The following is a 50,682-nucleotide window of genomic DNA, read 5'->3' on the forward strand; positions in this document are numbered from 1 at the left end:
GTGCCCCCGGCAGGACTCGAACCTGCGGCCAAGCGCTTAGAAGGTGTTGCGCGATTAGCGATGTGCTGACCTGCCTTTTTGCAGGTGGGGCTCGACCAGTTTTCCGTAAGGCGCTTGCCCTGAGATTTGCGGGAGATTGGCCGTATCCCGCTCCCTGGAACGGAGCCCGCCCCGGCCGCCCCAGAGTACGGGGCGTCGGGGCGGGGGGTGGGCGCGACTCCCGCCATCCGGGCGGGGTAGACCTCGCGCGAGGACGGTCGCGCCCGGTCTGAGGGGGTGGCGGGGTTACCGCCGGACACAGCATGTGTGTATGGGGCACATTTGCGCAATGGCATATGCCAGCCGTCAGCCGAATGGGTGACGATGCCTCGGCCACGCCTGCGCGCGGGCGCCTCGGTTGCGCCCGAGAATGGGCCTGCCCGCGCCCCCGGCGGTCGGCCGGCAGGGACACGGGCAGGAGTCATTCCGGCCGGAGTCGCCGCAAGCGGCTCTCCTGCAGCCAGATCAAATCCTCAAGGACCGGATCACGCTGCGCGAGCTGGCGCCACTCCTCAGGAGTGGGCTCACGCTTCGGCTGCAGCGGCTTGGCGGGGCGGATGCGAGAAGTCATGGGCGCGTCGCCCCCCATGTGTGTCGCGGGAGCATCGCCCGCCACGAGCGCGACAGTTCCTTCGCGACCGAGCATCCGCCGCCGCCGCAGCGCACGCATTCCGAGCAGTCTGCGGTGTGGAGTATCAGCCGCAGGTACGCCGCGTCGCCGGGAAGCTCGACCGTCGCGGCAGGTGGTGGCGTCATCGTCACCACCCCTTCCGGGCAGAGCCAAGCAGCGCCAAGGCGGCGGCATAGGCGCCGTAGAGGTCATCGGCGTCGGTGAGCGTGGGGGCGCTCCGTGGGGGCGCGAGCCACGTCAGAGCCTCGTGTGTGCGAGGCGCGACCACACTCGGGACGGGAGCGAGCAGCACCTCGGGCCGGCTCCGAACAACCGCGCCGCGCAGGTCCCAGCGGGTTGCCGAGCCGACGGGCACAAGGAACTCCACTCCGCGAGAACTGTGCAGAACGGGGCCGACGCTGGCGCCGACTGTGCGCAGGTGTCGCAGCGAGGACCACCCCTCGGACAGAGGCAGTATCACGACGTCCCACCCCTCACCGATGGGGAGTTCGGCGACCGCGCCGGCTCGCCACCGGGCGACAGTCCTCGGGCTGTAGACGCCGGACAGGCGCAGCCACTCCGTGAACGGCTCGTCATCGAAGTCGGTCGAGGCGTCCGCGAGGGAAGCGCGCCTGATGAGTTCGGGAGTCGTGCGCCACGTCGAGCCGAGGGGGCGCTGCTCACTCGTCATGGTCGGCCCCCGTCGTCGGCACCCCGAGATCGGCGAGCTGTCGGCCGAGTTCGGCGTGCAGTGCGGCCGTCTCGTCGACGGTGAGCACGAGTTCGGCGTCGCCGATCTCGGTGCCATCGCGGGCGATCGAGAGTGGAAGTGCGATACGACCGGCCTCGGTCCGCCGTAATGCAGTGGTGCGCCGAAGCCTGATGCCTCGACGGGGGTTCGCTGTCACGGCCACCCCTCGCCGCCGTTGAGTCAACGTCATGTCACGGACCGTAGGGGGGATGCGGAGAGGGGACCCGGAAAATTCTTCCGGGTCCCCTCTCGCTCCGAGTGCGTCAATCGAGCACGCCGACGTGCTGAGCGATCGCGTGCAGTTCGCGCCGCATCGTCGGACGGGGCCGCCTGAGCAGCCCTTGCACCGCCTCGCGGACCAGTGGCGAGTACCGGATTTCCTCCGGGCTCGCCGCCATGATCTCGCGCAACTGGTGCAGGGTGCCGAAGTCGTCGCCGGTCAGCCGGTGTGCGTGCATGACCTCGACCAGATACCTGGTGGTGCGCTCCAGAGGGAGGACCCCGCCGGGCTCCGGTACCGCCACACGGTCTGCGAGGTGAAGTGCCTCGGACGCGTCGCCTTCCTCGGCGGCCAGGTGCACGCCGTGCATGGCGACGTTCGTCGGACCAAACGAGGTATGGAACAGATTTGCGTCTCCGCCGAGCCGCTCGGCCACGCCGCCGGCGGCGTGCAGAAGATCCCACGCGGTCGGGGCCTTGCCGTGCCGGACGGCGGCGATCACCCCAGCGAGGTGAAGAGCGCCGTACGCCGAGAGGTGCTCGGGTGAGGCGTCGTCGCCGGGCCTGCAGTGGGCGATCGTCTGCCGGGCGAGTTCGAGGGACTCGCCGACCTCGCCGGAGCTGGTGAGAATGCCGCAGACGTTCCAGACGCTCGCGGCGATCAGTGCCAGATCGCCGGTTTCGTCGGCGATCTGCATTGCCCGGTCGGCGGCCCGCAGCGAGAGCTTCCGCTCGCCGATGCGCCGCAGGAACACTTGATGTAGGTGCAGGAGGCTGATCAGCGCGCGCGTTGCGTCGAGTTCGTCCTCGCCGGTCGAGGCGCGGAGCGTTGCGTACGCCTCGGCGAGCAGTCCGGGCAGCATGTCGCCGACCGGCGCGTAACGGGTGCGCTCGGTCTCGTACACCGTCCACGCCTCGACGACCCGGGCGTCGAGCTGCTGCGTGGTGTACGGCGACCCTGGCAGCCCGAGGCCGAGGTGCGACGGCGGCGTGTTGAGCGCCCGACGGATTCCGGGTACTGACGGGTGCTCGGAGTCGACGAGACTCACGTTCACGGCCGGACCGACGAGATCGCCTACGTTGTCGAGACCGAGCTCGCGGGCGAGCCGGGTGAGCATCGACAGCGAGTCGATCGAGATGACGCCGCGTTCGACCTTGCTGAGCCAGTCCGCCGTACGTCCGACGAGCCCTGCCAGCGCAGCCTGTGACTTACCAGCCTTGACGCGGTAGTACCTGATCCGCTCCCCGCTGGACATGGATGTGGTGATCATGGGGTCCCCTTGGTGGGTGAGAGCACTCAATCCCCAGAGTACGGCTGCGCGTTGGTAACCGTGTCCGTCATACTTGGACTCGCCCCGTATGGGAGCACTCACGGCCCCTGCCGGCCCCCCGTCCGGCGGGGGCCGCTCCGCGCCCGGACACGACGGAAGCGCCCCCGCCCGGCCGTGAGGCCGCGCGGGGGCGCGTCGTCATTCGATCGAGTAGGGCACGAGCTCGGCGGGTACCTCTTCGGGCTGCAGGTCGGCCGCGCGAAGCCGGCGGTTCGCTCGCCGGAGAATCCGCAGAGCCTGCCGCAGCAGCCTGTCGAGCGTCGACACCTTCGAAGACAGATCCGCCACCACGGCCGTCAGATGCTCCATCTGCGATTCAAGCCGCACGACCCGATCCCAGATCTCGGGCGACACCTTCAGCTCCGTCGGTCGCGGCGCGGCCGCTTCTACGGCCGGCTCGTCGTCGTCCTGGTCCCGCTTCGGATTGCTTATCCGGGCAACGAGCACCGAGCCGACGACGCCAACCACGGCGATCACTACGCCGAGCAGCCCGTTCTCACCCCCCATGGGTGGCGCCCCTCTCACACGTGCATCGGCGCCTGCGACCCCCCGTCAGCGCGGCGACGATGATCAACAGAAGAACGTTCGCGGCGTAGATCGGGACGCTCGCCCACGCCTGCACGTACTGGCCGGTCCCGGCCGCCGCCGCGAACGTCAGCCCCCACACAAGTGGCGGTGCGGTCGCTGCGGCGAATCCCCACGTGTCACGCCCGGGTCGCAGTAGTGCGGCGGCCAACGCGACCAGCCCGCACGTGACCCATGCGACGCCCCACGCAGGAAGACACATCACGGCTGTGACCGGCGCGGTCGCCGCCGAGACGCCGACCCGGTCGGTCGTGATGAGCCCGAGCCCGTACCAGACCCATAGGGCTCCGGCAGGTGCAAGCGTGACGCCGCGCGGGCCCAGGTGTGACCGTGCACGGTCCCACGCGGCGCGCATCACGACAGGCTCGTCGAGCCGCCCGAGTAGCCGCTCGGGTCGACCGGGTCGAGGGCGGGCTCGACCGCCGGGTACGAAGGCGGCCGCGCCCACCCGAGGAACACGCCGGCGAGGTTCTGCAGCACCTTCCCCGGGGCCCGCTCACCGAGCAGTTCGAGCAGCCGGAACACCAGGTAGTACGCGACCGCGATCACGACCGTCACCGCGCTCGTGGCGGTCGTCGAGGTGATGTCCAGACCGGCGGCCGCCGCGAGGGTGAGCAGCCACCCGACGACGAGCGGTACCGCGGTGCGCATGGTGGAGATGAACAGACCGGTCTTCATGCCGGTCCCCCTTCTGTAGTGGGGTGTCCGGCCGCCGGGTGGCGGCCGGACGGGGCATCAGGCGACGACCGTGAAGCCGTGCGCGTCGCCGAGCCGCTTGAGGGTGGTCATGCCGGGGACGCCGTCCGCCGCCTTGCCGGTGAATCCCTGCCGCTGCTGGTACAGGGCGTACGCGCTTCGTGTGGCCGTGCCCATGTGGCCATCGGCGTAGCCGGCGGCGAGGAGCTTCTCGGCGACGAGTGCTTGCTCGACGTACTTCGCCGCGGCGTACGAGACCGGGGTGCCCTTCTTCGGCGGGTCGCTCTTCGCCGCCGCGACCAGCTTCGCGAGGCTGACCACCTTCTGTGCGGTCGCCGTCGGCAGCTTGAGCACCTGCCCGGCCGCGATCTTGTTCGGGTCCTTGATCCCGTTCAGGGACTGCAGGGCTGACACGGTCGTCTTGTGCGCCTCGGCGATCTCCGAGAGCGAGTCGCCGGTGAGCACCTTGTACGTGCCGGTCCCGGTGGCGGGGGGCGCCGTCTTGTACGCGGGGCGCCCGAACCCGGCGATGTCCTTGACGACCCTCACACGCCTCGCGCAGACGTTCGCGGTGTTGCCCTCGATCGTGTAGACGTACCGGTGGTCGGCCGAGACGCTCGTGACGATCCCGACGTGATCGATCGCGCCGATCGACGACGAGCCGGACCAGTCGAAGAACACGATGTCACCGCGCCGGATCCCCGACTTCGCGATGCCGTTCGTCATCGCCGTCCACTGCCCGGCAGCCTGGAACCTCGCGGCGTGCGCCACGGTGTACGCCCAGTCGGTTCCGTGGCACACCGCGTCGTACTCCCCGGCGTCGACCGCGGCGCGGGTTATCGCCGCGTCGCACCACGCGAAGTTGCCCCCGAAGGCGGCGCCGTTGCGCTCGCGGTACCACTGCTGAATCTGGTTCGGCTCGCCCGTCCCGATCCAGCGTTCCATCTGCTCGACCATGCCGTCGACGGTCATGCGGGCGTACCTCCGTCCTCGGCCGCAGCCGCATCGGTGTCGGCGGGCTCGTCGCCCTGGTCGTCGAGCTCGGGGCCGGTGAAGTAGCCGGCCATGTCTGCGGGGCCGTACGCCGCGGCGAGCAGCGTCTGCTCGTCGTCGACGGTGGGCCCGTTGCCGGTGCGCGTGAGGTGCAGCGCCTGCTCTTGCTGATCGGCCGTGCGCTCGGGCACGGGCCGCTCGGTGTCACCCATGGGTGAAGCCCTTTCAGGGGAGAGGTATGTCGACCTCGCCGCCGTCGCTGGTCGGCGGGGTCGGGGGGATCGGGTCGGGGTACCGAATCGCCATGACGGGCACGACGTACGCGCAGCCGTAGCCGGTGCTCGTCGTCCCCGCTGCGGCGCGGTTGAGGGTGTCGGCGGCGTCGAGGGCGTCGGGCAGCTCGGTGTAGACGAGCCCGGCGATCCCGGCGCCCGCGACCGCGTACGCCGCCATGACGGCGGCCGGGTCGACGGGCATCACGCCACCCGGGAGAGCTGCGCGACGGTCGCGGTCGCCGTGTTCGAGGCGCTCGCGGCGGACCACTGCGCCGTTACGACGAGCGCCTGATCCGTGGTGCTGTCGCGCGTCACGGCAGCGTCCGTGAGTTCCTGCAGTTGCGCGCCGGTGGTCGCCGCCAGATGGTGGCGCAGGATGGCGGCCGCCGCCCACGTCGCCGAGGCGCCCGCAGTCACGCAGTGGGCCGTGCCCTCGACTCGCCACCCGCGCGACGCGATCGCCGACCCGGTTGTGACCGCGCCGAACGCTGCGAGCACCACACCGCCGACGCCGCCGAGCCGGACCCGGATTGTGAGTGTGGGGGTCGCGGTCGTACTCGCGGTGCCTTGTACGAGGAACTGATAGCCGGTGCCCGCCACGGCGTCGCCGGCCGGGATCGTCATGGTCGCGACGACCGTCTCGGCCGTGGCGGTCGCGGCCGTCGCAAGGATCGCCGGACCGAGGCTGTTGATCGCGTTCGAGCCCGGCAGGGTGGTTCCGCCGGTGGCCGAGGTGATGGGGGCGGCGGTCGTGGTGACGATCGCCGCCGCCGTCGTCCAGCCGTTGCCCGACAGGTCGTTGCCCACGACGACGCAGCCGGTCGCCGCCGCAACCATGCTGACGCCGGTGGCCGTGGCGCCGCCGTCCTTGCGGATCTGATTGCCGGAGATCAGGCACCCCGGGGCGCCGAGGCGGATGCCCGCCACAGCAGCAGCCCGGACGATGTTCCCCGTGATGTTGATGTTCTTCGCCGGCAGGGTTGCCGTGCCGGCGACGATGCCGTGATTACTCGCCGTGGTGTCGACCACGTTCCCCGTCACCGAGCCGTTCGCGCAGCCGGCGAGGTTGATCGCGTTGCTGCCAGCCCCGGTCACGGTGTTGTTGTCGACGGTGGGCGTGTCGCAGTCCTGGACCAGGATGCCGCCCGACGTCGTCGCGCTCACCCGGTTGTCGGCGATCAGGACCGCCGGGGCGTAGTCGGCCCGGATGCCGTACCCAGTCGCGCCGAGGATCGTGTTCCCTCTGATCTGCACATCGGACCACCGGGCACCCGTGACCGCGGCGACCCGGATCCCGGCATCGGACAGTGAGCCCGAGATGATGTTGTCCGTGATCGTGAGCGCCCGGGTCGCCTGCGACGTCGATGCGTCGGTGACCGCGAGAATCCCGGCCGTGGCCGTGCCGGAGATCGTGTTGCCGCTGAGGTGGGAGTCGCGCCAGTAGTAGGCCCGGATCCCGCAGTCCGCGGTCGTGCCGTAGATCTCGCAGTCCCGCACGGTGATCCGGTCGTACCAACTGCCCGCGGTGATGCCGTGCGAGCCGATCGCCCGGCCGGCCGCGGGCAGTCGGGCCGACGGGCCGAAGTAGCAGCGTTCGAAGGTGACGTCCCGGCAGGCTGTGCCGTCCCAAGCTCCGATCGCGCTGTTGCCCGAGCGGGCGATGTCGATCTCGACGAACTCGCTCGTGACCCGCGACTGGTCGGCGGTGTTGTCGACGAACCCCTCGAACCGGCACGCCTCGACCCTGCAGCCCGAGACCGCGTTGATCTCCAGAGCGTGGGCGCCGGTGGTGTCCCGGAACACGGCATCCTTCACGATGACGTTCGCGCAGTGGATGAACGTCATGATGTTCGTCGTCCCGGTGCCGATCCCGGTCCCGTCGGCCGCCTTGTACGCGTTGCCGTCCCAAGTCCCGCCCAACACGGTGATGTTGGAGTGCCCCTCGTACCCGTTGAAGACGTCGTCCGGCGCGAAGTTGCGCACGCACCCCCGGGTCGGGTTGATGGTGCGGATCGTTGCCCCGTACGCCCATACCGTCGTACGGGCCCTGATCACCAGGAAGGTGCCGACGCCGTACGTCCGGCCGCCGGGGATGAGCACGATTCCGCCGCCAGCGGCGTACGCAGCGTCGAGGACAGCCTGAATCGCGGGCGCGTCGTCCGTGATGCCGTCGGCGGCCGCCTCGCGGACGGTGAAGATCCGCCCGGCCGAGAGGTCGCCGAGGTTCGGGGCGGAGATCGGCGACTCGAACACGACCGGCCCGGTCACCGTGCCGCCGGCCTTGTCGAGCTTGCTGTCGACCTCGGCGGCCGCCGCTTGCGCGACCTGCAGCGCCGAGGTTGCGACTTCGCGACCGGCGACGGTCCACGCGACCGTCTGACCACCACCGGCCAGATACTCGTAGCTGATCTGCGGCCACTCGCACTGCCATTCCCGGATGGCGCCCGGGGCGGGCGAGCCGGCCGGGTTCGACCGGAGCTGTCCGATCGGATCTCCGGAGATCTCGTACAGGGCGGTGACCGGTTGGCCGGTGCCGGCTACCCGCACGGTGACCGGCCAGTCGGGGACGACGTCGCCGGTCGTCGTCGTCAGTACTTCGGAGGGAGACCCGCCGTAGGTGTAGCGCATGGGCTGTCCCTTCAGTCGATCCAGAACGCGCCGGAAATGTCGATCCACGGAGTGCCGACGGTGCCGCCGTCCTGCGCGCCGTCTTGGCTCCAGAAGAAGTAGCCGCCTTGCGGCGAAACCTCGTTGCTGTACGCCTCCATGCGGCCGGTGCCGACCAAGGGGTCGCCGCCCATGCTGAAGAACGCGGTGGCGGTGGCGACGGCGTGGGCCGGTCGGCAGTCGTTCGGAAGCGTGCCGATCTGAATGCCGTTGGTCCCGACGATGAGCCCGCCGTCGGCGCGGACGATCCGGCCGCGCGTGTAGACCCGCGAGCCGATCCGCCGGATCTGCGGGGGGATGGTGTCCGCCGTGAACGCGGCCAGGAGCGGGACCGGCCGCCACGCGGGGTCGGGTTCCCACCACGTCGCCCACACGTTGTCCGTGGACGTCTTGGCCCACACGGTGCCGTCAGCGGCCGTGACGACGGTGTGGACCGGCGCGGTCGCGAACTCCGCATCGCGTTCCGCCATGTTCGCGACGTGGTGTACGAGGTGCGGATCGATCGCCGCGGCGAGCTCCGCGAGCGCCCCGGGTCCGACGGGTGCGTCGCCGCCCCCCGGAACGGGGAGTTCGGCATGTCCGAATACAGCCATGGGTGCCCCTCACGAGAAAGTGATCTTGATTGAGCCGCCACCGAACGCGGCGTAATCCGTGGACCCGGTCGCGTAGATCGCGAGCCCTCGGGCCGAACCCGACGCGAGCGCCGTGCACCATGCGGCGGGCAGCTTCGCGGTTCCCTGCGCCCCGACGGAGAGCTGCAGCAGATCCTCGGGGCCGTCGCCTAGGTTGAGCTGCCCGGCCGGCGGCGACGTGTAGCTGTGCAGGTACAGGTGCATGGGCCTCTTCGCGTTCGCGCCCGACCCGCGCTGCCGCGTGAAGGTGACCACCATCGACGCGACGGTTTTGCCCGCGCACGCAGCCGCGATCTTGGACCCGTAGAACCACCCGCCGCGCAGCGCGCCGCCGCCGGTGTAGTCGCCCTGATACGGGTGGTCGCGGTAGTTGTCCGGGCGGCCGCCCCGCCACGACCCGGACGAGTCTGGGGTGACCGTGACGGGATTCGGCGGCCGGGACGGCGGCACGGTCGGGGAAGGGTCGGTGATCGACGCGAGCTGAAAGTACAGTTCGACCTTCCCGTCGACCTTGCGCACGAACGGCACCGTGGTCTGCTGCCACCCGGTCCCCGACGGTGCTGCCGTGCCCCAGGTCGCCGCGCGTACGATCTGCACGTCGTGCGCCACTTCGTCCGCGAGCTCACGAATCGTGTCGTGATCGGTCTCGCCCGGGTCTTCGCCGAGCCGCCACATCACGACCGGTTTCGCGCCGGTCCGGACCGCGACCCAGTCGCCGACCTTCCGAGACCGGTAGCTGTCGGGGCACGGCACGTCGTACACCGTGGCTCCGCCGAGCGATACATTCACGCCGCCTAGATCTGTGAGGTCGATGACCTGAGCCGAGGCGATCCCGCCGCCGCTGCCGGTGGCCATGGCTCGCGCGAGCATCTCGCCGAGCTGCAGTGCTGCGTCGCTCATGCCAGCCGCCTCCCGCTCGTCCTGGTCGTGCACGACATCACCGCGGCGCCGAGGGTGTACGGGCATGAGTCGATGAGGTGTCGCTGCCACTCGCCGGGACGCACCTCGACCTCGACGACGTCGCCCGGTTCGAGACCGGGATGACACGCCGCGGTGAACGAGAGCGAGCTCTGTACCCCGAGGCTGTCCGCGAGCTTTGCCTGCCCTACCTCGTAAGCCTGTTGCGCCGAGGTGATGAGCGGTGATGAGTAGCGGGCGACGCGCACCCGTACTCCGGTGAGCCCGAGACGCTGCGGAGCGAGCGGGTCCTCGACGGGGTCGGGGCCGGCGTACGTGATCGAGTTCGGGTCGTCGTCCCACACGAACACCGGGCCAACGGCGGGCGAGCCGTCGCCGCCGTCGCCCGAGATCACCCAGACGTTCACGAGCCCCTCGGCCGTCTGCTCTTCGGCCGGCTCGACGAGCGCGACTCCGTACGGCACTCGCCACACGACCGGGTCGGCGAGCGTCGGCACGGGGCCGATTGTGGGCACGCCCCGGGCGTCGGCCCACACCTCGCCGCCGAGCGCCGGCCCGATGCCGGTGGAGACGCCCGACGAGTCGGTGCCGCCCGACAGCGTTGCCCACCGGTCGTCGGCGACGGTCGCGGGAATCGGCGTTTCCGGGTCGACGCCCGGCCGCCACGACACGGTGGCCGACGGCAGCGCCTCGCCGACGAGAGCGGCCGCGATCGACCGGGCGGTGTCCGGCCCGACCGTTCTGGTCGTTGGGAACCCTGCCGCCCTGATCGCGTCCTCGACTCCCAGCAGTTCGAGCCGTGCCCCCTGCCGGGTGCGAGTGACCCGGTCGACCACGTACCGGCCGGCCGCGATCCACTCGGGCTCGTCCATGCGCGGCCCCTGCAGCCCCTGATACAGCCGCACTTCAGTGATCACCGTGTTGATGCCCGACCCGCCGAGCGGCACGTCGACGAGCTCGCACGTCCCGCTGTACCGGCACTCCGCGGTACGGTCCGGCCGTACCGAGGCGGACGCCACGCGGGCGGGGCGCCACGTCGCGCCGTCGTTCGTCCACTCGGCCCGTACCGGGCGCCGTGCGGGACCGGTGACGGCGGCGAGCGCTGCGGCCGTGAGCCGCTGCATCAGACGGCGCCGTTGGTCGAGAGAGCCGCCCACGTCGGGTAGCTCGCCGCGACCGCGTCCCACGTGGCGAACTGCTCCGCGAGGCGGTCCCACGACCAGCCCGGCATCCGCAGGGACTGCCCGGCGGTGTCCGGGCGGGCGAGCGGCTCGATCGTGAATCCGAACCGGAATCCTTCGGACGAGCCGAGCCGGCCGGTCGGCGACGGTCCCGTGATATCGCCCGGGACGAAGTACGCGTCCGGCTGCAGGTACCCGGGCCGCACCTGAGCAAGCAGCACACCCGACCGCAGCAACGCCCGCATCCGGTCGACGAGTTCGGGTGGGACGTCGACGGTTACCTGCACGACCTCGGCGCCGTGCTCGTCGTACGCGAGCTGCCGGTAGGGCGACCCCGCGACGTCGGCCGCGTCCTGCCGTCCGGCCGACGTGGCGCCGGACCACTCGACGATCATCACCCGGGCCGACAGCCCAGGATCGTCGAGACTCTTGATCCACAGATCACGGTCTTCGCCGGGCTCCGGCGCCGGCACGGTCACCGCGAGGGACGATGCCGGACCCTCGCTGCCGTCCGCGTAGAGCGGAGTTGCGGTGTACACGACCGCGACCCCGAGCGGCAGCTCGTGGTCGTAGGCCGTACCGACTCCCTCGATCGCCCACGCCGGATCGGCCGACCGGACCGGCGCCGGGCTACCCCCCGGGTCGGTGCGCGTGATCCGCACCTGCCGGACATCGGCCACATCGGCGAGCGGCGTTGTGGCCGCGGTGTAGTCCACCGCGAGCACGACGCCCGCCCACTGCTCGTCGACGATGCCCGCGAGCCACCCGTCGGGTGACACCACCCGGGCGGGCGGTGTCACCTGGGGGGCGGTCGGGTCGACGATCATCGGCATCGCGTTCTCCTATCTCGTGCCGGCGCGCGAGCGCTGCCGGACCGTCGTCATCCCCGCGTCGACCCTGGTGTCGACGTACGCGTCGAGCTGCGTGCCGTCCGCGAGGACGAGCGCGAGCGGCTGCCCGTGCTGCAGTCCGGCCGGCTGCGCCGCCGTCCGGGTCGCGGCTGCCGGAGCCGGGACCGAGGCGGTCGCCATCCGGACCGACGCGCGGTCGACCGCGGGCAGGGTGCTGACCATGCCGCCGATCAGACCGGCCCCGACCATGCGGCCGACCCGGTCGGTCTCGCGGCTCGGGCTGTGAATCTGCAGCCGGCGCTCGATCGCGGTAACGAGCGTCCCGCCGAGCCGGGTCATCTCCTTCTGCAGCGCCGCCTCTTGGGCCTGCAGACCGGTAAGGAACCCCTTCCCCGCCATCGTCCCGGCGTCGTACATCGCGTCGGCCATCGTCCGGCCATACGACGTGCTGAGCTTGGCCCCGGACGCCGCGAGCGCATTGAGCTGCTTGATCTGCCCGGCACTCGCCCCGGCCACAAGCCCGGCGAGCTGGCTGTCGGGTCCGGCCGCGACGAGCTGCGAGATCAGGCTCTGCGACACGCCCCGCTTCGACGCCGTCGCGATCTGCGCCTGAAACGACTTGAGCGTCGACTGCCGCGCCTGCAGACCGGAGATCAGCCCGCCGACCGATGTCGGATTGCTGATGTTCCCGAGCCCGAGGTAATCAGTCGCCGACGTCGCCTGATCGGCGGCCGCCGCCTTGGCCGTAGCGATCTTCGACGCCACGGTGTCCCGCTGCTTCGCGAGCGACTGCAGCCTCGCCGACGCCGCAGTCGTCGCGGTCGCGAGCGTCTTGCCTGCCCCGCCCGCCGCCTTCAGATCGGCCGCGAGCGCGTTGGACGCGGCAGCGATCTGCGCCGCCGTCCCGGTGAGACTCTTCCGGAACGCCGCGAGATCGCCGGGCACTTCACGCCGCGCCTTGGTCGACGCGGACACCTTCGTACCCTTCGCGAACCCGCGCAGCACGCCGAGCCCGCCCGCCATCCGGAGCGACGTCAGGTGGTCGTACACCTCTGTGTCCCCGCCGCCGAAACGGACGAGCTCGGGCCCACGCTCACCGACCCACGCGAGTTCGCCACGCTTCGGCCGACCGCCATCGGCGTACCCACCGGGACGGTTGTACGCCGAGGCGAGCGACCCGTACGTCGACAGCGCGTACCGCATCGAGGCGTACACGTTCGCCAACGGGTCGTAGATGCCGCGCGACCGGAGCGGACCGGCGTACGCGTTGAACGTCGCGCCGATCGTCTGCATGAGCCCGCGCGACGGGTCGCCGTTCTTCGCGTTGATGTCCCAGTTGTTGATCGCGCGCGGGTTCCCGCCGCTCTCCTGGTTCATCCGGCGCAGCACGACCGACAACAGGCTCGCCGGCTGCCCGACCATCTTGAGCGCCTGTAGCACGACCGCCGACCACCGCTCGACGCCGGACCCGCCAACGTCGCCCGAGCCGCCGAACAGCCCGCCCGCCGCATCAACGATCTTGTCTTTCAGGCCGTCGAGCATCTTCGCGGGGAAGTGGCCGAGCGCCTTTGCCCACGGCGACGAGCCGATCGCGGCCGCCTTGTCCCGGATGAACCCGGTCGCCTTGTCCCACATCTTCCCCGGGTCGGTGAGGAAGTCGGCACCGCTGAGTACGGCGCCGCCCACCTTCTTCGCGGCGCCCCAGAGATCGCCCACGATCCCGCCGTCGGCGAACCGCTGCACCGGCAGCTCGCCGTGCTCGTTGATGTACCGCAGGGTGTCGAACCCCACCGAGCGGGCGCTGCTGCGCTTCACGACGAACTCGTCGGCCATCATCAGTGCGGGAATGCTGTCCTTGCCCGGCACCCCGCCGTACGTGCGGCCGCCGCCCGCGAGCAGCTTCGGCGCGGCCGGGAGCTTCCCGACCCCGACGAAGTCGGCCACCTTGTCCCAGGTGGCTTTGATCCCTTCCGTGTAAACGTGCTTGATGATGAAGTTCACGGGCTCTTTCGCGATGTCCTTGACCTCGGACCAGGCGGAGCCGATCGCGTCCCGGGCCAGACCGAACGCCGCCCCGAAGAGCTTGACGCCGGCACGCCCCTTGTCCAGAGCCGGCCGTAGAGCCACATCCCAGAGCCATGCGGCGCCCGTGCCGATGCCGTCGAACGCGGGCTTCACCGCGCTGCGGTAGAGCCATGTAGCGGCCGAGCCCGTCATGCGGACGCCGCTCTGAATGCCGGTGAACGCGGGCTTTATCCCCGAGCCCCACAGCCATGCGGCGCCGGCGCCGATCCCGTCGAATGCGGGCTTGATCGCGGAGCCCCAGAGCCATGCGGCGCCCGTGCCGATGCCGTCGAACGCGGGCTTCACCGCGCTGCGGTAGAGCCACATCGCGCCCGCGCCGGTCGCGCGCAGCCCAGACCAGATCCACCCGAGGACCGGCTGCAGCGCCGACCCCCAGAGCCATACGGCCCCGGTCGCGATGTCCTCAAACGCGGGCTTGATCTGGGAACCCCAGAGCCACGACGCGATAGCGCCGACCGCCTTGAACCCGATCACGAACGGGGCGATCAGCAGCGTCGCGACGACGACGCCGAGCACCTTCGCGGCGGTGCCGATGAACCCGAACGTCGGCGCGAGGACCGTGCCCCACAGCCACACCGCCCCCGTGCCGATCGCGCGCAGCCCGGTCACGAACCCTGAGACGCCGGGCTGCAGTACTGACCAGAGGGACGACCATCCGGACTGAATCCCGGACCATGTCGCCTGCACGATCGATCGGAACGTGTCGCTGCGCTTGTACGCGACGAAGATCAAAGCGGCGAGCGCCGCAACGCCCGTGATGATCAGCCCGATCGGGTTCGCTTCCATCACGGCGTTGAGCACACCCTGCGCGACGGCGTACCCACGGGTGACCGCCGCCGTCGCGAGGATCACCCCGCGATAGACCGAGAACACCGCCGTGACGGCACCCGTCGCGATCGCGCTCGCGTTCATCGTGAGCGTGACCCCGGCGACGCCGACGGCGAGCGGCAGCAGCCACGCCCCGTATTCCTTGGTCCACCGGACGCCGCCGGCGAGCGCTTCACCGGCACCGCGTACGGCCTGCCCGGTCTCGCGGACAGCGGGGACGAGCGACCGGTTCGCGACGTCGGCGAGCCGCTCGACAGCGGGAACCGCGTACTTCCCGACGGCGTTCGTGATGCCCTGCATCACGGAGCGCCGGAAGATGTCGATCTTGGAACCGGCATTGTCGCGCAATGCGGTGCCTGCCCGGTCGGCGGCACCCGCGATCTTCCCGAGCCCCTTCTCGGCCGTCGTGAGGTTGAGCGAGTACAAGCTCGATCCCATGTCCTCGGCCTTGGTGCCGAAGAGACCGACCGCGGCCGCCTCGCGCTTCACCGGGTCGTCGATGGCGCGCAGCCCGTCGAGGACTTCCTGCAGACCGGAGCGGGCGTACTTCCCGCCCTTGGCGATCTTCGCGGTCATGCGTTCGGCGTTGAGGCCGATCTGCCCGTACGCGGTCGCCGACGTCTTGGACCCGTCGACCGCCCGAATCGAGAACTCTTTGAGGGTGTCCGCGACCGTGTCGGCATCGCGCGCACCGGCCTTGAGCCCTTGCGAGAGCAGTCCCATCGACGACGCCGCCGACAGGCCCAGCTTCCTGAACTGCGTGGGGTATTCGGCGTACGTGTCCAACAGGTCTTCGGCGACGTTGACGCCGGCCTGCGTGCCGCGGGCGAGGACGTCGAGTGCCTCGCCCGCTGTGTCGACAAGCCCTGTCTTGATCATCGTGCCGACGGCGCGCGACGTCCGGCCGAGGTCTTCGTCGAGGATCGTCGACACGTCCGCGAGCCGCGTGCCGAGCCGGGTGATCTGCTTCTCGGTCGCACCAGTGGGCAAGAGCCCCTGCTGCATGATCCCCTTGATCGCGGCCGCGCCGGTCTCGACGTCGGCGACCACCGCTTTCGCGTACAGCTTCCCCGCGAGCTTGCCGTTCCGCTCGGCATCCTTCGCCGTCGAATCGAGCTGCGCGGACAGCTTCCCCGCGATCTTCCCCTGATCGAGGCTGTCCGTGAATCCCTTGGTGAACAGCACGGCACCGACGGCGGCGACACCGGCAATCCCGGTTTTCAGAGCGCCGCCGATACCGCCGAGGAACCCCTGCCCGGACTCCCGGCCGGCTCGCTGCCCGGCATCGCCGGACGGGCCCGAGATCTGCCGCTGCAGCTCGGCCCCGAACCCGCGCGTCTCCGGGACGACACTGACGTACCCGACACCGACCTCGACCGGCACGAGGGATCACCCCTTCCCGGGGAGTACTTGCGAGTTGATGCGCTCGTACGCTGCTCGGGCCCGTGCGCGCTGCTCGTCGGCGGCCGCCGCCGCGTCCTCGGGTGGCGGGTCGCCCGGCCGCCATGACGGCTCGGGCCACGGGATCGCCGGCGCGTTCTCCGTCCGGTTGACGTTGGCGAACGCGATGAAGAGCAGTTCGAGCAGATCGCGGGCGTCGGCCCGGGACCAATCCGCCTGCGTCCACGGGTTACCGGCCGCCGCGCGAGCTGTGGCGCCGTCGGGCGGCAGCCCCTCGACCAGGACCCGCAGCAGCCGCAGCGTGATCTCGCGCCGCCAGAACGCGGCGAGGGGGCCGCCCCGCCCGTAGCCGGGGTAGTGGTGTGCGAGGTCGGCCTCGACCGCCTCGGGGTGGTCGCCGAGGACGTCGAGCACGCTGTACTCGACGAGCTGCTCGACGTCCTCGGGCCCGCCGTCGGCTACTGCCGCGGCGGCCGGTGCTTTCCCATCGTGTCCTGCATGTCGGCGCGCGCCGCGACGAACACGAGCATGAGCCCATTCGCGTCGCCGCCCGACTTCACGAACGCGTCCCACTGTTCGCCGAGCAGAACCCGGGCCTTACCGGCGTCGCCGTCGGCCGCGTCGATCTGCCGGTTCGTCTCGTCGTCGGCGAACAAGGGGTGCGGGAAGGTGTAGATCTTCCCGTCGTCGGTCTCGACCTCGACCGTGTCGCCGCCGACCGCCTCGGCGTACGACGCCTTGACGGCGGACAGACGGTAACGGGCCTTACCGGGCTTGCTCATGATCAGTACCTCTCTTCGTGGGTGAGCTGCGGGTGAGCATGTGAGGGCGAGGGGCGACAGTGCTCACCCAGGGCCGTCGCCCCTCGCCCGATCAAGGGGGGTGGGGTCATGCCGCGAGGGCACGCCACCCCGGACCGTCGACCCAGGTTCGGCACGAGGTCGCGAGGAGGCTGTCGCGGTAGGCGTTGAACGTCACCGGGCGCTGCGTCTCCGTGCTGCGCGCCCACTGCTCGTCGTCACGCGAGGTGAGCCGAGCGCGCGGGAAGAACCGGACGATGTAGATCTCGGCGCCGCTGTCGTCGAAATCGAGACCGATGAACAGCAGCCGCCGGTAGGGGTTCTTCGGGGTGCTCGCCCGGTCCCACTGCCACGCCTCGCCCATGTCCGGCAGTGCGCCGGTGCCGGACAGCGGCAGCCCCTCGTAGAGCGCGGTGGTCACCGCGTTCGTTTCCTGCGGCGAGAACTTCGCGGACAGCACGTCAGACTCGACGTCGGACCGGGTCGGCTCGGTCGACTGCGAGCTCGTGACGTCTGCCATCGACAGATCACCCGTGAACGTCAATCCGTCCTCGGTGGTGTAGCCGACCGGGACGTACCCGGTGGGGATCGCCTGCAGCGTGCCGTCGGCCGAGGCGAACGGGGCGGTGACGGCGGCCGCCGTGTAGTCGGCGGCGTACACCGCCTGTACGAGCTGCTTGCGGATGTACTCGTTGTGGAGTCCGGTCTCCAGGGAAACCGGGGGAGTCGGGGTGCCCATGAGGCGTACCTCCATGAAGAAACCCCCCGCGCCGGCGGCGCGAGGGGCGTGCGGTCAACGGCGGGTGAGCCGGGGGTTATGCGGGGGCGAGGGCAGTCCCTCGAATGGAGAGCTCGACAGCGAACGCGTAGCGGGGCGACGACGTCGCGGCGTCGGGCAGTAGGTTCGGGCCGCCGACCTCGGCGAGGTCGTACACGACGGCGCCGCGCCATCCCGGCATGGCGAGCGTGAGCGCCCGCACCACCGCGACCAGGTCGGCGGCGTCCGCCTCGGTGGCGCCCCAGCAGTGCACGTCGAGGCGCGGCCGGTCGGTCACGACGTCGAGCTGCGCGCCGCCGATCCGCTCGGCCCGGACGAGCCGGGCAGGCCGGGGTGACGGCACGCGGGTGCCGACGTGGACCAGGTCCCCGCGCGCGGCGAGCTGCTCGCGCAGGTACCGGGTGTACACCTCGGCGGCGTCTGGAAAGACGATCGCCGCCGGCACGTCAGTCGGTTCCCTTGGCGGCGTCGAGCCCGCGCAGCAGCGCCGCCCGGGACACCGCCGGGTCGTCGGTGGAGTAGTCGCCGATCACGGCGCCGCGCACTCGCCGGTCGTCGGTCTGCACGTCCGTACGGAACTGCCCGGCCGCCGTGCTCGCCGCGGCGGCGGCGCTCTCGGCCGCCCGGGTCTTCCGCTCGATCAGCGCCCGCGTGCCGTCGCTCTTCAAGAACCCCGCGATGTTCCGCCGGTTCGGGACCACCCGCATGCGGGCCATGGTCACCCCTCCACTGTCTTCAGCCGGATCTCGTAGTGATGCAGCTCGGCCGGCTCGTACGCCGGACCGGGCGGCCCGATAACCTCGAACACGGCGCCGTTCCAGTGGACTCGGTCGGCACCGTGCACGGTGAGCGGGGCGCCGTCGGCCGCCCACGAGTTGCAAAGCATGAGCCACTCGCCGATCTGCGCGTCGCGCTGGTCGGTGTCCTCGGCCCCCGTGTTCTGCTGCAGCCACGCGGCGGCCGCCGCCCGGGTCGACGCCGACCAGTCCGCAACTTCGTTGCCGTACCGGTCCGTCGTCCGGCCCGGGTGCTCGACCTCGACCGTGTGCGGCAGCAGATCGTCAGGGATCACAGCAGCCGCCGGCAGTAGTCCGCCGGATCGTCACGCCACCCCACCCCGCCGACGAGTTCGACCGTGTACGCGGCGTCGGCGTCCGGGTCGGTCGCGTCGTCGGGCTGCAGCTGCTCGATCTCGTCGGCGGTGAGGTAGAGCCCGCCGTTCTCGCCGAGGGTCTCGGAGTACTGGCCGATCGTGCGCTGCCGGTACCCGCCGCCGTTCGCGATCACCCGGCGAGTCACCGCGATCGCGATCGCGCGGGTCGTCGCCGGGTCCGGGGTGTGCCCGTCCGGGATGTGCCCGCGCATGAGCGCCGACGCGTCATCGAGGTACACCTCGACCTGATCGCGCCGGGCCCCGGCGAGGGTGACGGCGGCGCGCTTCTCGTAGTCCTCGACCGTCGCGAACGCTGCCGCCATTCCCCTACTCCTCTCGCTCGACGAGCCCGGCCGCCTCGCACGCCGCGACGATGTCCTCGCGGCTCGCGTCGGCGGCGACCTCGACGGAGTGCTGCTCGGCGAACGCCCGCCACGCGGCCTCGCCCGAGCCGCGGCCCGAGCGCGGCGGCGCCTCGACGTCCCCGCCCGAACCGGTGCCGTCGCCCTGGTCGTCGTCGACCTCGGGGTCGGCGAACGCGTGCTCACCGATCCGGCGCAGCACGTCGGCCGGGATCTCGTCGCCGGGCCCGTACGCCACTCCGCCGACGTGCACGTACGCGATCAGCCGGCGCCCCCTCATGCGAGCACCTGCGCCCGGAAGGTCAGGTTCGGCTCACGCAGCACCGGCAGACCTACGGCGGCGGCGTGCGTCCACAAGCGCACCGGGTCCTTGGTCTTCCACTGCGCCGCGACGACGCCCGGCTGCTCGCCGGGCTGCAGCGCGTACTCGTCTTCGAGCGCCTCGGCGGTCGTGCCGAGCAGCGTCGCACCGAGCGGGGTCGGCGCGGCCGCCGACGTCGACCCGGGCTCGGGCAGCAGCGCGATCGCGTTGCCCGGGGTGATCCGGGTCGCCACGCCGTCGACCTTCACGCGCGCGTCGTACACCTCGATCGGCGGAAGATTCAGCGACCGGAGAATCTGGTTCACCTGCTCGCCCGACAGCATGGGCGCGGTGCCTGCCGGGGCCAGCGGGAACGCCTGCCGGATCATCTGCTCGCACATCGCGAGGTTCTCGACGACCGCCGACGGAGCGAGGATCACGGCCGGCGTCTCGCCGTTCGTGTCCTCGTAGGTGTGCTTCCACGACCGCAGGTCGGTGATCGGCGTCGCGTTCGCATGGTCCGACCACAGGGTCGCGGCGACGACGGAGTGCGCCGCGATCCGCCCGAAATCCACGGTGGTTTTCAGCTCGGGGACCGGCACCGCTGCGCCGACGAGCGCGGCGCCGCGGCCGACCTCGAACCGGGCGGCGATGTTCGACACGATGCGCTGCGCGTCGCGGGCGATGAACGGCAGAGCGTCGGTGCGCTTGAGCTTCCGCTGCCGCAGCCGGTCGTACTCGTTGAACGGGATCTTCTCGGAGATCGGGGGCAGCTCGCCCATGACCTTCCCGATCCCCTCGCGGCGACCGATCTTGCTCTCGGTGTCCCACGACCGGTACGACGCGGTTTCGGCGAGACCGCCGCCGCCCTTGACGAACTCGTACACGATGTCGTCGACCTCGACGTTCGGCAGCCACCGCGACAGGGTGAAGCGGTTCACCTGCAGATCGGCGAGCGCCGCCCGGATGAGTCCGGTGAGCGCCGTCGGCTCGATGAACTCGGTGGACAGGGTCCAGCTCATCTAGACCACTCCTCTCAGACGAACCGGATCAGCGGGACGTCGGCCTTGCCGGCCGCGTCGACGGCGACGGGCAGGCGCGACTCGCGCACCTTCCCGTGCACGAACAGCGCCCCGGCCGGATCGATGGTGTTGACCGTCGGCGCACCGACGGCGGAGAACAGGAAACCGACGAGCTTCTCGCGCCCGTCGGTCGCCGCGTTGTCGTACGGCCCGAACTTCCCGCCGGCCGTGATCTGCCCGAGCGGAATGCCCGACTTGAAAAACCCTTCGGGGTAGTGCGTCGCCGGGGTGAACGTCGAGGTGTCGAGCACGATCGTCTCGGTCGCCTGCGTCCCGTGCTCGGATCCGAGCCACGACTGATCGTCGGTCCCGAACCACTCGGTCGTCTGCGCAAGGTTCATGGTGTGATCCCTCCCGGATCAGGTCTTGTTGCCGCCGCCAAGCAGCGACTTGTAGAGGTCGGCGCCCTCGGCGAGCGAGCTGCCGGCTCCGCCGTTGCCACCGCTGCTGCCGCGCTGTCGGGTGCCCTGGTAGCCGGTCCCTCGCCGGCGGCGCGAGTCGCCCCCGCCGTCCTGGTCGCCGTCTCCGTCGCCGTCCGTGTCGGACTTGGGAGCGAGCCGGTCGATCAGCTTCGCGAGCCCGCTCTCGTCGACCTCGCCGTTCGCGTCGATGTACTTCGACAGGTTCACGTCCTCGACGACGTCGGCCGCGTCCTTGATCCGGCCGGCCGCCGAGGCGAGAAACACCTGCCGCGCGAGGGCTGCGGCGCCGCGCGACCGTTCCTCGGCTACCGCCTTCTTCACGGCCTCGGCGATCGCCTTCTCGCTGTCCGTGGCGTTCGCCGCTTTCAGCTCGGCGAGCTCGCGGGCGGCGTCGGCGTTCTCCTTGGCGCGCTGCTCGTGCTTCCGGCTCTGCGCCTTCCACTTCTCGGCTTCCGAATCGCTCTTGCCCGTGTCGGACTTGTCGTCGGTGCCGTCGCCCTTGCCCCCCTTGTCGGCGTCGGGCTTGCCGCCCTTGTCGCCGCCGTCGCCCTCGCCGCCGTCCGCGTAGACCACGGGCGACCACGGGGTGACCGGGTAGGGGTGGGCCCACGCCGCCGACGTGATGCCGGGCAGGGTGGGCAGGGTGCGTGTGCGCATGGCTGTGTCTCCCGTGTCGGGTAGGGGTGAGCGGGTGCGCCGTGTCGGCGCTGGTGGTCACGTGGCGGGGATGTCGTCCGGGCCCGTGAAGTTCTGCCGGCGAACCGCGAGCAGCGGACCGATCTCGCCGTGCTCGCGCGTGATGATCACCTGCCGGTAATCGGGGGCGCGGCCGCCGCGGTCGGACTCGCCGAGGTCGCGCGCGATCGCGTCGTGTGCCTCCCGCAGCAGCGCCTCGTCGATGACGGGCCCGGGGTCGCGGTCGCCCGGCAACGGCTCGGGCCGGCAGTGACAGCCCGGATGGATCGGCATCAGGTTCTCGACCCGGTACCGCTGCGTCGAGGCAATCGTGCAGAGCGCGCAGTTCTTCGTACCCCGCAGCTCGCGGCGGAAGAACTTCACGCCTCCGCGGCCCATCGACTGCCGGGCGGCGTGCGTACGGGCGAGCTGCAGATCGGTCTCGGTGATGCTGAGCAGCCGCGTGCGTCCCTGCGCCAGAGCGTCGACGTAGTCGTGCCCGCGCGCGAGGGCCGTGCGCATCTGCACGAACGGCCGGTGATACACCGTGGCCGGATCGACGCCGCGCAGCGCCTCGGGCAGGGCGGCCCCGGCCGGTGCTGCGGCGCCGCCCATCATGTCCGTGATCATCGCCGTGAGGTACGCGTCGGTGACCTGCCCGATCTGCTGCTGCACGCTGAGCACGACCGGCAGCACCCGCTCGATGAACACCGCCGCGTCGGCATCGCGGTAGTCGCCGAGGCTGTCGAACGCGCTGAGCACGAACCCGATCAGCCGGTCGCGCAGCGAGCCCGACAGGGCGTCGTACCGGTCGGCGAGCGCTGCCTGCAGCGCCTCACCCATCGAGCGCCCCGCCCGCGCCGGAGTCGTCCGGCAGGTTGCCCGCCGTCGGCGCCGCGCCGGGTGCCGGCAGCAGCGACGCGGCGAGCAGCGCCTGCGACGCCGCGCCTGCCGTGATCCGGCGGACCATGGCGGGTGTCTCGCCCATCTCTTCGGCGATGACGTCGAGCGGGTACCCGATCGACTTGAGCTTGGTCGCGGCGTCAGCCTTGACCGCGAGGGACGCGTGAGCCGGGTTCGCCCACCGCACCTCGGCCTCGGTGTAGTCCTCGGGCACGCCGGCCTGCGCGGCGCAGAGCGACATGACCGATTCCATACCCTCGCCGAACACCGCGATGTGCTCGCGGATCTTGGCCACGTGCAGGATGTCGAGCGCGCCGATCGTGTCCGCGCTGATGTTCACCAGGTCGCCCGCGTAGTAGTACACGGGCGTCTGCGACAGCAGCAGGGCGTCGCGCACATCCGACTCGTGCTCTTTCAGGAACCCAGACAGGTCGGCGGCGGCGAGCTGCCCGAACTGCGCGTTCTCGCCCTCGGACGCCCACACCGCCGACGGGCCCGGTACGAAAGGCTGCTCGACGACGACGAGCCCGTTCGCGTCCTTCTTCTTCGCGAACTTGTGGCCCTTGATCCACTTCTGCGGGAAGCCTGCGTTGCGGCTCGTCGCCATCCGGTTCAACACGCCGAGGTTCAGACGGTCTTGGATGTCCATGACGCCGGCGAACTCGGGCTCGGGGTCCTCGCCGAGATCGGGCATGCGGGCGAACTCTACGAGCTGCAGCATGCCGAGATCGTGCGGGTCGCCCTGGTCGCCGCCGACCGGCACCCATGAGTCGGGCCCCCACGGCAGCCGGCTGCCGCACCGCTCCGTCGTCCGGTACCGAAAGCGGGCATCGTCGAAGAACACGACCGCGTGCCCGTAGCCGTCAATGTCGGACGGGAACGCCTTCAGCCCGACGAGCGGCTCGCCGGTCTCGGGGTCGTACTCGACGATGCACTCGCGGGGATGCTCGGCGGTCACGAGCGGCGACGGCCGGCCGTTCTCCTCCGTCCGGGTGGGGTGCTCGCCGACGAGCATGTACCCGACGCTCTGCGACATCGCGAGACGCCACACGAGCTTCTGCCGGGAGTCGAGCCGGTTCTGCTGCCACCACCGCGACGCGTCCGGGTCCGGCTCGCCGTCCGGGCCCGTGACGCCGAGCGCGGTGAGCCGGTGGACTGATGCGTTCGCGATCACCTGGCACAGGTTGGTACGGGCTTTGCGCTGGAAGTCGAGGAACGCCGCCTGCGCGTTCTTCGGCAGCTCCGGCAGCGGCGGCCGCCCCTTGTAGTAGCGCCACCACTCGTCGAGCACCCGCTCGCGCCGCCGCATCCGCCGACCGAGGCGCAGCAGCCAGAAGTCGGGGTTGTCGATCTCCGGTGTCTCGTCGAGCACGTCGCCCCCTCTCGGGCTGTCAGAACGTGAAGCCGCCCATTTCCTCGGCCTCGGCGGTGATGCCTTTCGCGATCGCGTCGAGGCGGCACTGCCACGCGAGGACAGCAGCGACAGCGGCGTCGATCTTGTCCGGGCTGTCCGGGTTCGCCTTCATGATCTGGATCCCGCTGCGCGTCTTGCGGCGCCGGGAGTTGAGCAGATGCCGCACGAGCGCCGAGGCCCCGTCGAGGGTGAGCTCGCACTCGGTCAGTGCGGTGTGGAACTTCTCCAGTGCCCGCACGATCAGCGTGCTGCGGCCGCCGGTCATCCACCACTCGATGGGGTGGTTCCGCGTCGACATCACCTTGAGCCGCGGCCCGTACGCCGCCTCCCAGTCCGCAACGTGGCTTTCCCATTTCGCCGGGTCGGCGTAGAACCCGATCACGTCGTACCGGTCGAACGTCTCGTGCACCTTCGCGAGCACCTCGACGACCGGCACCTGCCAGCCCTCGCCGGACTCGCCCGGGGGCGGCTTCCACCCTTTCGGCTGCTCCCACACACCGAGCGTGAACAGGTGCCCGTCGCTGAGCCGGCAGCCGATCAGCGCCGTCGCGTCGGTCACTCCACGCGACCGCTTCCGTGAGCCGTCGAACCCGAGCACGATCCGGTCGCCGACCTCGACCGCCCGGTCAAGGTCCGTCGCCGCGCGCACCTCGGGCTGCGACAGCCACGCATCGCTTGCGTGGGTGATCTGGTTCAGGAAGTCGGCGCGCAGATCCTGCGGCTCGTTCGACGTGTCCCAGAACGCGCCGGTGATCCCCTCGATCGGGGACCACCCGGGCGGGCACGGCGGGTCGTGCAGTACGCACCCGTCGGGGTGGTCGCTGCTGTCCCCGTACGCGTACCGCAGCCCGGCGACGAGCGACTGCTCGTCGGTCATGTCCGTTTCGGGCGGCGCCTCCCGGTGGTCGACCAGGATGCCGCGCGCCCGCGACCGGCCTTCGAGGATCGCCTGATAGTCCGCCGCCGAGTTTTCGGCGACGGACCCCTCGCCCGGCGTGTACGCATTCGGCGTCTCGATGATGCTGCCGCCGAGCTTGGTCGCGTTGAACCGCAGAGTCTTCGCGAGCTTGAGCCCGCCGTTCGACTCCTTCCACTCCTCCGTCTGATCGAGTGACGCGAAGCATGCGGGGTCGCCCTTGACCGAGGTCGCGCTCGACGTGATCGGGGAGATCTCGCCGCGCGGCAGGTAGATCACGGTGTCGAGGACGTCGAGCCCGTAGTCGGTCGACAGCGACCCGCCCCGCGCCATCTCCAGCAGTGGCACCCATGTGTTGTCGGTCTGCTGCTCGGTCACCGCGGCGATGCGCACGAGCGGTGTACGGATCGAGTGCCACGGCCGGCCAATCGGCTCGCCGTACGCATCGAACCCGTCCGGTACGACGTCGGCGCACGCCTCGGCGAGCGCGATCGCCCCGACGAACGGCGACTTCCCCCACCCGCGCGGCCGGCTGAGCAGCCCGCGGTGCACGATCCGTTTGCCCGTCACCGGGTGCAGCTCGTAGAACCCGCAGAGGAAGTCCGCTTGTTCCTGCGTCGGCAGAAACGGCTCGCCGTCGTCCCGGCCGGGCTGCGCGAGATTCTCGATCATCCAGTCGAGGACGTACCAACCCAGCGTCGGGCGCTCGCCCTCGAACTCGGGGCCGCGCCACGGCATACCGGCCCCCTACTCCTCGGCGGTCGCCGCTCTCCCGCCCGGCAGCGACCGCAGCGTCGCCGCCCCGTACCGCTCCCGCGCGGAGGGCCCACCCGAACTGCCTCGGCCCTGATCGGCGCCGTCCGCCTCGGCGAACACCATGCGCAGCCGGGCCCGGTCCGCCGGCGTCGCCCCGAACGCGGCCACGCGCAGCCGCAGCTCGCCAGCGGCCGACAGGTCGCCGCGCCACAGCCGGGCGTGAATCAGCGCGGTGTCGAGTAGGTACTGCCAGTCGGACGAACCGAAGTGCTCGGCCTGCGGCGAGTCGATCCACATCTGCCACCACTCGCGCGTTCGCTCCGGCCACACGAACTCGACGAGCTGCCCGTCGCGCTCGACCCGGAAGTCGGGCAGCTCGGGCGCCTCGGCGCGCTCCCACCTGAGCACGGTCTGCGGGATCGCGTCCGCGTTCCTGCGCGCCTTCCTACCGTTCGGCTTCGGAGCCGGACCCATGCCTGCCATCACTCGCCACCCTGTCGAACGACGTCACACTGCGGGGTGTCGCGACGTGCCGCCCACTCGATCCGGGGCATGCGGCACCGGAGGCAGGCAAGTTCGTCGTGCGCACCGATGGGCCGGAACTCGTGCCCTGACTCGGCATCCGCTCGCACCGTGCTGCACGTACGCGTGTCTCGCTGCCTCATCCATGAGTCACGGCCCAATCCGCACCGCGCGCACCGCTGCGGGTCCAGGTATCCCGGCTCGCCGAACATGTGCTCGCCGTCTGCCGTGACCTGCCGCTGCGTTCTGATCGCCGACACGATCTCGTCCCAGTTCTGCAGGCGATCGAACCCGAGCGCGTCCGTAATTTCGCGCATGCGCTCGTCTTCCGCATTGGCGGCTCGCGCTGCCTGGTCGCCGACGAGCTCGAACGCCCCGACGGGCAGCAGCTCGTTCGCCGGGATCTCGACGGTCTCGGCCGTCACGATCACGTCCACCGCGCCAATCTTCTGGGCGGCTTCGCGCCAACGATGGCTCGTGAGCTGGTCGCCGCTGCCCGCTCGGCTCTCCCATCGGTCTGGGCACTGGTCGACAACGAGCACGAAGGGCGCCCGCTCGTCCCTGCTTCCCTCGGGTAGTTCCATGATCTGTAGGCGCGTCATTGCTGTACCTCCCGTGTCGGGTGCGCCGCAGCACGCCCGTGTCGGGGTGCTACAGCAGAGCGTCGATGACGTGTTGCAGATCGCCGAGGCGTTGCGGCGTGCCGCCGAACGTCCGCCCCGTGACTGCGATGTACCGGCCGTCGGCGTACAGCTCGACCGACCCGCCGTTGAAGGTGATGCGTCTGCCCGTGGTCAGCTTGCCGCGCCCCCACACGTGCAGCCCGTCGCCGGAGCGGGACACCTCGACCCATGTCGGGCCTGCGGCGTCGAGGATCGTCTGCGCCCACGGCAGTGGGCTGCCGTCCGGGCCGAGGCAGTGATCGAGGTCGAGGCACACGAGCCCGTCGCCGTCGAGGACGAACCCGAGCCCGACGCCCGCCGTCGAGCGGACGGCTTCCCCGTAGCGCGACCAGGTCGACGAGTCGGTGCTGCTCGCGACCGAGCCGCCGACCGTAAGCGGGACCTTGCGCGAGGTGTGCCGAATCCAGCGCGGCCGCCGGGTCAACTCGGCCGGGACCGTCTGCCGGCGGCGAGCAGCGGCTGCTCGGCACCGGGGTGCGCAGAACCGCGCGTGCCGCCGGGCCGTGATCGGCATGGGCCCCTCGCAGTGTTCGCAGCAGCGGCTCGTCGTCATGGGTCCAGTCTACAGCCGCGTACGCTTTTAGCGCTCTGACCTGCGCGTATCGAGTTCGCATCGGGAGGGCGGCAGGCTGAGAGGCGATCTGCGGGCCCTCGACTGCGCGCCATCAAATCAGCCTGCCGCTTCCTCGCTCGCCCGCCAGCGAGCCACCCACGTGCCCCCACGTGGCCGTTTTCCCCAGACCCGTACAGAACCAGCCCCGCAGCACCTCCCGAGCGACGCGGGGGCGGGGAGGGGGAGTCCCCCCCACCCCTCGGGCGCTTCTGTGTGCTCATCTCCCGTGCGTTCAAGGTCAGATGAGTCCGGGGTGTCGTTCGGGTGGTCGTTTGGCTCTCTCGCGCCAGCGTGCGGCGTTGCCCTCGCGGCTGGACTTGATCGCATGGTGGTGCTCGCACAGAGCCTGCAGGTTCTCGTACCGGTGGTCGGAGCCGGGCACGATGTGGTCGACCTGGTTGGCGTGGTGTCCGCAGACGATCCGGCCCTCGCGCCATCGGCAACGGTGTTCGTCGCGGTGAAGGACGTACGGCCGGATGACGGTGTACCAGTCTGCGGGCAGTTCGTCGCGTCTTGTGCTGTCGGCCCACTGCCCCGTCATGCGTGATCGTCCTCGGGGTCGACGTACTGCTCGTCGTCCTGGTCGGACCGTTCGATGACCGAGTCGAGAGAGACGCCGTCGAGGGTGAGCTGCGGCGTGAACCCGATGGGTGCGCGCTGCTCGGTGTCGTCGGCCGGCTCGCGGTCGAGCGCGGTGAGCAGCCGGACGGCGGCGGCTTCGAGGTGGTCGAGGGTGGCGCGCTCGCCGGGGCCGGTGCTGATGTCTACCCGGCGGGTGCCGTCGGTGAGGCGTACGCGCATGACGGGGGGTACCTCTCGGCTGGGGGGTATGCCGACGCCCCCCGGGGTGTGGCACCGGGGGGCGTCGGTCTGGTGTCGGGGTGACTACTCGGCGGCGGTGGTGATGCCGGTCGCGTGGCCGTTGACCAGGGTGGCGAACACCCGCGCCTGCGGTTCCTTCTTCGCGGCGACGGGGTAGAGGATCACGCCGTCAGGGTGCTCGACCGTGATGTACAGCTTGCTTTCGTCCTTCTTCAGCCACAGGGCAAAGATCCCGGTGAGGGCGACGCGGGTCGCGGTGATGCGCTTGCGGGCGACCTCGCCGAGTTCGATCGTGACGGTCGAGCCGTCGACGGGAATCGGGGCCTGCCCGGCTTGGTGGAACGCACCGCCGAGGACGGTGACGCCGGCGGCGGCCGCTGCGGTGCGGATGCGGCCGAGGTGCTTCGCGGCTTGCTTCTCTTCGTCGGTCTTCTTGCTGCCGAACACTGAACCCCCCTGGTTCCGGGTGAGGGTCCATCGTGCCGCGTGTGGCGGCCGGGTGGGAAGCGAACGGCCCCCGTCGTGGTGGCGGGGGCCGGTCGGTGGTCTGTTTCCGGGCATGCGGAACTGCGGCCAAGGATGCGACACGTTGATCGCCTGAGTCAAGCGGGTGCGGGGAGAGAGCGGGTGAACGGGCGCGCGGCGCGCACTTCCTGCAGATGCTCTCTCTCATCAGCCGTCCACAGGTTGTGGATTGGAGTGGAGTGGACCCCGCGCGCGCGAGTCCCCGGGGAGTCCCCCGGGGACAGAACACGGCGAGCTGCGACGATGTCGAGATCTCGCGGGGCATTCGATCTCGTTCCCCTTGCGATTCGTTGGCGGATCGTCACCGAATCACACCGGGTTCTGCGCGAGATCAGGCGCCGTCAGCCCCCCAAGCGACGCACGCCGCCTCCAGCGCCTCGACCTGGTCCCACGGGGTGCCGATCGTGCCGCCGGTCCATCCCTGCGGCGTGCCGAAGTTGTGGAAGTGGCCCGGCCGGATGCGACCGGCGATGACGTGCTGCGCGGCCTCGACGACGGCCTCGGGGGACGCGCAGCCGTGTACGGGCAGGTCCGTCGGGTACGCGTTCGAGCCGTTCGGCCGGAGCTCGGCGAACTGCCAGATCGCTCCCCGCTCCGGCGCGTTCTCGTCCTGCCCGGTGTGCCACTCCCAGATCAGCACGAGCCCGTGCGGCCACGCCGTGTGGGCGGGTACGTCGTCGGGGTCGGTGTCCTGCGTGCTGCTCGGGTCGAGGGTGATTACGGCGGTCAGGTGGCAGTACGTGCCGACTGTCTCGGCGTTCGACGACCAGGAGCCGGCCGGGGGCAGTCCGGCGGCGCGGAGTGCGGCGAGGATCGTCGTCACGTAGTTGTCGTGGGGCATGGGCATGGTGGTGTTCCTCTTCATCAGGGTCAGGGTCCGGTGATGCGGTAGAGCGCCTCGACGATCAGGCACCCGACGAGGATCGCGAGCAGCAGTCCGCCGGAGCCGACGGTGTGCTCGTCGTCGGGCTCGATCGACTCGTCGTCGGGGATGAGCCCGGCGTGCTCTCGGGCCCGGTGCCAACGCTGCTCGGCGCGGGCGGCGCGGCGGGTGGCGACCGGCTCGGACGTGGCGCGGCAGGTGCCGCACCGGTAGCGGTAGGACACATCTAACCTCTCTCGGGAGCGCCCCGATCGGGGCGCTGCGCGGGGGTAGTTGAGCGGGTAGTCGGGGGTAGTCGACGGGTAGTTCTCGCAGGTCAGATCGGGTACTGCAGGGAACTAGTCGGCCCCAGAGGTGGGGGTCGGGGTGCCCTCGGGAGAGGGGCCGTCGGCCGGTTGAAGACGCGCGTTGAGAGCCGCCCGCAGGCCCGTCCGGTGAACCCCCACAGAGGTGGTTCCGCGGACCTTGATGGGGCTCTTCACGGGGATGCCGAGGCGGGTGCACTGCGCGCGAACATCGGGGATGCCCCACCCGTGCGGAGCGCCGGCCTGATGGAAGTGGTCCACGACGGTGGAGAGCAGTACCCCATTGCGGGTGCCGATGAGGTTCGCGAGGCCGAGCACGAACTCGTCGTCAGTCGGCGGCTCGGGGGCCGGCTCGGGGGAGTCCTCGGGGACGCTGCTCTCCCCCACGGTCTTATTGATCTTGTCTGGGTGAGCGTCGTCGTCGGGGTGGCCGAGCTTGAGAGCGGCCAGCAGCCACGCGAGGACGAGCACCGGAGCGATCACCGGGTGCTGCCCCACGGCCCACCCGAGCGCGGCGAGCGCCCACAGTGTGCCGAGGGCATACCAGAGCGAATCCCACCCGTCGGCACTTCGGATCCAGTGCCACAGCAGCGCCACGAGCGCCCCGGTCCCGGTTCGTACGGCGCGCAGCAGCTCGCGCTCGGCGCGGATCGGCGCGAGGGCCTCGGCCCACACGGCGCGGAGCCGCTTCATGCCGCGAGTCCGAGGAAGAACTCGCCGACCGTGGTCGCAATGATCGTCCACGCGCCACCGGCGGCCGAGAACACGCTCGCCATGATGATGCCCGTCACGCCGGCTGCCCGCGGCTTGAGCTTCACCAGATAGGCGACGACGACCAGGACCAGGGCGATCGCGCGCATCTGCACGTTGCCGAGGGGGCCGTCGACCTTTCCGACGCCGACCGCCTGCAGCGCGGTAGTCACCATGTCGTCGGGCATGCCCCAGACGATCCCGGCGCCCATCCACACCGTGCCGGCCGCGAGTCCGAGCGTCAGCGCGAGTCCCTTAGGGAACGTCGTCTCGCCCCCCTTCTTACGGGTGCCGAGGATGAGAGCGACGGTCAGCACGAGTGCGAGCCCGCCGGTCCCGAGCCCGCCGAGGAACGTGGCCGAACCGCTAGCGGCGGCGAGGGTCGTTGACATGGCATGTCCTTGCAGATCAGGGGTGTTGGGCGAGTAGAGGGCGAGGGCGAGAGCGGCCGCAGCGAGGGGCACGCGGGCGATCCAGCCGAAGAGCCGCAGCGCGACAGCGGCGCCGCTGCCCCGCCACCGGTTGCTACGGATCTCGGCGATCAGGCAGACGGCGATGACGCCGACTCCGACGACTGCACCGTTCTCCGTGCTGTGCCGGCCGTAGTAGTCGAGGCTGTCGCGCATCCACGGGAGGACCCCGACGGCGTGCGCGAGAGCGGCGGCCGCGCCGTTGTAGAGGACGTTCGCGACGCGGCGCCGTTGGTCCGGGTCCGCGAGCAGCACGTCGGCGACCTCGCCGGCGGCCGCGCGGATCTCGTCGGCAGGGGCTGCGGGTTCGGGGTCCGGTGCGTGCTGCCGAGAGCGCTTGAGGGACGGCAGACCCTTCCGCTTCCGCTTCGGGTCCGGGTCCGTCGGGTTCGGGTCCGGGTCCGCCGGGTCCGCCGGGTCCGGGTCGGCCGGGTCCGGGTCCGTCGGGTCCGGGTCCGTCGGGTCCGGGTCCGTCGGGTCCGGGTCGGCCGGGTCCGGGTCGGCCGGGTCCGGGTCCGTCGGGTCCGGGTCCGTCGGGTCCGGGTCGGCCGGGTCCGGGTCGGCCGGGTCCGGGTCCGTCGGGTCCGGGATCGGTGCCGAGCGACCCGCGCCGGCGAGTAGGTAGTCGCGGACCCGGATCCGCCGAACCTTGGTTCGGTCCGGCACAGGCTCGGGCGTGGCCTCGGGCAGTACGTCGGATGCGGTCATGGTGTGGAGTCCTCGGGTGCGGGTGCGGGTGCGGGTGCGGGTGCGGGTGCGGACTTCAGTGCCGCGATGAGGCGTTGTGCCTTGTGCTGTCCGATGTGGAATTCGCGGCGAGCGGCTTTCATCGAGAACGGGTGCTCTGCCCAGACCTCGCGGGCCCGCTGCAGCAGCTCGTCGAACTCGGCATCGCGGTTCGGGCTGCCGCTCGCGCCCACCGGGTCCGGGTCCGCCGGGTCCGGGTCCGCCGGGTCCGGGTCCGCCGGGTCCGGGTCGGCCGGGTCCGGGTCCGGGTCGGCCGGGTCCGGCTCCGCCGGGTCCGGGTCCGCCGGGTCCGCCGGGTCCGGGTCCGCCGGGTCGGGGTCCGTGTCGTGACCGAGCGGGTCCGAGCGCGCCGGGTCTGAGTCCGAAGCAAGGGCGAACGGATCGAACGGGTCCGTCGGGTCCGGGTCCGGGATCCGGGCGCGCACCGCGACCCGGATGTGCTCTGCCGCGTAGGCGGGTGCGGGCTCGACCGCCCCAGGTTCGAGCGCCGGCAGGGGCGAGGCGGGCGCAAGCGCCATTGCTTCGGCTGCCGCCGCCTCGAATCCGAGTTCGGGCTCGACACGCTGCTCGGGCTCGTCCTGGTCGAGGGGGCGGCCGTAGCGCATGAGTCGTAGCGGCAGAAGTTCCTCGACGGGTGCGCGCCGTCGCCAATTACGTCCGTACGTTGCTCGGAGCTGCGCCCGGTACACGAGCCGGTCTTGCTCGAACCGGATCACGTCGCGGTACGAGCGCATTTCCCAGAGCTTCATGCGGCGCCACATCAGGAAGGTGCGCAGCGGGTCGAGCAGCCACCGGGACAGCCGGACGGGTTCGATGTGCCGGTCCGCCGTGATCTCCGCGATCCTGCCGACAGCATTCCGCGCCGCCTCGACGACGACGACGAAGAGAACGGGGATCACGGCGTGCATGCCGGTCCCGATCGGGTCCGGCCACGCCGCCGCCGCGTTGAACGCGATGGTGGCAGCGGTGAGCAGCCATGCCGTGTGGCGCAGCAGCGGGAAGGGCATGCGGAGCCACGACAGCAGTAGGTCGAGGGCAAGCAGTACGGCGATACCGGCGTCGATTCCGATGGGGAACACGACGGCGAACTCGCCGAGGTGCTTGTCTTCGGCGAGCTTGCGCACGGCGGTGTACGAGCCGGCGAACCCGATCGCGGCGATCAGCGCGGCGCCCGAGGCCACGGCGTACACGAGCCGGCGCTGCATGGTGGTGAGGGTGGGGCGAGACACAAGATCTCCCGGGGTGGCCGGACCCGGGTGCGGGTCCGGCCGGTCGATGGTCAGCGCGAGCGCCACGCGCCGGCAGCCTCGGCGCCGTGTGCGCGGGCGAAGGCGAGCTGGTCGCGTGCGGCGGCCCGAGCCGGCTGCGCGGCGGCGTAGTCGGCGGCCGCTTCGCGCAGCAGCTCGGCGACGCGCTCGGCCTCGGTGGGCTTGGCGGGCTCGGCGGACATCAGACGGTTTCCGCAGCGGCGCGGAGCAGCAGCGCGAACTCGCCCCGGGTGCGCGCGCTGTCCCACATACCGGGGGACAGAGCGCGCATGGCGCGGCGGGCGGCGTGCTGCGCGACGATCTGCGGGTAGCCGGTGAGCACCCGGGCGTCGGCGAGGGCGAACGCGCGGGCCCATCCGGCGACGGTGAGTTCGTCGGTCGGCTTGTGCTTGGTGAGGTGGTCGGCCGCCGTGGTGAGCATCTGCGAGGCGATGCTCGGCATGGCGAGCACGCGCTGCAGGCCGGCGTCGATGTGGCTGCGGGGGGTGGGCACGGCGGTGCCACGGTTACGATCGTTCACGTCTTGCTCTCCTGTTACAGGCAGGTGGGCGGGCGTCCCGTCGGGTGTTGTCAGCACCGGGCGGGGTTGCGGCCGGGTTCGGTGTTGTCAGCACCGGGCCCGGCCGTACTGCGGCCCCGTCGGTGTTGTCAGCACCGGGCGGGGTTTCTCTCGTTCAGAACCTAGGGAGACTTCTTTACATTTGTCAAGAAGTTCGGAAAGGATGTCCCCGTGCCGGATGAATCGATGACACCCGAGGGCGGTGAGGAACCGATGACGATCGCCGAAATCTGCGCCGAGCATGGTCTGAGTCGGCAGACTCTGCACGCCATCCGGGCGAGGCCCAACAGCGTCTTCCCCGGGCCGGTGCCGGCTGCTGGCAGTACGCGTCTACGGTTCCCACGGCGCGACGTCGCCGCCTACTTCGAGGCGAACCCGCCGCGTCAGGGGCGTCGCACCGATCTTGAGGGATCGAGCGAGTAGGGCCGCCGCGCCGGGCGGCGGCCCGTTGGTCAGCCTGCGGCGAGCTTCGCGAGGGCGGCCTCGAACGCAGCCCTGCGAGTGGCGCACCGGCTGACGATCACGTCATCGTCCGCGTTGAGGGCGGCCCCGTCGCGGATGACCTCCCAGTACCCACGGGCCCCCGCCGCTGCGTTGAGCACCCGGTACCGCCGTCCTCCCGTGTAGAACTGCTTCACTGCCTTGGTGCTGGTCGGGAGCAGCTTCGGAGTCGGGGCGGGCTCGTCCAGCGGCGAGAGCTGCGTCGGCCAGTTCCAGCCGAGCGCGCCGCCGTCGAACATGATGAGTACGGCCTCATGGTCCTCGCCGAACGCCGCTTCGTTCTTGGCGAGGACGGTCCCCTTGATCTCGCCGCGCGAGTGGCAGACGACTCGGGTGTCGGGCTGGATCTGATTGAACGTCATGCTCATTGGTGAACCTCTCGTTCTCTCGGTCTGGTCGGTGGGCGGGGGCTGCGAACTCTCAGTCGGCGGCCGGGGCGGGGATGATCATCACGAGCCGGTCCGCGTCCCACGGGTCGCAGGTCTCCCACGGGCCGTAGGACGCGCTACCGGCCGTCAGTACGACGGTCTCGACCGAGGGGTCGACCAGCTCGCAGACGCCGCAGCCGCACCCCGGCGCGAAGGGGATGGGGTGGGCGACGTACGGGTCGCTGAACCAGTCGACATCGAAGCCGGTGTCTCGCTGGTCGATGCCGGCGAGGATCGTGTCGCCCTCGGTGACGGCAGCGGCGCGCACGATGCGGGCGGTCGCGGATTCGGTCGTGAGCGAGGTCGTCTCGGTCGTGGGGCGTGCGGCGATCATCGCCGCGACATCCAAGGTGGGGAACACGCTGCTACCTCTTTCGGTGTCGTTGTGAGTAGAAATTTATAGGGCCCTAGAAATGGATGTCAAGCCCCCTAGAAAATGATCTTGGGCGGGTCCTAGAATCGTGGTCATGGACACCGAAGCAACAGAGCCCCCCGGGCGGGCCGCCGGCGTACGGCTCGCCGCCGCGTTCAACGCCGCCGCAGATGAAGCGCTCGATCCGTCGGCCACGGAACTTGAACGCGCAGTGATGATCACCGGACTGCTGAAGGCGGTCGAGTCGCGGCAGAAGGAACTCGCGGCCGCGCGACGCGAGGACATGCGCGTACTGCGCAGGTCCAAGACCCTCGCCGTTCTCGGCGAGGAAGTCGGGCTCTCGACCGGCCGAGTCGATCAGATCGTCAAGGGGAAGTAGGCGTCCCCCGAACAGCACGTCCACGGGCGGCGGTCGTACGGATGCGAACCCCTACCGGGGCGGGCAGGCTCGGACCATGTCCGTACTGCCCGTCACCGTGTACCCGCCGTCGCCGACCGGCGGCCGCCGGGTCCGCATCGACGGTGAGATTCTCGGGCTCGCCCACGACCTTGCGGACGTCGCCGAGTTCCTGCGCCGCGCCGGTCTCGACGACATCGACGAGCACGACGTCGAGACATCCGCGCTGATCGACTGGAGAGGGGGCGGCCCCCGCGTGTGGGCCGCCCCCTGACCACTACGCCGCGGCCGCCCGGTCCCGCGCGGCCGCCCGCTGCCGGCGGCGATCCTCCGCCCGCCGGGCCCGTCGTTCTGCCTCCGCCCGCGCCCGCTCCGCCGCGTCGAGCGCCCGCTGCAGCGCCGCGAGCTGCTCGACCGTCGACCACACCCGGGCGCGGCGGTCGATATCGAACGGTGCCGGGGCCGAGCAGTCGACCAGGCCGGTCGCGCACGTCACGCTCACCACCGCGCCCGCCTCGCAGTGCATGACCAGGTCGCCGGCGCACCACGGGCACGGCACCCCCGGCAGCACCGTCGAGGTGTACCCGATGCCGAGTACGCGATCGAGGCGCCGGGCAGCGTCCCGGGCGTACTGGCCGATCCGGGACTGCTCGGCATCGTGCGTCGGGCAGCACGGGCCGTCGCCGAGCCGGCCGAGCAGCCACCGGGCGGCGACCGGGGCGGTTCGCTGTCCGTTGTCGGCGTGATGCCAGTCCGCCGGGTCTTCGGCGTCCCGGGTGGCGATCGAGTCGGCGAGGCTGCAGAGCGCGAGTTCGATCGCCCGGCAGGCGTCGACGACGTGCAGGCGCACGGGCACCGGCCGCTCGCCGAGCTGCGCCGGGTCGCGGTCTTCACGCACCGGGTGGGGCAGCCCTTCGCCGACGTGCTCGCAGTGCGCGCACCGGTAGTAGAGCTGCCCGGTCGGGTGCCGGACCGTCACGAGCTGCTGCGGGTGGTCGAGTGCGTGCGCGATCGCGGCGGCGAGCTGCTGCTCGGCGGACACCTCGGCGGCGTCCTGGTCGTCGAGTGCGCGCAGGTACTCGGCGCCCGGCCGGCTCGGTGGCCAGACGCCGCCGGGTCCGGCGGTGTCGAGGGCGTCGCGCAGGTGATCCCAGTTGTCGAGGATGTGCTGCAGATCCTCGGCGGGGGTTCGAGTGGGGCGGGTGATCTTGTTCATGGCGGGTGTCTCCTGCGGTGCGTAGGGTGATCTCACCGCGTGGGAGCGCCCCGGACATCTGGCCGGATGGGGGCGCTCCCGTCGTTGTGTCAGGGGGCGTCGTCGGGGGCCGTGGGGCGGTCGCCGCGGCGGTTGAGTTCGGCGCGTTCGCTCTCGCACCACCGGTCGGGGTCGAACCCCCACCGCGCGGCATCCCGCTCGGTCGCGCAGTCCCGGATGACGAGCCACTCGTCGAGCAGCATGTCGACGGTCTCGGGGTCCGGAGCTTGCCGAAGCCGACGAGCGAGATTCCCGAACGCTTCGCGTGCCCCGCTCACTCCGCGCCCCATTCGTACGGGCAGCGCTGCCCGTGGACGCGGCCGGACGAACTCGCCCATGTGTGGCAGCACGGGGTGCGAGCGAGCCGGTCGAGGCGGTACGCCCCTTCCGATGCTTGGCTCATCACGACACTCGCGACGAGCAGTAGGGCGAACGCGACGGTGTGCCCGGTGAGTAGCGCCCAGAGCGCGGGCGGGACGAGCGCGAGCGCCGCGCCCATGAACACGCGTTGCCTGCGGCGGTAGTTGGCCATCACGCGGCACCTCCCGCCATCCACGGCGCGACCGCGGCGAGGATGGCCTCGACGCGCCCCTCGGCCCGGCTGTCCAAGCACCTGCACGGGGTGGTGCGGCCGCAGGTCCGGCACGCGACGGGGGCGGTCAGCGCCCGGTCGATCGCACGGCGCAGCGCGAGCGGGGCCGACGCGGCGGTGACCGGCTCGGGCTGCTCGTCGACGGCGTCGAGGAACTTGAGTTCGCTCGCACCACCGTGCCCGTTGATGAACTCGACGGAGACGCGGCCGCGGTCCCAGAAAACTGCGCTCGGGTGCTCGCCGCGCCACCGCACCGAGGCGGTGCCGTCGGGCCAGAGCACGCCGTCGGCGACGGAGCCCTCGCCGCTGATTCCGGTGACGTCGTCGTGCCGGCGCAGCACGAACCGGCGGGGCCGCCGGTCCTGGTGCCGGTGCACGACGGTCCGGCCGGTGAGTTCGGTCGTGACGTCGTCGAGCAGCCGCTGCACGGTGATCGGGTCGGTGGTCTGGAGGGCCAGTGCGCGCAGCTCGTCGAGGGCGCTCGGCGCGGGGTCGGTGGTCATCGGTCGGTCCTCTTCCGTAGGGCTCGGCGCGCGGCTCGTCGAGCAGCGCGGTTCGGGGGCGGTTCGGGGTCGGGGGCGTCGTCCTCGACGACCGCCTCGGTCGTGCCGACGACCCGCAGTCGGGGCTCGCGGGCGTGCCATCCGGTCGGCAGCCGGCTCGGGCCCGTCATCGGCCATCCCCGGCGGAACCGTTCGAGACGTCGGCGGGGGCGCACCGCAGCCGGTGCCCGAGGTGCCAGTGCCACCCCTCGCGGGCCAGCTCGACGACGGCGAGGCGGCCGATCGTCTCGGGCCCGGCGTTCGGGTGCTCCTCGATGACGCCCGCGACGATCGCCGCGACGGCGTCAGGAATTCGAGAGCGCTCGGTGCGCGGGTAGCTCACGACGACACCTGCCCGTCGTCGTCGACCCCGAGCCGATCGGCGCGGCACTGCGCGCGGGCGGCGAGGTAGGCGGCGCTCGGTTGCCCCGCGCTCGGGGGGACTGCCGGCCCGGCCATGATGGCGCGCAGCGCGAGCGGCGCCTCGCAGCCGGTCCGAACCGCGTTGATCTCGGCTCGCAACGCCGCATGGAAGCCGCTGATGTCGTCCGGGTCGACGTGCGGGTGCTTCGTCGGCTCGAACGTCCCTGTGTGCCGACTGAGGCGGTCGCGGTAGACCTTCCGCCACCGGGCGGCGATGTCCTTCGGCATGATCGGCCACGCGCTCTCGGCGTAGTGCTCGCCGATCGCCTCGCCCGCGAAGTCGAGGGGGACGTCGCGCAGGACCCGCGCCCACAAGGTGAGCTGCGCTGCCTGCTCGGTCTCGTCCGTCTTCACGACCCGGTCGTCGATCAGTGCGATCTGGTCGAGGGTGTCGAGGGTTTCCTGCATGTTCATGCGGTGCCTCCCTGCAGGCGCTCACGCAGCGCGGCCAGTCCGGCGCGCTGCTGCTGCGATTTGGTCTGTGACCCGGGCGGGAACTGGACGACAACGCCGTCGCTGCCTGCGGTCGCGGTGACGCGCTCGGTCTCCGCCCACTGCTGCCAGCGACCGCCCCATGCCGCGGCGCGGCTCTGGTCGTCGAGCTGTCGACGGACGAACTTCCGCGTGAGCACGACGAGCTGCTGCTCGGTCAGCAACGGGCGGCCGGCATCTTCCCGGGCGAGCTGAGCGGCGCGCACGTCCTCGGGGCTCGGTGTCCAGTCGGCGGGAATCAGAGAGGGAGCGGGTCCGGACCCGCGCGCCCCACTACCCGCAGGTGCCTCTCTCTCCTCAGCCCCCTTATGGAGTGGAGTGGAGTGGAGTGGATCGCGCGCGCGTGAGGTCCCGGGGGAGTCCCCCGGGGACGCATCCCCCTGACCAGGGGAGTCATCCGAATCCGGCGAAAGATCGGCGGACGAATCGTCGTAGAAATCGTCGAGATTCGGTTGCGAATCGTGACCCGGTCGACCACTGCCTGCCGCCGGATTACCGCCCCGTCGGTGCTGCCCGGCGCCGCCGGCGCGCTGCTGCCGCTTCTTCGCGGCGGCGCGTTCCCGACGATCGAGCACCTCGGCGCGCGACGGGTTGCCGCTCTCGCGGTAGTCGTGCATGTAGAAGTCGCCCGGCCGGACCGCCGGGCAGCGGGGGCAGGTGTGCGCGGTGTCGTGCCACAGCCCGGCCGCGAGCAGCTTCCGGATCTGCGGGGCGCTGCCGTACATCGCGGCTACCTCGCCCGGAACGTGCCCGTCGGTGAGGTGCTGCGCGACGTACGAGCCGATGCGCGACCACAGACCGACAGCGGCATTACCCGCGCGCAAGATCTTCGGGTGTGAATGAGCCCCGTCGTCGACGACGAAGAATGGCATTGGGGTCTCCTGAGAGCGTGTGGTGCCCGGCCTGAACCGGGATGGTGCGGTGCGGTGCCGCCTCGGGCCCACGCCCGTGGGCGTGGGCACCGAAAGGCGAAGCCGCGGTCACTTCCTTCGCGTGCGGGCAGGGCTCCGGTGACGGAAGTCGCGCAGGGCGGCCGCCGTACGTACACCCCTGTCGGGGCAGTCGTCCCGGCGGTGCCGCTCGGCCCGTAACACGAGCTGCAGGACCGCCTCGGGACCGACGGCGTCCTCGCCCGGCGCCCCGCAGGCGCATCCCCAGTCGGCGGAGACGAGCGATTTCGAGCCGTCGAACCGGACCCGTAGGCCGGGGCCCGGTCGGGGGTTGCCGATCGTCGGCCCGATGCCGGTCACGCGGCGATCCGCGCGTTCTGAGCACGGGCGAGCAGCCGCCGGATCGGGCTTTCGTGCTGGACGCGGTCGAGCAACAGCCCGATAGCGACGGCTGATTGGAGCGGCACGACACCGTTACCGATGGCTTTCAGCCGGGCGTTCCGCAGAGCAGCCTCGGACATCCCCGGTGCCCCAGGAACCCCCGTCACATGCCCGGCGGGGATGCCCTGCATCCACTCGGAGAACTCCGGCGCTAGGCGTCGTCGAACGTCATTTGGCCAAGGGTGGCGGCGGCCGAGGATCGTTTCCCAACGGCGGATTGCCGGCTCGTAGTCACCCCACTCAACGTCGGGTTGCCCCGCCCGTACGTCGTGCTCGACCTGGACCCGTCGGCCGCTGTCGGAGTGGGCAACAGCCGGGCCGCATCCGTCAGCGCCATTCCGTACCCACTGCCGTAGGGCGTCCCATCCGGCCGGTAGTTCGCCGAAGCTGTCGCATCGCCTGCCTTGGGCGTCGGCAGCAGCAGATAGGCGGCGCTCGGCAGCGTCAGATCGCCCGAACTGCCGTGTTGATGCGGGCTGCCATGCGGCCCGTCCCCCGCCCTCGGCGTCGGCAGAAGCTTCCGCACGACGCCGTCCACCGACGGCCGGACGGCGGCCCCCGACCCTTGAGACTGGTTGCTGCCGTACGGCGTAGCCGTCGGCGTCGGCAACAGCACCTCCGACGGAATCGAGAGCAGAGAGACCATCGTGCGAAGATCCGGACTGCCCTGCCCATGCAGCCCTACGCCGTTCGTGTCCGACGTGGTCGGGGTCGGCAGCAACCGCAAGGCGTTGGGCAACTGCCCGGCGTACCCCTTCCCCTTCCAGTCGCGAGCCGTCGGCGTCGGCAGGCCACCCGAGGACGAACTCACGGAACCGCTCGTGCGGTGCGCCGACGTCGGAAGCGCGAATGCCTTCCCACTCCGCATCGAGCCCGATGTCGGCCATGTCGCCGAGTACGGCACCGAGTGCTCGCAGAAGAGGCTGAGAGCCTGCGTGCTCCAGACAGCACGGGCAGGGGTCCACTCCGCTACTAGCCTGCGTTGAGAGGATGCCTCGGACATTCTCGATCACCACCAATCGGGGACGAAGGATTTCGGCGGCGCGCAGCATGTAGGACCACAGCCCCGACCGCGTGCCGGTCATGAGCCCGGCGCGCTTGCCGGCGGACGAGAGGTCAGTGCAGGGGAAGCCGCCGATCAGGACATCGATCGGGCCGAGTTCGTCGAGGACCCGCTGCCAGTCCACGCGGGTGATGTCGCCGAGGTTCGGCACGGCCGGCCAGTGGTGCGCGAGAATCCGCGCCGCGTACTGGTGTTGGTCCTCGGGGTCGTACTGGCAGTGCCACACGACCTCGCCGCCGAGCACCATCTGCACGCCCATGTCGAGCCCGCCGTACCCGGTGAAGAGCGATCCGATTCGCAGCGGTTCGACCGCCGCGTCGTCGAGGCTGCTCTGCCCGGGAACCGGCGGCACCGGGCGCGCGGTCGCGGCGAGGACGTCGTCGAGACCGAGCCGGCCCATCGAGGCGGCGGCCGCGCCGCGCTGGCGGCTCACGCCTGCCCCTCGATGTAGCGCTGCCGGTATCCCTCGGGCCACTCCACCTTGCGCAGACAATCCCGCTGCGCCTGCGGCATCCCGAACAGCGGGACGCCGAGCGCATCGTGCCCGGCGGCGCGAAGCCACCATGCGTCGCACATGTCGCCGCCCTCCCCCTTGGCGTTCAGGTCGCCGGGGAACTCGACGCCTGCTGCGAGGTACGCCGCGTCGGCCATGCGGCGTTTGTCGGCGTTGCCGTTGTCGGTGGCGTACTTCTTCAGGGTCGCCGGGACGACGAGCGCGTACGGCACGCCTGCGTCGAGCAGCTCGCAGTCGACGACGCCGTGCACCTTCGCGGTGATCCCGGCGCCCTTGGCGTGCCTCGGGAGATCCTCGACGACGGCGAGGTGCGGCCGGTGCTCGGCGAGTGCCGCCCGGATGGCGGTCCGGATCGTGAGCAGCCGCCGGTCGCCGTCCCCCTGCCGGGTCTTGATCCGGTACGCCGTCCCGTCCGGCAGGCACACGCCGGTCGATCGCAGCGACAGGTCGAGGCCGATGATCCGCAGACTGCCGGACGCGGCCGACTCCTTCGGTCCGCTCACTGGGACCCCCCCTTGATGTCGTCGCACTTCGAGCAGCGCCACGCACCGTCGCCATAGGGCAGGTGCGGGTGCGTCATGTGCGCGCACCTGGTCGTGTGGCACGGCAGGTAGCGGGTGCCGGGGGCGGGGCGCGTGAACGCCGTTCCCGTGGTGGGGCGTTCGGGGGCGCGGGCGAGGCGGGCGGCCCACGTGACCGCGGCGACGCCGACGACGGCGACGGCTCCGAGGTACGGGGCGAGGTCGGCGGTACTCATGCGCACCGTCCGGTGGTGGTCGGGGTGATCGGCCCGTACAGCGTGCGCAGGATGTCGAGGGACTCCCGTGCCGTCACGGCCCCGACAGTCCGCATGACGGGGGTGCCGGACCGGTCGAACTCGTTGGCCCACTCCCACACGCCGCCGGTCGCGGCCGCCTCCCACGTCACGGAGAGGTCCCACGGGTGCCCGGCGCCGTCCGTCCACACGTGACGGTCGGCGTCGTAGGACCCGGCACCCTTGCCGAGGGTCGCGGGGATGTCGCGGGGCGGCTCGGCGGCGGCCGCCGGGTCGCACGGGTACGGCGGGTGGGCGGCGTCGAGCTGGTCGGCGAGCTGCCGCAGGATGTCGGCGGCCGTCGCCGAGCAGAGACGCGGGTGCATGACCGAGGTGAGGCCGGAGCGGGCGACGGTGACGACGAGCGCGTGCTCGTCGATGTCGATGAGCTTGAAGTTCATGAAGAGGCCCCCAGGGGTCGGAGCGGCCACGTGCCGTCGACGACGGCGGTCGGGTCGCTCTTGCGGAAGTAGGTCTGCAGGCCGGCTGCTTGAGCAGCGGCCCACTCGATCTGCGCGGCATGCAGCCCGTCGAGGTCGAGGCCGTCGAGCTGCCGGAAGCGAAGCCGCCGGGCGGTACGGATCGAGTTGGGCCACTGCTCGGGCGGCGTGTGCGCGAGCGTCCCGATTCGGTACAGGACCCGCGCGGACATCAGCGCGTCGTACGCGCAGCCGTGTGCCTCGCTCTCGTCCCACGGCAGGTCGTAGACCTGCGCGAGGGTGATGAGCTGCCGGGCGCCCTGCGTCTCCGAGGGGCGCTTGCGGTAGGGCATGCAGTGCTGATCGAGCACTCGCGTGTCGAGGACCCGCAGCGGGGCCTCGCCGAGCCGGTCGAGCAGCGGCTCGACGTCGTGCCGGCGGCACTCGCGGTCGAGCAGCGTCAGGTCGAAGGTGACGTTGTGGCCGACGATCGGGTCGCCGAGCCGGACGCGGACCGCGAGCGCCTCGGCGACCTGGTCGACGACGTCGTGCGCGGGCTCGCCGTGCTGCCGGGCGTGCTCGGTCGTGATGCCGTGCACCTCGGACGCTCCGGCCGGGATCTCGACCCCCGGGTCGGCGAGCCACTCGTACGGCGCCGCCGTGTCGCCCGCGATCCCGATTACCGCGGCGGTCACGATGCGATCGGCCTCGACGTCGACGCCGGTCGTCTCAAGGTCGAACGCAACCAGCGGGGTCCGGTGCCACATCAGCGGGCACCCCCGCCCGGGACAGCGGCGGCCGGCCACGTGGCGGCCGGGTATGCGGTCGGCGGCTCGTCGTCCTGGTCGTCGACGACCTCGCCGTCGTACACGCCGTCGCCGTCCGGGCCAAGCTCGTCGTCGCCCTGGTCGCTGGTCGTCGTGTCGACGCCGGCCTCGATGTCCTGCGCGATCTGCACGAGCTTCTGCGACAGCTCGTCGGTCCCCTTCGGGTCGACGTGACCCGCACGGTTCGCCCGATGCCAGACGGCGCGCGCGTCCTCGACGGTCCGGCACTGCCGGGCCTCGGCCACGTAGTCCGGCACGTCGGTGGGCGCCGCCTCGATCGCCGGTCGGTCAAGGCTGCTCGGGTCCAGCGCGGCCGCCGTCGAGATCGGGCCGCTGAGTGCGTGCCTGAGCTTCGGCAGCGCTGGGACGAGCATCACGACCTGAAACTGCTTCGTCTTGCCTTCACGGACCGCCGTGCGCTGCTCGATCCACGCCCGCACCGGCAGCATGCCCGTGCCGCCCGTCGCCTGCAGCACCGCGTCGAGGCCACCGGCGAGCACATCGGCCGCGTAGTAGCTCTTCGTTTCCAGCCGCCACACCCCGAGGTCAGGCAGGTCCGGCAGGAACATCCCGATCCGGGACGTCGGCCGGCACACCTGCGTCGGCGGCCGCGTGTGCCAGTCCTCGCCGTACGTCGCGAGGCACAGGCACGGCCGGCGGGTGATCTGCTCGGTCACGCCGTCGCAGCGCCGCTCACAACCGCCGCCGCCCCACTTTTCGAGGGCCTGGTTCAGCACGTCACCGGCGGGGAGGATCGCCCGCAGCTCGGCGGCTTCGGTGATGACGCGCCACTGCGCGACGGTCTGCCGCTGCGGGGTCCACGCCTCGACCCGCCCGCCGTACAGTTCCGCCGCCGCCGCGACGTAGTCCCGCGAGTGCGAAGTGAGCACGAAGGTACGCGACTTGACCGGAATCGGGCCCTTGTCGGGGTTGGGGTTCGGCCGGCTGTAGCCGGTGCGGATCCGGCCGAGCTCGGCCGCCTGCCGCTTCATCGTCAGAATTCGGCTACCCATCAGGCTGCCTTTCGTTCGGGTGATCCCGGCGCCCACGGCGGCAGGATCGTGTCGTACGCGCGGGGCGCGGAGTGCAGGTAGCGGGCGGTGCGCGTGGCGCCGAGGAACGCCCGGAACTGCTCGGGGCCCGACGGCACCTCGATGAGCCGGTGCGACCGCGGGCGAAGATTCAGCAGTGCGGTACGGCGGACCCGCGGCGCCTCTCCGTCGGAGTCGTCGGGCAGCAGCCACACCGGGGCGTGCCGTAGCGCGGCGAGCTGCAGCGGCTGCTCGTCGTAGACGACCGTGTCGGGCTTGACGGCTGTGGCGGGCTTGTTCGGCGCAGGCGCCGAGGTCTTGTAGTCGATGAGCCAGAGCTGCCGCCGCCGAAACGGGCCGGTCGGCAACCACACCCACAGATCGCCGGTACCGGCGTACCCGTAGCGGCGGTGCAGCACGGTCGTCTCGATCGCCTCGATATCGCGGTCGAAGTCGATGCCCCAGAGCCGAAACCAAGAGGCGAGTTGAATTGCGAACGGCTCGACCTCGGGGTCGTGCGGATATGGAGTGTTCAGGACCAGGGACACCGCCCGCTCGTGCACGCGAGTCCCCAACTTCTTTGCCCGGTTCGCGTTCCCGTTCGGAAGCGCGACGAGCTCACGGCGCAACCTCGACGGCTCAGTGCGGGCCCGACGGGCGGTGACGATCGGGGCCGCGATGACGTGGTCGGCGACGAGCCCGGCGCCCCACGGGACGAGCGCCGGTTTCGCGATCGACGAGAGCGCGTTGGTCACCGAGATCAGATCGGGGCCCCCGGCGGGGTCGCGGTAGTAGCGACCCCGCTCGGTGTCCATGGCGTGGCGAGGATCCGTCATCGCGCGGCGCCCCCCGTTGCCCGGCCGCTACGCGCGCCGGCGAAGAACGCCGCAACGTCCGAGGCGGAGCGGGGCGCCCGGGTGGACTCGCCCGCACGCGGCGCGCTGCCGCAGGTGTCCTTCCCGGTCGGGCCGGCCGCCGCCGGACGGTCGCCGTACGGAGAGGTACCAGTCATGCCGCGCCGCCCCTCGGGGACGGCAGCGCGAGCATGCCGCGCAGCCGTCGATAGGCCGGGTGCTGCAGCTCGGCCGCTTGCCGGCGGCAGCTCGGGCACGTCCTCGGGTCGTGAGCGCTCATGCCCGCTCACCGACCCCGTTGTCGGTGTTGAGCAGCTCAACCACGTACGCGCCGAGGGGCGGCGAATCGACCGCGAGGATCGGCTCGGGGCAGCAGTCGTACACGTTGCCGTCGAGGGGCTCGTGACCATCGTCGGTGCACACGGGACCGATTCCGTCGACATCGGCGACGAGCCGCTCGCCCGTGATCAACTGCCGCCACTCCGGCCGCTCGACGCCCGACGCCGTGGCGAGGAACTTCCGAGCCGACCGGCGGGCGGCGACGAGCGGAGCGTGCTGCGCGAGGATCCACTCGGAGTGCATCCGGTCACGGCACGGCACACAGAGCACGGGTGCGTTACGGTCACCCTCCCCGAGGCGGACGAACGCCGTTCCGGTGCCGGCGAGCTTGGCCGGGCAGGCGGCGCACTGCTCGGGCGTGGTCCAGTGGGGGTCCGGCCGCAGGTACCAGACCGACACGGGCACCGCGAAGTGCTCGAACCGCGCGGTGATCAGGTGACTGGTGCCGGCGAGCGGCTGCCCGGACTGCTCGGCGATCGGGCCGAGCAGCCGGCGCGCGTCGTCCACGCCGAGGGTGTCGCCGTTCGTGTCGAGCTGCCCGCTCACGATCCAGCGGTCGCCGTCCCGGGCGATCTCCCAGTGATCGACGGGCGGCAGCCATGCCGGCGCGTCGTCGGTCAGAGCCGCAAGAGCTGCGGCCGCATTCGAGGCGCTCATGCGGCAGCACCGCCGTTCAGCGTCTCAGACAGCGCAGCGGCGACGGCTTCCGTCTTGATCGCCCCGTACGCCCGCCACGCGTCAGCAGCCCAGTGCCCGACCGGCAGCGCCCGCACCCCGCCCTCGGCGAGCTGCTCGGCGAGCTGCAGCCCCCGCTCGCCGTACAGGTGCGTGTGTGTCATCGCCCGCTCGGCGAGGTCCGCCGCGAGTTCCTCGTACGGCATCCGGTGCTCGGGCGTCATCGCCCGGTCGGCCGGCGTCAGCTCGGCGAGGTGAACGAGTCGGTCGTACAGGTCGCTGTCGGCGTCCGTCGGCAGCAGCGCGTCGAGGACGTCCTCGATCACGGTCCGCGCGACGGCGTCGAGCATCAACCGGACGCCGCCGGGGATCGCCCGAACCCTGATCGGGATCGCAGCGGGGTTCGTCTTGGTGTCAGGCACTGTGCCCCCTCGGGCCGTAGGTTTCTGCGAGCAGCGCGGGCACACCGACGCCGATGAGCCGGGCGCGCACGCCGTCGAGCTCGAACCGGCAGACCGTCGAGGAGCCGACGTTCGTCATGCGGCGTACGTCCGTGATGCCGAGGTCGGCCGTCCACCGGACCCAGTCCGTGAGGGACCGGGGGTGCACGACGAGTTGCACCTCGCCACCGGCCGCCGACGCGTCCGCCACGGGGGCGGGCAGGTGGGCGTACCGGGACGGGGCGGCGTCGGCGAGCGCCTTTGCCTTGCGGCACTGCGCGAGCAGCGCGAGGGCGGCAGGGCTCGGCGCGGGGCGGTTGCGACCGGGGGCCGCGAACGGATCGAGCGTCACGGCGTCACCTCGGGCAAGGTGGGGCACCCCTCGGCCGAAGAACCGAGCTGGTCGGTCGAGCGCAGGTGATGCAGCGGGGCGTCGGGCCCGGCCGTCGGTCGCAGCTCGGCGAGGACGGCCTCGCCGGACACGACCGGGACGTGCACAAGAATCCGCACCGTCGACCCGTTGCCCCGGCGAGGCGTCTCGGTGTGGAGCGTCCAGAGCGACGCGCCGTCGATCTCGATTCCGCGCCGCATCGTGCCCCCGAGGGCATACATCCACTGCGCGACGTCGTCGACGTCGGCGAGCGAGATGTGCACGGCATCCGGGCGGGCGACCAGCGTCGGGGCCGGCAGTCCGAAGGTGCCGATCACGGTCTGTGCGGCGAGGCGGTTGTCGCTCGACACGGCGAAGGTGTCGGGCGGCGGGGGTTCGATAGGCTGAGCGCTCATGGCGGTCGGCCCCTTCTCTTGTGTGGGTTGGTCGTCCGGGTCGCTCGGGCCGGGAAGTCGGAGCGGCCCTCTTGTCGTTCAGGCGGCGGCGATGCCGATCTCGGCGGCGACCTGACGCCGCTTCGCCTCCCGCGCCGCCTCGCCCTTGAGCCGCCGGGCCTGCGCCGAGCGCAGCGCCAACTCGGTGTAGTGCGCCTTCCGCAGCGAGTCGGCGATCTGCTCGATCTGCTCCTCGGTGGCGGTGGGGTGCTGCTCGCGCGCCGTGACCAGAAAGCGGGTGTGGTGGCTAGCGCGGCGGGCGGCGGCGGTACGGGCCGACCGGTCCGCCGTGTTCGCCCAGCTCTTGTGCGACGCGAGTCGGAGCTGCATCGAGCGTTCGCTCGTGTTCATGTCGATCCTCTCCTAGGCTGTCCGCGCCCGTGGGCGTGGGCATTGCTCAAAAAAGAGAGCGTCCCGCCGGACGTCAAGGACGCTGCATATGCGTTCGGCAATCTCTTGCGTCACAGTCGGACGCTCGCCGGACAGTAGTGCGCCTACCTTGCTCTTCGATACGCCGACTCGCGTCGCGAGCCCTCGCACGTCGAGTGACCTGCCGCCCGGCCCCCACCGCATCAGACTCCGCAGCAGCGCGGGGTCGGTGAGGTGCAGTCGAGCATCGAACATCAGGCGCCTCCGGTTGAGCTGCCCACGATCGTGGACAGCCCCAGTAGAGCACACCGCTTAAGCGATGTCCACGATCGTGGGCAGGTGTCGATTCAGGCAAATCTCGATCAGTCGCACGGAGACGCGTCCGTGCGCGCCCGCGATCGTGGACAATGTCTCGCGGGTGCACAGGGTTGTGCCCGCTGACCAGCGATTTTCCGTTATCACCCCGTAAGGGGGTGTGGACCACAGGTGTTCGGAAGGGTGGCTATGCCTGAAACGCGCGACGCGCTCACCGAACTCGTGCAGGCGCACGTCGGGACTGGTCGGCGTATGTCCACGCGCGAGTTCGCCGCTGCGGCCGTGGACGACGAGTCGGGGTGGAGTCCCGGAAAGTCCCTGGTCGCGAAGATCATCAACGGCCAGAACTACACCGTGACGCCGGCGCTCGTGTCGGCCGTCGCTGTCGGGCTTGAGCTGCCGCGCGAAATCGTCGCCGCGGCCGCGCACCTGCAGACCATCGGCTACGCCGCGACGGAACTCGCATCCGGTGCGCCCGCGACGCTGATCAAGACGCTCGACGCCCCCGACGGCGTCGGGCCCCGGGCGCGGGCGGTCGCGGATCGTTGGGACGCCGAGGCGTAGTCGCCTGGTTGCTCTCCGGAGCGGTTCGTCTCCGAACTGTCACAATGAGGAAATGCGTAGGGTTACGGGTGTGAACGCTGCGCCATGTGGGTCATGAGACGTATGGTTGCCTGACCTCGCGCGTTTCGAACGCTTGTGCGATCCGGTGCGCCCGGAGAACCAGCGGGATAGGGGGCCGTGTGCCGCAGCATGTTCGGGTCGAGTCGATCAAGCTCGACCGGGGGACGCCCATGATGTTTCGCGATTTCGGCACCTATGTTCGATTGGCCCATGACCCCAACCAGATCGACGAAGCCGCGGCACTCGCGCTGCTCTGCGCACGACTGCCGCGGCTCGGTGGAGACATCAAGATCGATCGGGAAAGCGCCAAGCCGTGAGGCGGCCGGCGACCGGCTCACCCGAGCCGGTCGCCGGGGCTGATCCTCCGGTGCGCGAGCTGCGCGCGCTCGGTACCGGCCGACGCGGCGTACCGCGACAGCATCTGTCGCGACTTCCAGCCGGTCAGCCTCATCAGATCGTCTTCGTTACCTCCGTTCACCTTCCACAAGTGGGCGAACGTGTGCCGGAATTGGTGCGGGTGCAGAGGCGCGATGCCTGCCTCGGCGCACCGTCGCTTCAACATCTTCGCCACCCCCGAGATGGTGATCCGGTGCCCCCGCCCGCGCTCCGCCCACCACAGCCACATTTCGTCGTCGTCCAGCGGCCGCCCCTTGTGCTTGGCTGCGGCGCGCAGGTACCGGTCGAGGGCGAGCGAGGCCGTGTGCCCGAACGGCACGGCCCTCGACCGCCGGTTCTTCCCGAGGACGTGAATCACCTTGGTGTCGAGGTCGACATCGCCGACGTGAAGATCGGTCAACTCGGAGAGCCGCACGCCCGTGTCGAAGAACAACATCAGCAGCGCAGTGTCGCGTCGGTCCGCGTACGTCTTGCCCTTGCAGACGGCGAACAACTTCTTCAGGTCCGCCTCGGAGATCACCGGCACCTCGACCTCGGGCAGGGTCGGCGGCTTCATCGTGCGCATGGGGGATCGGTCGATCTCCTCCTCTTCCACGAGCCAGTTGAACATCGTCTTCAGCGAGCGGAAGTGCTGGTGTGCGTTGCTCGCGCTCGTCCGTCGCATCGTCGCCGTGATGTACGCCTCGACGTGCTCGCGGTGGATCTCGTCGAGGTCGGTCGGGGCCGGTCGCCCCTCGGTCCCGTCGTCCGGGTCGACGGGCGGCCGGTAGCCGTTCTCGTCGTCGAGCAGAAAGGCGGTGAACTGCTTTGCGGCCGTCGAGTAGATGCGGATCGTGTTGTCCGAGAGGTTCCGGGAGCGCAGGGAGCGGATCCAGGAAGCGGACATGGGGGCCAAGTTGAAGCGCGGCGGTTTCATGGAATCACCATGGTGCCCACTATCGTGGGCAGTCAAGGCGCTTGGCCTAGAAGCGATGTGCTGGACGCAAAAAAGCAGCCTCACCCGCGTTTCCGCAGGTGAGGCTAGGTGTGTGCCCCCGGCAGGACTCGAACCTGCGGCCAAGCGCTTAGAAGG

At 71.1% G+C, this 50,682-nt stretch carries 69 protein-coding genes; 5 read left to right on the forward strand and 64 right to left on the reverse strand.

Going from position 1 to position 50,682, the window contains the following annotated elements:
• Positions 1 to 797: 797 nt before the first annotated feature.
• The 41 genes from ACFZAX_RS32725 to ACFZAX_RS32925 all read right to left on the reverse strand — a co-directional run bounded on the left by ACFZAX_RS32725 (position 798) and on the right by ACFZAX_RS32925 (position 33,732).
• A complete protein-coding gene (locus ACFZAX_RS32725) occupies positions 798 to 1,340 on the reverse strand; it encodes a hypothetical protein (RefSeq protein WP_390966184.1) in 543 nt (180 codons plus the stop codon).
• Complete coding sequence (locus tag ACFZAX_RS32730; RefSeq protein ID WP_390966186.1) at positions 1,330 to 1,590, reverse strand: hypothetical protein; 261 nt, start codon at positions 1,588 to 1,590, stop codon at positions 1,330 to 1,332. Before ACFZAX_RS32730 ends, ACFZAX_RS32725 begins: the two co-directional genes overlap by 11 nt.
• Before the next feature lie 73 nt (positions 1,591 to 1,663).
• Positions 1,664 to 2,890 (reverse strand): helix-turn-helix domain-containing protein, encoded by a 1,227-nt coding sequence (locus tag ACFZAX_RS32735; RefSeq protein ID WP_390966188.1) that lies wholly within the window; start codon positions 2,888 to 2,890, stop codon positions 1,664 to 1,666.
• 198 nt (positions 2,891 to 3,088) lie between these two features.
• Positions 3,089 to 3,457: a hypothetical protein gene (locus tag ACFZAX_RS32740; protein WP_390966190.1), complete on the reverse strand. Its 369-nt coding sequence runs from the start codon at positions 3,455 to 3,457 to the stop codon at positions 3,089 to 3,091.
• 432 nt (positions 3,458 to 3,889) lie between these two features.
• Complete coding sequence (locus ACFZAX_RS32745; RefSeq protein ID WP_390966191.1) at positions 3,890 to 4,213, reverse strand: hypothetical protein; 324 nt, start codon at positions 4,211 to 4,213, stop codon at positions 3,890 to 3,892.
• Between the two features lie 57 nt (positions 4,214 to 4,270).
• Entirely contained in the window at positions 4,271 to 5,203 is a 933-nt protein-coding gene (locus ACFZAX_RS32750; RefSeq protein ID WP_390966193.1) for a LysM peptidoglycan-binding domain-containing protein, read from the reverse strand.
• Entirely contained in the window at positions 5,200 to 5,436 is a 237-nt protein-coding gene (locus ACFZAX_RS32755) for a hypothetical protein (RefSeq protein ID WP_390966195.1), read from the reverse strand. Before ACFZAX_RS32755 ends, ACFZAX_RS32750 begins: the two co-directional genes overlap by 4 nt.
• Positions 5,437 to 5,449: 13 nt before the next feature.
• Positions 5,450 to 5,701: a hypothetical protein gene (locus tag ACFZAX_RS32760; protein WP_390966197.1), complete on the reverse strand. Its 252-nt coding sequence runs from the start codon at positions 5,699 to 5,701 to the stop codon at positions 5,450 to 5,452.
• On the reverse strand, positions 5,701 to 8,127 hold the full coding sequence (locus tag ACFZAX_RS32765; RefSeq protein WP_390966198.1) for a right-handed parallel beta-helix repeat-containing protein: 2,427 nt from the start codon (positions 8,125 to 8,127) through the stop codon (positions 5,701 to 5,703). Before ACFZAX_RS32765 ends, ACFZAX_RS32760 begins: the two co-directional genes overlap by 1 nt.
• Positions 8,128 to 8,138: 11 nt before the next feature.
• Positions 8,139 to 8,759: a hypothetical protein gene (locus ACFZAX_RS32770; protein ID WP_390966200.1), complete on the reverse strand. Its 621-nt coding sequence runs from the start codon at positions 8,757 to 8,759 to the stop codon at positions 8,139 to 8,141.
• 9 nt (positions 8,760 to 8,768) lie between these two features.
• Positions 8,769 to 9,698 (reverse strand): hypothetical protein, encoded by a 930-nt coding sequence (locus ACFZAX_RS32775; RefSeq protein WP_390966202.1) that lies wholly within the window; start codon positions 9,696 to 9,698, stop codon positions 8,769 to 8,771.
• Complete coding sequence (locus ACFZAX_RS32780) at positions 9,695 to 10,840, reverse strand: phage tail protein (RefSeq protein ID WP_390966204.1); 1,146 nt, start codon at positions 10,838 to 10,840, stop codon at positions 9,695 to 9,697. Before ACFZAX_RS32780 ends, ACFZAX_RS32775 begins: the two co-directional genes overlap by 4 nt.
• Positions 10,840 to 11,730, reverse strand: coding sequence for a hypothetical protein (locus ACFZAX_RS32785; RefSeq protein WP_390966206.1), 891 nt, complete (start codon positions 11,728 to 11,730; stop codon positions 10,840 to 10,842). Before ACFZAX_RS32785 ends, ACFZAX_RS32780 begins: the two co-directional genes overlap by 1 nt.
• 9 nt (positions 11,731 to 11,739) lie before the next feature.
• Complete coding sequence (locus tag ACFZAX_RS32790) at positions 11,740 to 16,044, reverse strand: phage tail tape measure protein (RefSeq protein ID WP_390966208.1); 4,305 nt, start codon at positions 16,042 to 16,044, stop codon at positions 11,740 to 11,742.
• A 6-nt stretch (positions 16,045 to 16,050) separates the two neighbouring features.
• Positions 16,051 to 16,476 (reverse strand): hypothetical protein, encoded by a 426-nt coding sequence (locus tag ACFZAX_RS32795; protein ID WP_390966209.1) that lies wholly within the window; start codon positions 16,474 to 16,476, stop codon positions 16,051 to 16,053.
• Positions 16,477 to 16,520: 44 nt separating this feature from the next.
• Complete coding sequence (locus ACFZAX_RS32800; RefSeq protein ID WP_390966211.1) at positions 16,521 to 16,844, reverse strand: hypothetical protein; 324 nt, start codon at positions 16,842 to 16,844, stop codon at positions 16,521 to 16,523.
• A gap of 106 nt (positions 16,845 to 16,950) precedes the next feature.
• Positions 16,951 to 17,601, reverse strand: a complete 651-nt coding sequence (locus tag ACFZAX_RS32805) for a phage tail protein (RefSeq protein ID WP_390966213.1) — start codon at positions 17,599 to 17,601, stop codon at positions 16,951 to 16,953.
• Between the two features lie 76 nt (positions 17,602 to 17,677).
• Positions 17,678 to 18,085 carry a hypothetical protein gene (locus tag ACFZAX_RS32810; protein ID WP_390966215.1) on the reverse strand — a complete coding sequence of 136 codons (408 nt, stop codon included), beginning with the start codon at positions 18,083 to 18,085 and terminating at the stop codon, positions 17,678 to 17,680.
• Position 18,086: 1 nt separating this feature from the next.
• Complete coding sequence (locus ACFZAX_RS32815) at positions 18,087 to 18,356, reverse strand: hypothetical protein (RefSeq protein WP_390966302.1); 270 nt, start codon at positions 18,354 to 18,356, stop codon at positions 18,087 to 18,089.
• 2 nt (positions 18,357 to 18,358) lie between these two features.
• On the reverse strand, positions 18,359 to 18,712 hold the full coding sequence (locus ACFZAX_RS32820; protein ID WP_390966217.1) for a hypothetical protein: 354 nt from the start codon (positions 18,710 to 18,712) through the stop codon (positions 18,359 to 18,361).
• On the reverse strand, positions 18,709 to 19,116 hold the full coding sequence (locus ACFZAX_RS32825) for a hypothetical protein (protein WP_390966219.1): 408 nt from the start codon (positions 19,114 to 19,116) through the stop codon (positions 18,709 to 18,711). Before ACFZAX_RS32825 ends, ACFZAX_RS32820 begins: the two co-directional genes overlap by 4 nt.
• Positions 19,117 to 19,120: 4 nt before the next feature.
• The gene (locus tag ACFZAX_RS32830) at positions 19,121 to 19,435 is read right to left on the reverse strand and encodes a hypothetical protein (RefSeq protein ID WP_390966220.1); all 315 of its coding nucleotides are present in this window, start codon (positions 19,433 to 19,435) and stop codon (positions 19,121 to 19,123) included.
• Positions 19,432 to 20,478 carry a major capsid protein gene (locus ACFZAX_RS32835; RefSeq protein ID WP_390966222.1) on the reverse strand — a complete coding sequence of 349 codons (1,047 nt, stop codon included), beginning with the start codon at positions 20,476 to 20,478 and terminating at the stop codon, positions 19,432 to 19,434. The genes ACFZAX_RS32830 and ACFZAX_RS32835 overlap by 4 nt, the downstream gene beginning before the upstream one ends.
• Positions 20,479 to 20,492: 14 nt before the next feature.
• The gene (locus tag ACFZAX_RS32840; RefSeq protein ID WP_390966224.1) at positions 20,493 to 20,879 is read right to left on the reverse strand and encodes a head decoration protein; all 387 of its coding nucleotides are present in this window, start codon (positions 20,877 to 20,879) and stop codon (positions 20,493 to 20,495) included.
• Positions 20,880 to 20,897: 18 nt separating this feature from the next.
• A complete protein-coding gene (locus ACFZAX_RS32845; RefSeq protein WP_390966225.1) occupies positions 20,898 to 21,617 on the reverse strand; it encodes a hypothetical protein in 720 nt (239 codons plus the stop codon).
• Between the two features lie 57 nt (positions 21,618 to 21,674).
• Positions 21,675 to 22,478 carry a hypothetical protein gene (locus ACFZAX_RS32850; RefSeq protein ID WP_390966227.1) on the reverse strand — a complete coding sequence of 268 codons (804 nt, stop codon included), beginning with the start codon at positions 22,476 to 22,478 and terminating at the stop codon, positions 21,675 to 21,677.
• A complete protein-coding gene (locus ACFZAX_RS32855) occupies positions 22,471 to 23,910 on the reverse strand; it encodes a phage portal protein (protein ID WP_390966229.1) in 1,440 nt (479 codons plus the stop codon). Before ACFZAX_RS32855 ends, ACFZAX_RS32850 begins: the two co-directional genes overlap by 8 nt.
• Positions 23,911 to 23,929: 19 nt before the next feature.
• Positions 23,930 to 25,606, reverse strand: a complete 1,677-nt coding sequence (locus ACFZAX_RS32860) for a terminase (protein WP_390966231.1) — start codon at positions 25,604 to 25,606, stop codon at positions 23,930 to 23,932.
• Between the two features lie 9 nt (positions 25,607 to 25,615).
• Positions 25,616 to 26,107, reverse strand: coding sequence for a hypothetical protein (locus ACFZAX_RS32865; protein WP_390966233.1), 492 nt, complete (start codon positions 26,105 to 26,107; stop codon positions 25,616 to 25,618).
• Positions 26,107 to 26,748: a hypothetical protein gene (locus tag ACFZAX_RS32870; protein ID WP_390966235.1), complete on the reverse strand. Its 642-nt coding sequence runs from the start codon at positions 26,746 to 26,748 to the stop codon at positions 26,107 to 26,109. Before ACFZAX_RS32870 ends, ACFZAX_RS32865 begins: the two co-directional genes overlap by 1 nt.
• A 49-nt stretch (positions 26,749 to 26,797) precedes the next feature.
• The gene (locus tag ACFZAX_RS32875) at positions 26,798 to 27,382 is read right to left on the reverse strand and encodes a bifunctional DNA primase/polymerase (protein ID WP_390966237.1); all 585 of its coding nucleotides are present in this window, start codon (positions 27,380 to 27,382) and stop codon (positions 26,798 to 26,800) included.
• 298 nt (positions 27,383 to 27,680) lie between these two features.
• On the reverse strand, positions 27,681 to 27,983 hold the full coding sequence (locus ACFZAX_RS32880) for an HNH endonuclease (protein WP_390966239.1): 303 nt from the start codon (positions 27,981 to 27,983) through the stop codon (positions 27,681 to 27,683).
• Positions 27,980 to 28,243 (reverse strand): hypothetical protein, encoded by a 264-nt coding sequence (locus tag ACFZAX_RS32885; RefSeq protein WP_390966241.1) that lies wholly within the window; start codon positions 28,241 to 28,243, stop codon positions 27,980 to 27,982. Before ACFZAX_RS32885 ends, ACFZAX_RS32880 begins: the two co-directional genes overlap by 4 nt.
• 84 nt (positions 28,244 to 28,327) lie before the next feature.
• A complete protein-coding gene (locus ACFZAX_RS32890) occupies positions 28,328 to 28,711 on the reverse strand; it encodes a hypothetical protein (protein ID WP_390966242.1) in 384 nt (127 codons plus the stop codon).
• Between the two features lie 409 nt (positions 28,712 to 29,120).
• On the reverse strand, positions 29,121 to 29,654 hold the full coding sequence (locus tag ACFZAX_RS32895; protein WP_390966244.1) for a hypothetical protein: 534 nt from the start codon (positions 29,652 to 29,654) through the stop codon (positions 29,121 to 29,123).
• Between the two features lie 5 nt (positions 29,655 to 29,659).
• A complete protein-coding gene (locus ACFZAX_RS32900) occupies positions 29,660 to 29,896 on the reverse strand; it encodes a hypothetical protein (protein ID WP_390966245.1) in 237 nt (78 codons plus the stop codon).
• 114 nt (positions 29,897 to 30,010) lie between these two features.
• Positions 30,011 to 30,670, reverse strand: coding sequence for a hypothetical protein (locus ACFZAX_RS32905; protein ID WP_390966246.1), 660 nt, complete (start codon positions 30,668 to 30,670; stop codon positions 30,011 to 30,013).
• Positions 30,667 to 31,905: a hypothetical protein gene (locus ACFZAX_RS32910; RefSeq protein ID WP_390966248.1), complete on the reverse strand. Its 1,239-nt coding sequence runs from the start codon at positions 31,903 to 31,905 to the stop codon at positions 30,667 to 30,669. Before ACFZAX_RS32910 ends, ACFZAX_RS32905 begins: the two co-directional genes overlap by 4 nt.
• Positions 31,902 to 33,173 carry a DUF2637 domain-containing protein gene (locus tag ACFZAX_RS32915; protein ID WP_390966250.1) on the reverse strand — a complete coding sequence of 424 codons (1,272 nt, stop codon included), beginning with the start codon at positions 33,171 to 33,173 and terminating at the stop codon, positions 31,902 to 31,904. Before ACFZAX_RS32915 ends, ACFZAX_RS32910 begins: the two co-directional genes overlap by 4 nt.
• A gap of 50 nt (positions 33,174 to 33,223) precedes the next feature.
• Entirely contained in the window at positions 33,224 to 33,394 is a 171-nt protein-coding gene (locus ACFZAX_RS32920) for a hypothetical protein (RefSeq protein WP_390966251.1), read from the reverse strand.
• Positions 33,394 to 33,732: a hypothetical protein gene (locus ACFZAX_RS32925; RefSeq protein WP_390966253.1), complete on the reverse strand. Its 339-nt coding sequence runs from the start codon at positions 33,730 to 33,732 to the stop codon at positions 33,394 to 33,396. The genes ACFZAX_RS32920 and ACFZAX_RS32925 overlap by 1 nt, the downstream gene beginning before the upstream one ends.
• A 210-nt stretch (positions 33,733 to 33,942) precedes the next feature.
• On the opposite strand from ACFZAX_RS32925, the gene ACFZAX_RS32930 reads away from it, so the two are divergent.
• Positions 33,943 to 34,194 carry a helix-turn-helix domain-containing protein gene (locus tag ACFZAX_RS32930; protein WP_390966255.1) on the forward strand — a complete coding sequence of 84 codons (252 nt, stop codon included), beginning with the start codon at positions 33,943 to 33,945 and terminating at the stop codon, positions 34,192 to 34,194.
• A gap of 29 nt (positions 34,195 to 34,223) precedes the next feature.
• Here ACFZAX_RS32930 and ACFZAX_RS32935 read toward each other — a convergent pair whose 3' ends face one another.
• The gene (locus ACFZAX_RS32935; RefSeq protein ID WP_390966256.1) at positions 34,224 to 34,634 is read right to left on the reverse strand and encodes a hypothetical protein; all 411 of its coding nucleotides are present in this window, start codon (positions 34,632 to 34,634) and stop codon (positions 34,224 to 34,226) included.
• 58 nt (positions 34,635 to 34,692) lie between these two features.
• Positions 34,693 to 35,061: a hypothetical protein gene (locus ACFZAX_RS32940; protein ID WP_390966258.1), complete on the reverse strand. Its 369-nt coding sequence runs from the start codon at positions 35,059 to 35,061 to the stop codon at positions 34,693 to 34,695.
• A 106-nt stretch (positions 35,062 to 35,167) separates the two neighbouring features.
• Between ACFZAX_RS32940 and ACFZAX_RS32945 the strand changes: the two genes are divergently transcribed.
• Positions 35,168 to 35,452 carry a hypothetical protein gene (locus ACFZAX_RS32945; protein WP_390966260.1) on the forward strand — a complete coding sequence of 95 codons (285 nt, stop codon included), beginning with the start codon at positions 35,168 to 35,170 and terminating at the stop codon, positions 35,450 to 35,452.
• Positions 35,453 to 35,528: 76 nt separating this feature from the next.
• Entirely contained in the window at positions 35,529 to 35,744 is a 216-nt protein-coding gene (locus ACFZAX_RS32950; RefSeq protein WP_390966262.1) for a hypothetical protein, read from the forward strand.
• Between the two features lie 3 nt (positions 35,745 to 35,747).
• On the opposite strand, the gene ACFZAX_RS32955 is transcribed toward ACFZAX_RS32950, so the two are convergent.
• From ACFZAX_RS32955 to ACFZAX_RS33050, 20 genes are all read right to left on the reverse strand, one after another.
• The gene (locus ACFZAX_RS32955; protein ID WP_390966263.1) at positions 35,748 to 36,686 is read right to left on the reverse strand and encodes a hypothetical protein; all 939 of its coding nucleotides are present in this window, start codon (positions 36,684 to 36,686) and stop codon (positions 35,748 to 35,750) included.
• Positions 36,687 to 36,775: 89 nt separating this feature from the next.
• Entirely contained in the window at positions 36,776 to 36,928 is a 153-nt protein-coding gene (locus ACFZAX_RS32960) for a hypothetical protein (protein WP_390966265.1), read from the reverse strand.
• 71 nt (positions 36,929 to 36,999) lie between these two features.
• A complete protein-coding gene (locus ACFZAX_RS32965) occupies positions 37,000 to 37,257 on the reverse strand; it encodes a hypothetical protein (protein WP_390966266.1) in 258 nt (85 codons plus the stop codon).
• A complete protein-coding gene (locus ACFZAX_RS32970) occupies positions 37,257 to 37,820 on the reverse strand; it encodes a hypothetical protein (protein ID WP_390966268.1) in 564 nt (187 codons plus the stop codon). The genes ACFZAX_RS32965 and ACFZAX_RS32970 overlap by 1 nt, the downstream gene beginning before the upstream one ends.
• 166 nt (positions 37,821 to 37,986) lie before the next feature.
• Complete coding sequence (locus ACFZAX_RS32975) at positions 37,987 to 38,202, reverse strand: hypothetical protein (RefSeq protein WP_390966270.1); 216 nt, start codon at positions 38,200 to 38,202, stop codon at positions 37,987 to 37,989.
• On the reverse strand, positions 38,199 to 38,696 hold the full coding sequence (locus tag ACFZAX_RS32980; protein WP_390966271.1) for a hypothetical protein: 498 nt from the start codon (positions 38,694 to 38,696) through the stop codon (positions 38,199 to 38,201). The genes ACFZAX_RS32975 and ACFZAX_RS32980 overlap by 4 nt, the downstream gene beginning before the upstream one ends.
• The gene (locus ACFZAX_RS32985; protein WP_390966273.1) at positions 38,693 to 39,646 is read right to left on the reverse strand and encodes a hypothetical protein; all 954 of its coding nucleotides are present in this window, start codon (positions 39,644 to 39,646) and stop codon (positions 38,693 to 38,695) included. The genes ACFZAX_RS32980 and ACFZAX_RS32985 overlap by 4 nt, the downstream gene beginning before the upstream one ends.
• A 374-nt stretch (positions 39,647 to 40,020) precedes the next feature.
• A complete protein-coding gene (locus tag ACFZAX_RS32990) occupies positions 40,021 to 41,601 on the reverse strand; it encodes a DNA cytosine methyltransferase (RefSeq protein WP_390966275.1) in 1,581 nt (526 codons plus the stop codon).
• Positions 41,598 to 42,185 carry a crossover junction endodeoxyribonuclease RuvC gene (locus tag ACFZAX_RS32995; RefSeq protein WP_390966277.1) on the reverse strand — a complete coding sequence of 196 codons (588 nt, stop codon included), beginning with the start codon at positions 42,183 to 42,185 and terminating at the stop codon, positions 41,598 to 41,600. The genes ACFZAX_RS32990 and ACFZAX_RS32995 overlap by 4 nt, the downstream gene beginning before the upstream one ends.
• Positions 42,182 to 42,439, reverse strand: a complete 258-nt coding sequence (locus ACFZAX_RS33000; RefSeq protein WP_390966278.1) for a hypothetical protein — start codon at positions 42,437 to 42,439, stop codon at positions 42,182 to 42,184. Before ACFZAX_RS33000 ends, ACFZAX_RS32995 begins: the two co-directional genes overlap by 4 nt.
• Positions 42,436 to 42,897 carry a phiSA1p31-related protein gene (locus tag ACFZAX_RS33005; RefSeq protein WP_390966279.1) on the reverse strand — a complete coding sequence of 154 codons (462 nt, stop codon included), beginning with the start codon at positions 42,895 to 42,897 and terminating at the stop codon, positions 42,436 to 42,438. The genes ACFZAX_RS33000 and ACFZAX_RS33005 overlap by 4 nt, the downstream gene beginning before the upstream one ends.
• Positions 42,894 to 43,682, reverse strand: coding sequence for an exonuclease domain-containing protein (locus ACFZAX_RS33010; protein WP_390966281.1), 789 nt, complete (start codon positions 43,680 to 43,682; stop codon positions 42,894 to 42,896). Before ACFZAX_RS33010 ends, ACFZAX_RS33005 begins: the two co-directional genes overlap by 4 nt.
• Entirely contained in the window at positions 43,682 to 44,791 is a 1,110-nt protein-coding gene (locus ACFZAX_RS33015) for a hypothetical protein (RefSeq protein WP_390966283.1), read from the reverse strand. Before ACFZAX_RS33015 ends, ACFZAX_RS33010 begins: the two co-directional genes overlap by 1 nt.
• Entirely contained in the window at positions 44,755 to 45,609 is an 855-nt protein-coding gene (locus tag ACFZAX_RS33020) for a hypothetical protein (protein WP_390966284.1), read from the reverse strand. Before ACFZAX_RS33020 ends, ACFZAX_RS33015 begins: the two co-directional genes overlap by 37 nt.
• Before the next feature lie 294 nt (positions 45,610 to 45,903).
• Positions 45,904 to 46,623, reverse strand: coding sequence for a hypothetical protein (locus tag ACFZAX_RS33025; RefSeq protein WP_390966286.1), 720 nt, complete (start codon positions 46,621 to 46,623; stop codon positions 45,904 to 45,906).
• Positions 46,620 to 47,063, reverse strand: a complete 444-nt coding sequence (locus ACFZAX_RS33030) for a hypothetical protein (RefSeq protein ID WP_390966288.1) — start codon at positions 47,061 to 47,063, stop codon at positions 46,620 to 46,622. The genes ACFZAX_RS33025 and ACFZAX_RS33030 overlap by 4 nt, the downstream gene beginning before the upstream one ends.
• Entirely contained in the window at positions 47,056 to 47,433 is a 378-nt protein-coding gene (locus ACFZAX_RS33035) for a hypothetical protein (protein WP_390966290.1), read from the reverse strand. Before ACFZAX_RS33035 ends, ACFZAX_RS33030 begins: the two co-directional genes overlap by 8 nt.
• On the reverse strand, positions 47,430 to 47,867 hold the full coding sequence (locus ACFZAX_RS33040) for a hypothetical protein (protein ID WP_390966292.1): 438 nt from the start codon (positions 47,865 to 47,867) through the stop codon (positions 47,430 to 47,432). The genes ACFZAX_RS33035 and ACFZAX_RS33040 overlap by 4 nt, the downstream gene beginning before the upstream one ends.
• A 78-nt stretch (positions 47,868 to 47,945) precedes the next feature.
• A complete protein-coding gene (locus ACFZAX_RS33045) occupies positions 47,946 to 48,257 on the reverse strand; it encodes a hypothetical protein (RefSeq protein WP_390966293.1) in 312 nt (103 codons plus the stop codon).
• 12 nt (positions 48,258 to 48,269) lie between these two features.
• Positions 48,270 to 48,530 (reverse strand): helix-turn-helix domain-containing protein, encoded by a 261-nt coding sequence (locus tag ACFZAX_RS33050; protein WP_390966295.1) that lies wholly within the window; start codon positions 48,528 to 48,530, stop codon positions 48,270 to 48,272.
• 249 nt (positions 48,531 to 48,779) lie between these two features.
• Here ACFZAX_RS33050 and ACFZAX_RS33055 point away from each other — a divergent pair, with 249 nt between their 5' ends.
• A complete protein-coding gene (locus ACFZAX_RS33055; RefSeq protein WP_390966296.1) occupies positions 48,780 to 49,154 on the forward strand; it encodes a hypothetical protein in 375 nt (124 codons plus the stop codon).
• Positions 49,155 to 49,333: 179 nt separating this feature from the next.
• Positions 49,334 to 49,531, forward strand: a complete 198-nt coding sequence (locus ACFZAX_RS33060) for a hypothetical protein (protein ID WP_390966298.1) — start codon at positions 49,334 to 49,336, stop codon at positions 49,529 to 49,531.
• 17 nt (positions 49,532 to 49,548) lie between these two features.
• Here ACFZAX_RS33060 and ACFZAX_RS33065 read toward each other — a convergent pair whose 3' ends face one another.
• The gene (locus ACFZAX_RS33065; protein WP_390966300.1) at positions 49,549 to 50,496 is read right to left on the reverse strand and encodes a tyrosine-type recombinase/integrase; all 948 of its coding nucleotides are present in this window, start codon (positions 50,494 to 50,496) and stop codon (positions 49,549 to 49,551) included.
• Positions 50,497 to 50,682 lie beyond the last annotated feature (186 nt).

This window comes from Streptomyces sp. NPDC008125 (assembly GCF_042957125.1).
Lineage (GTDB): Bacteria > Actinomycetota > Actinomycetes > Streptomycetales > Streptomycetaceae > Streptomyces.

Coding starts and splice junctions, on each gene's coding strand:
- ACFZAX_RS32725 (WP_390966184.1), bottom strand. CDS start 1,340: ATGACGAGTGAGCAGCGCCCCCTCGGCTCGACGTGGCGCACGACTCCC.
- ACFZAX_RS32730 (WP_390966186.1), bottom strand. CDS start 1,590: ATGACGTTGACTCAACGGCGGCGAGGGGTGGCCGTGACAGCGAACCCC.
- ACFZAX_RS32735 (WP_390966188.1), bottom strand. CDS start 2,890: ATGATCACCACATCCATGTCCAGCGGGGAGCGGATCAGGTACTACCGC.
- ACFZAX_RS32740 (WP_390966190.1), bottom strand. CDS start 3,457: ATGGGGGGTGAGAACGGGCTGCTCGGCGTAGTGATCGCCGTGGTTGGC.
- ACFZAX_RS32745 (WP_390966191.1), bottom strand. CDS start 4,213: ATGAAGACCGGTCTGTTCATCTCCACCATGCGCACCGCGGTACCGCTC.
- ACFZAX_RS32750 (WP_390966193.1), bottom strand. CDS start 5,203: ATGACCGTCGACGGCATGGTCGAGCAGATGGAACGCTGGATCGGGACG.
- ACFZAX_RS32755 (WP_390966195.1), bottom strand. CDS start 5,436: ATGGGTGACACCGAGCGGCCCGTGCCCGAGCGCACGGCCGATCAGCAA.
- ACFZAX_RS32760 (WP_390966197.1), bottom strand. CDS start 5,701: ATGCCCGTCGACCCGGCCGCCGTCATGGCGGCGTACGCGGTCGCGGGC.
- ACFZAX_RS32765 (WP_390966198.1), bottom strand. CDS start 8,127: ATGCGCTACACCTACGGCGGGTCTCCCTCCGAAGTACTGACGACGACG.
- ACFZAX_RS32770 (WP_390966200.1), bottom strand. CDS start 8,759: ATGGCTGTATTCGGACATGCCGAACTCCCCGTTCCGGGGGGCGGCGAC.
- ACFZAX_RS32775 (WP_390966202.1), bottom strand. CDS start 9,698: ATGAGCGACGCAGCACTGCAGCTCGGCGAGATGCTCGCGCGAGCCATG.
- ACFZAX_RS32780 (WP_390966204.1), bottom strand. CDS start 10,840: ATGCAGCGGCTCACGGCCGCAGCGCTCGCCGCCGTCACCGGTCCCGCA.
- ACFZAX_RS32785 (WP_390966206.1), bottom strand. CDS start 11,730: ATGCCGATGATCGTCGACCCGACCGCCCCCCAGGTGACACCGCCCGCC.
- ACFZAX_RS32800 (WP_390966211.1), bottom strand. CDS start 16,844: ATGAGCAAGCCCGGTAAGGCCCGTTACCGTCTGTCCGCCGTCAAGGCG.
- ACFZAX_RS32805 (WP_390966213.1), bottom strand. CDS start 17,601: ATGGGCACCCCGACTCCCCCGGTTTCCCTGGAGACCGGACTCCACAAC.
- ACFZAX_RS32815 (WP_390966302.1), bottom strand. CDS start 18,356: ATGGCCCGCATGCGGGTGGTCCCGAACCGGCGGAACATCGCGGGGTTC.
- ACFZAX_RS32825 (WP_390966219.1), bottom strand. CDS start 19,116: ATGGCGGCAGCGTTCGCGACGGTCGAGGACTACGAGAAGCGCGCCGCC.
- ACFZAX_RS32830 (WP_390966220.1), bottom strand. CDS start 19,435: ATGAGGGGGCGCCGGCTGATCGCGTACGTGCACGTCGGCGGAGTGGCG.
- ACFZAX_RS32835 (WP_390966222.1), bottom strand. CDS start 20,478: ATGAGCTGGACCCTGTCCACCGAGTTCATCGAGCCGACGGCGCTCACC.
- ACFZAX_RS32840 (WP_390966224.1), bottom strand. CDS start 20,879: ATGAACCTTGCGCAGACGACCGAGTGGTTCGGGACCGACGATCAGTCG.
- ACFZAX_RS32845 (WP_390966225.1), bottom strand. CDS start 21,617: ATGCGCACACGCACCCTGCCCACCCTGCCCGGCATCACGTCGGCGGCG.
- ACFZAX_RS32850 (WP_390966227.1), bottom strand. CDS start 22,478: ATGGGTGAGGCGCTGCAGGCAGCGCTCGCCGACCGGTACGACGCCCTG.
- ACFZAX_RS32860 (WP_390966231.1), bottom strand. CDS start 25,606: ATGCCGTGGCGCGGCCCCGAGTTCGAGGGCGAGCGCCCGACGCTGGGT.
- ACFZAX_RS32865 (WP_390966233.1), bottom strand. CDS start 26,107: ATGGCAGGCATGGGTCCGGCTCCGAAGCCGAACGGTAGGAAGGCGCGC.
- ACFZAX_RS32870 (WP_390966235.1), bottom strand. CDS start 26,748: ATGACGCGCCTACAGATCATGGAACTACCCGAGGGAAGCAGGGACGAG.
- ACFZAX_RS32875 (WP_390966237.1), bottom strand. CDS start 27,382: ATGACGACGAGCCGCTGCTGCGAACACTGCGAGGGGCCCATGCCGATC.
- ACFZAX_RS32880 (WP_390966239.1), bottom strand. CDS start 27,983: ATGACGGGGCAGTGGGCCGACAGCACAAGACGCGACGAACTGCCCGCA.
- ACFZAX_RS32885 (WP_390966241.1), bottom strand. CDS start 28,243: ATGCGCGTACGCCTCACCGACGGCACCCGCCGGGTAGACATCAGCACC.
- ACFZAX_RS32895 (WP_390966244.1), bottom strand. CDS start 29,654: ATGAAGAGGAACACCACCATGCCCATGCCCCACGACAACTACGTGACG.
- ACFZAX_RS32905 (WP_390966246.1), bottom strand. CDS start 30,670: ATGAAGCGGCTCCGCGCCGTGTGGGCCGAGGCCCTCGCGCCGATCCGC.
- ACFZAX_RS32910 (WP_390966248.1), bottom strand. CDS start 31,905: ATGACCGCATCCGACGTACTGCCCGAGGCCACGCCCGAGCCTGTGCCG.
- ACFZAX_RS32920 (WP_390966251.1), bottom strand. CDS start 33,394: ATGTCCGCCGAGCCCGCCAAGCCCACCGAGGCCGAGCGCGTCGCCGAG.
- ACFZAX_RS32935 (WP_390966256.1), bottom strand. CDS start 34,634: ATGACGTTCAATCAGATCCAGCCCGACACCCGAGTCGTCTGCCACTCG.
- ACFZAX_RS32945 (WP_390966260.1), top strand. CDS start 35,168: ATGGACACCGAAGCAACAGAGCCCCCCGGGCGGGCCGCCGGCGTACGG.
- ACFZAX_RS32950 (WP_390966262.1), top strand. CDS start 35,529: ATGTCCGTACTGCCCGTCACCGTGTACCCGCCGTCGCCGACCGGCGGC.
- ACFZAX_RS32955 (WP_390966263.1), bottom strand. CDS start 36,686: ATGAACAAGATCACCCGCCCCACTCGAACCCCCGCCGAGGATCTGCAG.
- ACFZAX_RS32960 (WP_390966265.1), bottom strand. CDS start 36,928: ATGCTGCTCGACGAGTGGCTCGTCATCCGGGACTGCGCGACCGAGCGG.
- ACFZAX_RS32965 (WP_390966266.1), bottom strand. CDS start 37,257: ATGGCCAACTACCGCCGCAGGCAACGCGTGTTCATGGGCGCGGCGCTC.
- ACFZAX_RS32970 (WP_390966268.1), bottom strand. CDS start 37,820: ATGACCACCGACCCCGCGCCGAGCGCCCTCGACGAGCTGCGCGCACTG.
- ACFZAX_RS32980 (WP_390966271.1), bottom strand. CDS start 38,696: ATGAACATGCAGGAAACCCTCGACACCCTCGACCAGATCGCACTGATC.
- ACFZAX_RS32985 (WP_390966273.1), bottom strand. CDS start 39,646: ATGCCATTCTTCGTCGTCGACGACGGGGCTCATTCACACCCGAAGATC.
- ACFZAX_RS33000 (WP_390966278.1), bottom strand. CDS start 42,439: ATGAGTACCGCCGACCTCGCCCCGTACCTCGGAGCCGTCGCCGTCGTC.
- ACFZAX_RS33005 (WP_390966279.1), bottom strand. CDS start 42,897: ATGAACTTCAAGCTCATCGACATCGACGAGCACGCGCTCGTCGTCACC.
- ACFZAX_RS33010 (WP_390966281.1), bottom strand. CDS start 43,682: ATGTGGCACCGGACCCCGCTGGTTGCGTTCGACCTTGAGACGACCGGC.
- ACFZAX_RS33020 (WP_390966284.1), bottom strand. CDS start 45,609: ATGACGGATCCTCGCCACGCCATGGACACCGAGCGGGGTCGCTACTAC.
- ACFZAX_RS33025 (WP_390966286.1), bottom strand. CDS start 46,623: ATGAGCGCCTCGAATGCGGCCGCAGCTCTTGCGGCTCTGACCGACGAC.
- ACFZAX_RS33040 (WP_390966292.1), bottom strand. CDS start 47,867: ATGAGCGCTCAGCCTATCGAACCCCCGCCGCCCGACACCTTCGCCGTG.
- ACFZAX_RS33045 (WP_390966293.1), bottom strand. CDS start 48,257: ATGAACACGAGCGAACGCTCGATGCAGCTCCGACTCGCGTCGCACAAG.
- ACFZAX_RS33050 (WP_390966295.1), bottom strand. CDS start 48,530: ATGTTCGATGCTCGACTGCACCTCACCGACCCCGCGCTGCTGCGGAGT.
- ACFZAX_RS33055 (WP_390966296.1), top strand. CDS start 48,780: ATGCCTGAAACGCGCGACGCGCTCACCGAACTCGTGCAGGCGCACGTC.
- ACFZAX_RS33065 (WP_390966300.1), bottom strand. CDS start 50,496: ATGTCCGCTTCCTGGATCCGCTCCCTGCGCTCCCGGAACCTCTCGGAC.